This is a genomic window from Fluviispira multicolorata (genome assembly GCF_009208585.1).
GTDB classification, from domain to species: Bacteria; Bdellovibrionota_B; Oligoflexia; order Silvanigrellales; family Silvanigrellaceae; genus Silvanigrella; species Silvanigrella multicolorata.
Genome location: NZ_WFLN01000010.1, coordinates 173,015 through 221,051 on the forward strand (window position 1 = coordinate 173,015; position 48,037 = coordinate 221,051).

At 31.5% G+C, this 48,037-nt stretch carries 46 protein-coding genes, 2 tRNA genes and 1 pseudogene (1 of these 49 only partly in view); 24 read left to right on the forward strand and 25 right to left on the reverse strand.

The genetic code is table 11. The features are described 5' to 3' along the window. Positions 1–920, reverse strand: partial view of a S8 family peptidase gene (locus GCL57_RS13710; RefSeq protein ID WP_161597773.1) — the 5' portion only. Its footprint begins 328 nt before the window's first position; 920 of the gene's 1,248 nt are visible here — the first part of the coding sequence; it begins with the start codon at positions 918–920; the stop codon falls past the left edge of the window. Between the two features lie 108 nt (positions 921–1,028). Continuing rightward, positions 1,029–1,802 (reverse strand): SDR family NAD(P)-dependent oxidoreductase, encoded by a 774-nt coding sequence (locus GCL57_RS13715; protein WP_152213924.1) that lies wholly within the window; start codon positions 1,800–1,802, stop codon positions 1,029–1,031. A 509-nt stretch (positions 1,803–2,311) separates the two neighbouring features. On the opposite strand from GCL57_RS13715, the gene GCL57_RS13720 reads away from it, so the two are divergent. After that, positions 2,312–2,947, forward strand: coding sequence for a TetR/AcrR family transcriptional regulator (locus tag GCL57_RS13720; protein ID WP_152213925.1), 636 nt, complete (start codon positions 2,312–2,314; stop codon positions 2,945–2,947). Here the strand turns inward: GCL57_RS13720 and purH are convergent. Then, the gene (purH, locus tag GCL57_RS13725; protein WP_152213926.1) at positions 2,944–4,602 is read right to left on the reverse strand and encodes a bifunctional phosphoribosylaminoimidazolecarboxamide formyltransferase/IMP cyclohydrolase; all 1,659 of its coding nucleotides are present in this window, start codon (positions 4,600–4,602) and stop codon (positions 2,944–2,946) included. The two genes, GCL57_RS13720 and purH, sit on opposite strands and share 4 nt — an antisense overlap. Positions 4,603–4,983: 381 nt before the next feature. On the opposite strand from purH, the gene GCL57_RS13730 reads away from it, so the two are divergent. Beyond that, entirely contained in the window at positions 4,984–6,117 is a 1,134-nt protein-coding gene (locus GCL57_RS13730) for a cyclic nucleotide-binding domain-containing protein (RefSeq protein ID WP_152213927.1), read from the forward strand. On the opposite strand, the gene GCL57_RS13735 is transcribed toward GCL57_RS13730, so the two are convergent. Then, entirely contained in the window at positions 6,067–6,717 is a 651-nt protein-coding gene (locus tag GCL57_RS13735; protein ID WP_152213928.1) for an acyltransferase, read from the reverse strand. The genes GCL57_RS13730 and GCL57_RS13735 overlap by 51 nt on opposite strands. Positions 6,718–6,728: 11 nt before the next feature. Continuing rightward, positions 6,729–7,121 (reverse strand): hypothetical protein, encoded by a 393-nt coding sequence (locus GCL57_RS13740; RefSeq protein WP_152213929.1) that lies wholly within the window; start codon positions 7,119–7,121, stop codon positions 6,729–6,731. A 174-nt stretch (positions 7,122–7,295) separates the two neighbouring features. Here GCL57_RS13740 and GCL57_RS13745 point away from each other — a divergent pair, with 174 nt between their 5' ends. Both GCL57_RS13745 and GCL57_RS13750 read left to right on the forward strand, forming a co-directional pair. Beyond that, complete coding sequence (locus GCL57_RS13745; protein ID WP_161597774.1) at positions 7,296–8,429, forward strand: acetyltransferase domain-containing protein; 1,134 nt, start codon at positions 7,296–7,298, stop codon at positions 8,427–8,429. 93 nt (positions 8,430–8,522) lie between these two features. Next, on the forward strand, positions 8,523–10,748 hold the full coding sequence (locus GCL57_RS13750; RefSeq protein ID WP_152213931.1) for a monovalent cation:proton antiporter family protein: 2,226 nt from the start codon (positions 8,523–8,525) through the stop codon (positions 10,746–10,748). A 10-nt stretch (positions 10,749–10,758) separates the two neighbouring features. Here GCL57_RS13750 and nadA read toward each other — a convergent pair whose 3' ends face one another. Next, positions 10,759–11,865: a quinolinate synthase NadA gene (gene nadA / locus GCL57_RS13755; protein WP_152213932.1), complete on the reverse strand. Its 1,107-nt coding sequence runs from the start codon at positions 11,863–11,865 to the stop codon at positions 10,759–10,761. A gap of 193 nt (positions 11,866–12,058) precedes the next feature. Between nadA and GCL57_RS13760 the strand changes: the two genes are divergently transcribed. Then, the gene (locus GCL57_RS13760; RefSeq protein ID WP_152213933.1) at positions 12,059–12,916 is read left to right on the forward strand and encodes a 3-hydroxyacyl-CoA dehydrogenase NAD-binding domain-containing protein; all 858 of its coding nucleotides are present in this window, start codon (positions 12,059–12,061) and stop codon (positions 12,914–12,916) included. 2 nt (positions 12,917–12,918) lie between these two features. Here the strand turns inward: GCL57_RS13760 and GCL57_RS13765 are convergent, their stop codons facing one another. Continuing rightward, positions 12,919–14,139: an MDR family MFS transporter gene (locus GCL57_RS13765; RefSeq protein ID WP_161597775.1), complete on the reverse strand. Its 1,221-nt coding sequence runs from the start codon at positions 14,137–14,139 to the stop codon at positions 12,919–12,921. Between the two features lie 70 nt (positions 14,140–14,209). Then, positions 14,210–15,364 (reverse strand): NAD(P)/FAD-dependent oxidoreductase, encoded by a 1,155-nt coding sequence (locus GCL57_RS13770; protein ID WP_152213935.1) that lies wholly within the window; start codon positions 15,362–15,364, stop codon positions 14,210–14,212. Between the two features lie 99 nt (positions 15,365–15,463). On the opposite strand from GCL57_RS13770, the gene GCL57_RS13775 reads away from it, so the two are divergent. From GCL57_RS13775 to GCL57_RS13795, 5 genes are all read left to right on the forward strand, one after another. Continuing rightward, positions 15,464–16,348 (forward strand): Bd3614 family nucleic acid deaminase, encoded by an 885-nt coding sequence (locus GCL57_RS13775; protein ID WP_152213936.1) that lies wholly within the window; start codon positions 15,464–15,466, stop codon positions 16,346–16,348. Continuing rightward, positions 16,345–17,442 carry a DNA polymerase IV gene (dinB, locus tag GCL57_RS13780; RefSeq protein WP_152213937.1) on the forward strand — a complete coding sequence of 366 codons (1,098 nt, stop codon included), beginning with the start codon at positions 16,345–16,347 and terminating at the stop codon, positions 17,440–17,442. The genes GCL57_RS13775 and dinB overlap by 4 nt, the downstream gene beginning before the upstream one ends. A gap of 355 nt (positions 17,443–17,797) precedes the next feature. After that, positions 17,798–19,408, forward strand: coding sequence for a Do family serine endopeptidase (locus GCL57_RS13785; RefSeq protein WP_152213938.1), 1,611 nt, complete (start codon positions 17,798–17,800; stop codon positions 19,406–19,408). 149 nt (positions 19,409–19,557) lie between these two features. Then, positions 19,558–20,049: a GyrI-like domain-containing protein gene (locus tag GCL57_RS13790; RefSeq protein ID WP_152213939.1), complete on the forward strand. Its 492-nt coding sequence runs from the start codon at positions 19,558–19,560 to the stop codon at positions 20,047–20,049. Positions 20,050–20,294: 245 nt separating this feature from the next. Continuing rightward, the gene (locus GCL57_RS13795) at positions 20,295–20,696 is read left to right on the forward strand and encodes a hypothetical protein (protein WP_152213940.1); all 402 of its coding nucleotides are present in this window, start codon (positions 20,295–20,297) and stop codon (positions 20,694–20,696) included. A gap of 17 nt (positions 20,697–20,713) precedes the next feature. Here GCL57_RS13795 and GCL57_RS13800 read toward each other — a convergent pair whose 3' ends face one another. The 9 genes from GCL57_RS13800 to GCL57_RS13840 all read right to left on the reverse strand — a co-directional run bounded on the left by GCL57_RS13800 (position 20,714) and on the right by GCL57_RS13840 (position 29,353). Beyond that, a complete protein-coding gene (locus tag GCL57_RS13800) occupies positions 20,714–21,943 on the reverse strand; it encodes an MFS transporter (protein ID WP_152213941.1) in 1,230 nt (409 codons plus the stop codon). After that, a complete protein-coding gene (locus GCL57_RS13805; protein ID WP_152213942.1) occupies positions 21,940–23,253 on the reverse strand; it encodes an ATP-grasp domain-containing protein in 1,314 nt (437 codons plus the stop codon). The genes GCL57_RS13800 and GCL57_RS13805 overlap by 4 nt, the downstream gene beginning before the upstream one ends. Before the next feature lie 3 nt (positions 23,254–23,256). Further along, positions 23,257–24,873: a phenylalanine aminomutase (D-beta-phenylalanine forming) gene (locus GCL57_RS13810; RefSeq protein ID WP_152213943.1), complete on the reverse strand. Its 1,617-nt coding sequence runs from the start codon at positions 24,871–24,873 to the stop codon at positions 23,257–23,259. A gap of 21 nt (positions 24,874–24,894) precedes the next feature. Further along, on the reverse strand, positions 24,895–25,596 hold the full coding sequence (locus GCL57_RS13815) for a 2OG-Fe dioxygenase family protein (RefSeq protein ID WP_152213944.1): 702 nt from the start codon (positions 25,594–25,596) through the stop codon (positions 24,895–24,897). Positions 25,597–25,967: 371 nt separating this feature from the next. Further along, positions 25,968–26,795 carry an Rpn family recombination-promoting nuclease/putative transposase gene (locus tag GCL57_RS13820; RefSeq protein WP_161597776.1) on the reverse strand — a complete coding sequence of 276 codons (828 nt, stop codon included), beginning with the start codon at positions 26,793–26,795 and terminating at the stop codon, positions 25,968–25,970. 165 nt (positions 26,796–26,960) lie between these two features. Next, positions 26,961–27,037, reverse strand: a tRNA-Asp gene (locus GCL57_RS13825). Positions 27,038–27,145: 108 nt separating this feature from the next. Then, positions 27,146–27,222, reverse strand: a tRNA-Asp gene (locus GCL57_RS13830). Positions 27,223–27,312: 90 nt separating this feature from the next. Further along, the gene (locus GCL57_RS13835) at positions 27,313–27,630 is read right to left on the reverse strand and encodes a hypothetical protein (protein ID WP_152213946.1); all 318 of its coding nucleotides are present in this window, start codon (positions 27,628–27,630) and stop codon (positions 27,313–27,315) included. 76 nt (positions 27,631–27,706) lie between these two features. Beyond that, positions 27,707–29,353, reverse strand: a complete 1,647-nt coding sequence (locus tag GCL57_RS13840) for a peptide chain release factor 3 (RefSeq protein WP_152213947.1) — start codon at positions 29,351–29,353, stop codon at positions 27,707–27,709. Between the two features lie 138 nt (positions 29,354–29,491). Between GCL57_RS13840 and GCL57_RS13845 the strand changes: the two genes are divergently transcribed. From GCL57_RS13845 to GCL57_RS13870, 6 genes are all read left to right on the forward strand, one after another. Further along, positions 29,492–30,913 carry a coiled-coil domain-containing protein gene (locus GCL57_RS13845; RefSeq protein WP_152213948.1) on the forward strand — a complete coding sequence of 474 codons (1,422 nt, stop codon included), beginning with the start codon at positions 29,492–29,494 and terminating at the stop codon, positions 30,911–30,913. Continuing rightward, entirely contained in the window at positions 30,910–31,593 is a 684-nt protein-coding gene (locus tag GCL57_RS13850; RefSeq protein WP_152213949.1) for a hypothetical protein, read from the forward strand. The genes GCL57_RS13845 and GCL57_RS13850 overlap by 4 nt, the downstream gene beginning before the upstream one ends. Next, entirely contained in the window at positions 31,547–32,317 is a 771-nt protein-coding gene (locus GCL57_RS13855) for a hypothetical protein (protein WP_152213950.1), read from the forward strand. The genes GCL57_RS13850 and GCL57_RS13855 overlap by 47 nt, the downstream gene beginning before the upstream one ends. Further along, entirely contained in the window at positions 32,314–32,793 is a 480-nt protein-coding gene (locus GCL57_RS13860) for a hypothetical protein (protein WP_152213951.1), read from the forward strand. Before GCL57_RS13855 ends, GCL57_RS13860 begins: the two co-directional genes overlap by 4 nt. Positions 32,794–32,800: 7 nt before the next feature. After that, the gene (locus tag GCL57_RS13865) at positions 32,801–33,586 is read left to right on the forward strand and encodes an RsmE family RNA methyltransferase (RefSeq protein WP_152213952.1); all 786 of its coding nucleotides are present in this window, start codon (positions 32,801–32,803) and stop codon (positions 33,584–33,586) included. A 103-nt stretch (positions 33,587–33,689) separates the two neighbouring features. Continuing rightward, the gene (locus tag GCL57_RS13870) at positions 33,690–34,124 is read left to right on the forward strand and encodes a VOC family protein (protein WP_152213953.1); all 435 of its coding nucleotides are present in this window, start codon (positions 33,690–33,692) and stop codon (positions 34,122–34,124) included. 21 nt (positions 34,125–34,145) lie between these two features. Here GCL57_RS13870 and aguB read toward each other — a convergent pair whose 3' ends face one another. The 4 genes from aguB to GCL57_RS13890 form a co-directional block, all read right to left on the reverse strand. Then, complete coding sequence (aguB, locus tag GCL57_RS13875; protein ID WP_152213954.1) at positions 34,146–35,006, reverse strand: N-carbamoylputrescine amidase; 861 nt, start codon at positions 35,004–35,006, stop codon at positions 34,146–34,148. Between the two features lie 6 nt (positions 35,007–35,012). Continuing rightward, positions 35,013–36,059 carry an agmatine deiminase family protein gene (locus GCL57_RS13880; protein WP_211363270.1) on the reverse strand — a complete coding sequence of 349 codons (1,047 nt, stop codon included), beginning with the start codon at positions 36,057–36,059 and terminating at the stop codon, positions 35,013–35,015. 108 nt (positions 36,060–36,167) lie between these two features. Then, a complete protein-coding gene (locus GCL57_RS13885; RefSeq protein WP_152213955.1) occupies positions 36,168–36,503 on the reverse strand; it encodes a hypothetical protein in 336 nt (111 codons plus the stop codon). 273 nt (positions 36,504–36,776) lie between these two features. Further along, positions 36,777–37,169, reverse strand: a complete 393-nt coding sequence (locus GCL57_RS13890) for an HU family DNA-binding protein (protein WP_281349672.1) — start codon at positions 37,167–37,169, stop codon at positions 36,777–36,779. Between the two features lie 102 nt (positions 37,170–37,271). On the opposite strand from GCL57_RS13890, the gene pdxY reads away from it, so the two are divergent. Then, positions 37,272–38,135 (forward strand): pyridoxal kinase PdxY, encoded by an 864-nt coding sequence (pdxY, locus tag GCL57_RS13895; protein WP_152213957.1) that lies wholly within the window; start codon positions 37,272–37,274, stop codon positions 38,133–38,135. A 2-nt stretch (positions 38,136–38,137) separates the two neighbouring features. On the opposite strand, the gene GCL57_RS13900 is transcribed toward pdxY, so the two are convergent. Then, a complete protein-coding gene (locus GCL57_RS13900; protein ID WP_152213958.1) occupies positions 38,138–38,668 on the reverse strand; it encodes an MgtC/SapB family protein in 531 nt (176 codons plus the stop codon). 176 nt (positions 38,669–38,844) lie between these two features. Between GCL57_RS13900 and GCL57_RS13905 the strand changes: the two genes are divergently transcribed. Further along, positions 38,845–39,129: a hypothetical protein gene (locus tag GCL57_RS13905; RefSeq protein WP_152213959.1), complete on the forward strand. Its 285-nt coding sequence runs from the start codon at positions 38,845–38,847 to the stop codon at positions 39,127–39,129. A 4-nt stretch (positions 39,130–39,133) separates the two neighbouring features. Here the strand turns inward: GCL57_RS13905 and GCL57_RS13910 are convergent, their stop codons facing one another. Then, positions 39,134–39,919: a hypothetical protein gene (locus GCL57_RS13910; protein WP_152213960.1), complete on the reverse strand. Its 786-nt coding sequence runs from the start codon at positions 39,917–39,919 to the stop codon at positions 39,134–39,136. Positions 39,920–39,925: 6 nt separating this feature from the next. After that, positions 39,926–40,903: an ATP-grasp domain-containing protein gene (locus tag GCL57_RS13915; protein ID WP_152213961.1), complete on the reverse strand. Its 978-nt coding sequence runs from the start codon at positions 40,901–40,903 to the stop codon at positions 39,926–39,928. A gap of 143 nt (positions 40,904–41,046) precedes the next feature. Here GCL57_RS13915 and GCL57_RS13920 point away from each other — a divergent pair, with 143 nt between their 5' ends. The 4 genes from GCL57_RS13920 (at position 41,047) to GCL57_RS13935 (ending at position 44,601) form a co-directional block, all read left to right on the forward strand. Then, positions 41,047–42,222, forward strand: a complete 1,176-nt coding sequence (locus GCL57_RS13920) for a homogentisate 1,2-dioxygenase (protein ID WP_152213962.1) — start codon at positions 41,047–41,049, stop codon at positions 42,220–42,222. A 46-nt stretch (positions 42,223–42,268) separates the two neighbouring features. After that, positions 42,269–43,405, forward strand: coding sequence for a UDP-N-acetylglucosamine--N-acetylmuramyl-(pentapeptide) pyrophosphoryl-undecaprenol N-acetylglucosamine transferase (locus tag GCL57_RS13925; protein ID WP_152213963.1), 1,137 nt, complete (start codon positions 42,269–42,271; stop codon positions 43,403–43,405). Continuing rightward, positions 43,405–43,968 (forward strand): tRNA (adenosine(37)-N6)-threonylcarbamoyltransferase complex ATPase subunit type 1 TsaE, encoded by a 564-nt coding sequence (tsaE, locus tag GCL57_RS13930; protein WP_152213964.1) that lies wholly within the window; start codon positions 43,405–43,407, stop codon positions 43,966–43,968. The genes GCL57_RS13925 and tsaE overlap by 1 nt, the downstream gene beginning before the upstream one ends. A gap of 147 nt (positions 43,969–44,115) precedes the next feature. After that, on the forward strand, positions 44,116–44,601 hold the full coding sequence (locus tag GCL57_RS13935; RefSeq protein ID WP_152213965.1) for an Hsp20/alpha crystallin family protein: 486 nt from the start codon (positions 44,116–44,118) through the stop codon (positions 44,599–44,601). A 60-nt stretch (positions 44,602–44,661) separates the two neighbouring features. On the opposite strand, the gene GCL57_RS13940 is transcribed toward GCL57_RS13935, so the two are convergent. Further along, the gene (locus tag GCL57_RS13940) at positions 44,662–45,915 is read right to left on the reverse strand and encodes an ATP-grasp domain-containing protein (protein ID WP_152213966.1); all 1,254 of its coding nucleotides are present in this window, start codon (positions 45,913–45,915) and stop codon (positions 44,662–44,664) included. Between the two features lie 460 nt (positions 45,916–46,375). On the opposite strand from GCL57_RS13940, the gene GCL57_RS13945 reads away from it, so the two are divergent. Continuing rightward, positions 46,376–46,888: a hypothetical protein gene (locus tag GCL57_RS13945; RefSeq protein ID WP_152213767.1), complete on the forward strand. Its 513-nt coding sequence runs from the start codon at positions 46,376–46,378 to the stop codon at positions 46,886–46,888. A gap of 3 nt (positions 46,889–46,891) precedes the next feature. Further along, positions 46,892–48,007 (forward strand): annotated as a pseudogene (gene tnpC / locus GCL57_RS13950) (IS66 family transposase). Positions 48,008–48,037: the final 30 nt, after the last annotated feature.

Sequence of the window (48,037 nt, forward strand, 5' to 3'; positions counted from 1 at the left end):
ACAGTAATAATATTATTTATATCATATGAAGCAGGATATACAGGAAATGAGTCTAGTTTATTTCCATCATTACCTGCAGCACAAACAAAAATAACACCACTTTTTGCTGCATAAGCCATCACAATCTTCTCAGCCATAACAACATTATCATCTGGCTTTTGTGAGTAGGCAAAGCTTAAATTTACAATTTTTGATCCTAATGAAACGGCTTCATCTAAAGCAACAGAAAGCTGCATGGAGCCATACTTTCTTTTATCAGGATCTTCATTATCGGAGGCAAAAGATATTTTAACAGAATGTATTCTAGCATTCTCTGCATAAATATCATAAAAATTATTATCATATGAGTCTTTATATCCAACTAAAAGTGATGCAATATATGTTGCATGAGAAGACCAATTAATTATATTCGTATTACCAGAAATATTTGAGCTAGACGCAAGTGCATTTTTAATGGAAGAAGTAACAGGCACAACACCAGAATCTACAATGGCAATATCAACTGCATTCAAAGAAATATTTTTAACCTTAAGATCATTATAAACTTCATTAAATCTCGCTTCACAATAAGCTTGAGAACATCCAAAAATTTGCGTTTTAGACAAAGTATTTATTTTTATTTCTTCTCTAACTTTTTTATTATTTTCTGGAATTGAATATATATTTTTATCATATATATATTTATGATTACCTTTTCCTATATTTGTAGATTTAACCGCAACCATATTTGGTACAGATTTATAACGATATATAACAATCTGTCCATAGCTTAACAATTCACTATCAGTCATTCCTGTTTCAATAACATAAGAACCATCTGAAGTTGTTTCTATTGTACTATTAAATGGATTAAAACTACCACAAGATGAAATCAAAGTAGAAATAGCAATTAATATTATGAATTTTTTAAAAAATTGCATTAACATGCCTTTAATAAAAGAACACTTATTAAGACAAAATATATTTCATAAATATTAATAATAACAGTAATTATTTACTTTTAGAAAATCTGAATAAATTGCAGCATGTCATTTATGCAGCGTTTCTTTATCAGCTAGGTATAATTTACCGTGAGCATTTTCACGCGATTTGATATCTATAAATAAAAATTTATATATTTTTTCAGCCGCAGCCTGTGGAGTTAACATTTCGTTGTTATTAATAAGTTCTTTATATTTTTTAACAACTTCTAAATCTGAAGACTCATTGGCGATGACATTGGAAACCATATCTGTATGAACAGTTCCTGGATGTATGGATAAACAGTTGAGCTCATCGTAGGCAAATCTTTTTGAAAGCCACTGAAAATACATAAGACATGCGGATTTAGTTGCTCCATAGAGTTCTAAATTCGGAAAAGGATCAATTGCTGAAAGTGATGAAAGATGAGCTATAAAGGGTGGAAAATTAGAGCCATTATCTGTATGTGACATTATAAAAGGAAGAATATCTTCAATAATTTCTGCACAAGAAAAATAATTAATGCGCATTGCTTCAGCCTGTGACTGCCAAAATAAGTGCTTTTCCATTCGATTTGTTTCACTGACCTGTAAAATTGGCATTAATCCTGCACAATGGATAAATCCAACAATAGCTTTACCGTAAATACTTTTAGAAAGCTCAGGAAATGGACTGTCTGAAATTGGATTGAGAAGATCCCACCAAACAAATACATCTTCAAACTCACTCCGTTTTCTTCCCATGTGAACGAGTTTATAATTATTATCCTTTAATATTTTAGCCAATTCGTATCCGATACCTCGGGAAAACCCTGTTCCAATGACCCATTTATCAGCACTCATTTTCACTCCTCAGTGGTACTAAGTTTCCTTAAAATGCATAAAAGCATTTAAAACTGTTTATGGAGAAGCATCCAATATAAGTCTACCAGAATCAAGATAAAGAATACGATCGCTCTCGTCAGATTCAGGGTTGTCCGTCAAAAGGCTCCTTAGCATTGCGACGATTTCCTTACTTTTCGAAAACCAAGAACACATAAAAATATACTTAATATCTATAAAAAAATTGTGAAATATAAAAAATTTTTAATTTTAATAAACTATCTGATGAATGATTAAAAAAGAAAATCGATTTATATATTTGTATTATCATATATTTAAAATATTTATTTTTAAATATATGATAAATTTCTCTTAAAATAAATCGCTCACAAAATATCTGTTTTCTATATGATTCATATTAATTATGATTTTTAACTAAGGTATTTGCATCTAATATACCTAGATAAACTTTCTCTTAATCATTTCAAATAATCTACAATGCATTGTTTTTAATAGAAAGACTATGGAAAATGACGTTATCACAATCCAAGCAAAAACATTTAAATGAGCGAAGAAACAAAAGACTCGAACGAGAAAAAAGTATCCTCACTTCAGCCACCGATCTCTTTGTCCAAAAAGGCTACGAACACTCAACAACTAAAGAAATTGCTGCTAAAGCAAACTGTGCAGAGGGGCTCTTATTCAAATATTTCCAAGGAAAAGCCAATTTACTTACAAAACTCTTAGAAAATGGTATCTATCGTGCTTCAAAAGATCTCCTCACCATACCTAAAAATACAGGCTCACTTGAAATTACTTTATTAGACATTATGCGTTGGAGCATTGATATATTTTGGAATGAAAGAAAGACTTTTCAAATATATTATGCGCAATATTTGCAAGGTGAAATTAATTTATCGACATATAATTGCTATGAACACTTTACAAATAAACGTAAAGAAATATTTTTAAATATTGTAGTAAATGGAGTAACAGAAAATAGACACAGCATTGAAATATACGAAAATATTTTTATAGCAATAAATTCTTTTGCTTTATATTCTTGTGCATTTCATCCTTCTAATAACATTCAAACAAAAGAATATATCCATGAAAAAGGTCAAGAATTTATTAATATATTATGCAAAGGGCTCAATCATTCTTAATGTTTAAAATGTCGATTTCCTGTAAAAATCATAGAAATCCCATATTCATTACAAGCCTTAATAACTTCAGAATCCTGCACACTTCCACCTGGTTGAACAATATGTTTTATACCAAATTTATTAATAATTTGAATGGAATCTGGAAATGGGAAAAAAGCATCACTTGCTAAAATAGCATTGTCTAATGACAGTCTATTTTTACTTAAACAATTTTGAACAGCATCGACGCGATTGGTAAATCCTCCTGCAATAGCAAGAGTCTGTTGAGAATTAGCAAGAACAATCGCATTAGAACGCACATGTTTTACAACAGTCATCCCAAGAGTCATAGCTTTGATTATATCTGCACTTGGTTTTGTTAAAGTTGGATAAGTTATATTCTCCATATTTATTACAAAATCATTTGAACTCTGCGCTAAAAATCCACCTTGAACATGAGTGAATATTGTTTTATTCGCCAAAGGCAATGACGAATCATATGTGGCAAGGCGTAAATTCTTTTTCTTTTGTAGTAAATCCAAAGCCCCATTTTCAAAAGAAGGAGCGATAATAACTTCTAAAAATGTTTCATAAAGCTTCTTAGCAAGTTCAATGCTCACCTGTGTTGTTAAACAGACAATTCCACCAAATGGGCTCACAGGATCCGATTCAAATGCAGCAATATAAGCATCGGCAATTGATTTACTGGAAACCCCAACTCCACATGGCGTATTGTGTTTTAAAATAACAGCAACATGATTTTCTTTAAATTCACTTACAAGCCGAATTGCGTGCTCAATATCAAGAACATTATTATAACTTAATTCTTTACCATGAAAGCATTTCATATTTGTAAGAGAACAAACATTTTGCACATCAATATCGGATAAAGCATAAAAGGCTGCATTTTGATGTGGGTTTTCCCCATAGCGCAAAGGTTGTATTTTACATAATGATAAACTTATACTTTCAGGCAAAGTATCTATTGCTTTTAAATTTTCCGAACGAACTGGTCCTAGTTTAGAGCTGAGTGAAAATTCAACATTTAAACTCTTGTCAAGAGTTGCAGAAATCAGTTCATCGTATGCAGCTGTTTCACGAAATGCTTTGATAGCTAATTGCTTTCTGAAAGATAAAGAAACAAAGCCATTATAAGAAGAAACATTTTCTATGAATTTTTTATAATCATTTGTATCAGACAGAATTGAAATAGATGCATGATTTTTAGCCGCAGCCCTCAGCAAACTCACACCTCCAATATCAATATTTTCAACAAGTTCTTCTGCATTGGCACCTTTGCGCAGGACCTCTTGGAACGGATAGAGATTGCAAACAACCACGTCAAATACCTCAATCCCATTTGCCAGCATATCTGCACGATCAGATTCAAGATATTCTCGTCCAAGAATGCCTCCAAAAATTTTTGGGTGGAGAGTTTTCACTCTTCCACCCAAAATTTCTGGAAAATTTGTAATAGAATCCACGGAATTACAAGGTAAACCAAATTCAATTATGGCCTTATAAGTGGATGAAGTTGCAACAATCTGACATCCCAGTTGATTTAAAAAAACGCACAGTTCTTGCAGACCTGACTTATTCGATACTGAAATAAGTGCTCTACGAATTTTGATTAAATTATTTACTGGTTGAGATAAATTAGCGGAATAATGACTCATGGTGCACCTCAAAAAAAATCAGTTTTTTGACACTTGAAAATGTTTCATTATGACTTAGCTACAAAGAATAAGTGCCCATAGGCACACTTTTTTGCACTTATAAACGCTTTTCTGATAGCATCCTAGTGAAGAAAAAGAAATATAAAATTATACTATTATCAGCCGATATCTGAATTAATTGCTAAATAAATAAGCAAAAATGGGTGTTATATGCTAAAATTATTGTCGAAATCTTTTATTTTTAAAGTAATCATAACAATCATTGCATTATTTGGTTTTGATATCAAAGCAGAAGCTTTTTCTAAACCGACTCTGTATTACATTCATAAATGAGTAGAACTTTTATAATTTCCAATTTAGAAAGATAGAAAGAAATCTAAGATGCTTGAATCTTATCAAAACATACCGCTTTTAAAAGATTTAAGTGAAACTCAACTTGAGAAACTTAAAGAAATTTCTACTGAACTTCGTTTAAAACCTGGGGAGATTTTCGTTAAAGAAGGTGAAGTCGAACAACGCTTTTTTATTATTATAGAGGGTAGAGTCGAAATTATAAAAAAAAATGGCTCGCGCTATTATCCCTTAGCACAGCTTGCAAAAGGAGAAATTGTTGGGGAAATGGTATTATTTGAAAATGCACCTCGATCTGCAAGTGCAAAAACCATAGAACCCTCTATTATATTATGTTTTGATTTGGAAAAAGTAAGAAACAATCCAACATTTCTTGATGTATATGCCAAACTCACAACATTTTTTGGCGAAAAAATTTCAAGGAGATTGCGTTATACAAATGAAGTCACTGTTGAGGTTCTTAAAGAACGCCTTGCAATAGGTAGTTTTGCTGTCAATATTATTGCAATTACAACTTTATATGCAATAAGTTTACAAATACTACAAAAATTAAAAGAATACATGTCAAATTCAACGCTTGTAACAATTATTGTTCTTATGTCTTTTTGTTACTTTATAATTTCAATGATGATTAACAGTGGATACCCATTAAAAACATTTGGTTTGACATTTGAAAATTGGAAAAAAGTCTTACTAGAATCATTTATATATACAATTCCTTTTTTACTCATAATTCTTTTAATAAAGCTCAGTATTATAACTTTTATAGATAAATTTCATAATCTAGCTCTATTTGACCCTATGGCAATCTTTAAAACCAGTACAGATGTCAGTTTAAAAGTTTATTTCGCAGCCCTCTTTGGATATATTGTTTTTGTCCCTATTCAAGAATTAATTGTGCGTAGTGGCATTCAATCAGCTTTGCAGAAATTCTTATCTGGCTCAAAAGCAAAAACAACGTGGATGGCGATTATACTATCAAATGTTTTATTTGCAGGCGGTCATTCTCATATTAGCCCCGGATTTGCACTTTCTGTTTTCATACCCGGTATCTTTTGGGGATGGCTCTATGCGAAGCAAAACTCACTTATAGGTGTAAGCTTTTCACATATTTTAATCGGTGTTTGGGGCGCTTTTATTATTGGCTTTGAAAACATCTTTTGATATTCTTCTATCACCAATTATTTTTGCAGGCACACCTGCCACAACAGCCCACTCTGGAACATCATGGGTCACAACGGCTCCCATGCCTACAATGCTGTAGCTCCCTATATTATTTCCATCTGTAACTCCCACATTTGAAGACAACCACACATCTTCACCAATATGTATACCTTTAGAAATAACAGGTTGTTCCTTTATTAATCTATTAGGAGATGTTGCATGATTAAAAGCATAAATATAAACACCGCTGGCAATGCGTGTGTTTTTTCCAATAAAAACTCCTTTTGCACCACCATCAATTAAAACACCCGTATTTAAACTCACACCATCGCCAATTGTAATTGGGCCATGCAAAACAACATTTGCCGCAATTGTAACACGATTTCCGATAATAATATCTCTACCTATTTCGGCAAATATATGTGCATCTGGGGAAATAAAACAATCTTTTCCAATTTTAACAGTTTCTAATTCCATTAATTTCTTTTGCACTTCTTTTTGCCAAGCTTGAGCCCATTGCAGCTGTTTAGGCTTTAATGAGTAATAAATCCAAGGCATATATGAAAGTCTTTTCTTATGTTGTTCTATATATTTATCCATTGGAAGTACACCTATAAAGTCTTCAATTCAATTTTCTTGTAGCTTATCATAGTTCTGCGCGCATCAAAAAGACTCTTATAGCTTTCATATCGAATTCTCAGCTTTTCTGTTTCTGCCCTATAGTTAGCTATTTTTTCGAGCAAACCAATATATTCTTCGTCCGCTTCTGCTAAGCGCTTTAAGCGTGCTTCAGGCATTTTTTCTTGGGCTGCTTCTATTCTATTCATTATTTTTGCACGAATTGAAGTTCGCATAAGCTCATATCTTTCAGCTTCTTTTCTTTTTTCAACATATTCAAGACCAATTTTATTAGCCAAGTGAATAATTTCTTCGAGCCCCATTTCTTTTATTTGATTTGTGGGTTGCTGATTGTTTATATTTTTTTGAATATTTTCGTCTGCCAAGTAAACTCCCAAAAAATCGCTCATTAACTCATTAGCACTACACTCAACCAAACATACCTACAAGAGCTTTCTTTGCAAGAAGCGCGGCTCAAAAACATTAACATTTGAATTTTTGAACCTGTTGAATTATACACAGTCAGATATCAATATAATAGTATTTAGATGAGGATATTTATGAGAATTCAAGCTCTAGATAAAGTTCGTGGCATTATTTTGATAATAATGGCAATGGATCATGCAAAGGACATGATTGGAAAAAATCTTAATTTTCAAGGAGAATTTTGGAAGGGGAGTTATCCAATATATGATAATCCAATATTATTTTTCACAAGATTAATTGCGCATATTTGCGCACCATCATTTGCATTTATGATGGGATTAAGTATGATTCTCTTATGGAATACTCACAAATCAAAATGGGCTCATGAATCTAAAGTTTGGCAATATTTTTGTTCACGAGGATTAATTTTAATTTTATTTGAAATTTTTATTTTTTCTCCAATATGGAGTTTTATATTTAAATCACCAACAATTAATTTTGGATTTGCTGTTATTGCAATGCTAGGATCACTCATGATCTTAAGTAGTTTTTTTATAAAGAGGCATTGGATAGTCATATTTATAGCAATGGTTTTAAGTATATTTTTACCTCCACTTATTGTTCAGACAGAATTACAAAAAAATGAAAACTATAATTTCTTTCTTAAAATGCTCTTTTTCCCAGACCGAATTAATTTTATATACCCAATTTTTCCTTGGTTTGGAGTGAGCCTCATGGGAGTTTTATTTGGAAAAATATTAATTAAAAAAGAAAAATTTGCTTTCTTATCACTCCTGCCTTTAGGTATTGTATTTATATCATTGTTTACAGTCACTCGGTTTTGGGGCGGAGTTTATTTTAACTCAAGAGACTTAAGATTTATAAATGATACACATTGGTGGAATATATTTAATATGGTCAAATACCCGCCTTCTCTTTCTTACCTGCTTTTTACATTAGGAATTTTCTTCTTTCTCTTTTTTACAGTATATTCAATTGAAAAATATGGATCTAAAAAAATATTCCTTATTTCAACTATCTTAGAAATTGCAAATATTTATGGAAAATCTACTTTCTTTTTTTATGGGGTACATCTTATTTTGTATACTTTTATAGGAATAATTTTATGTGATGTACTAAAATGGAACTCTCTTTCAGATATTGCTTATGGCTGGATAATTATTCTTGCAATTCTATACCCTCTGTGTAAATGGTATAGAGAATTCAAAAAGAAACAAAATGAAAATTCACTTTGGCGCATGCTATAAATTCACAAACCAACAAAAGCATGACACTCATTTCTATTATTAAATATTAAAATTACTATATTAAGATATTAAATAAGTGAAAAGGGTTTTACTATGTTTCATATCCCACAACTGATCATCGATCTTTCGGTCATGCTTGGGGTCGCTGCTGTCGTTACCTATATTTTTAGAAAAATAAATCAACCCGTGGTTTTGGGATATATCGTTGCAGGTATTATTGTCGGGCCATACACTCACCCCTTTTTCTCCATCGTAGATGTCTCATCCGTAAATACTTGGGCAGAACTCGGCGTTATTTTTCTTATGTTCTCACTTGGACTTGAGTTTAGTTTCAAACGTTTAGCTAAAGTTGGAGTTTCTGCTGGTGGAACAGCAATTATTCAAATTATTTTTATGCTTATAATAGGAATATTTGTTGCTAAATTAATTGGGCTGTCACACATGGATTCGCTTTTTCTTGGTTGTATGATTGCTATTTCATCAACAACTATAATTATAAAAGCTCTTGAAGAACTTGGCTTAAAAAATAAAAAATTTGTTGATCTTGTCTTTGGAATTTTAATTGTAGAAGATTTAGCTGCAATATTAATGCTTGTTGCGTTAACAAATATTTCATTAACTTCCAGTGTAGGAGGTTTTGATCTTCTTCTCGCAGGTGGAAAACTAGTCGTTGTCATTGGAATATGGTTCTTAGTAGGAATTTTTATTGTTCCACGCTTTGTTAAAAAAGTAAGTCAACAAAAAAACAATGAAATGCTTGTGGTCGTGTCAATTGGACTTTGCTTAGGCCTAGTTGCACTTGCTTCATATTTTAATTACTCAGTTGCTTTAGGTGCTTTTATAATGGGTTCCATAATTGCTGAGACTCCTGAATCTCATCAAATTGAGAATCTTATTCAACCTTTAAAAGATATTTTTGGTGCTGTCTTTTTTGTTTCAGTTGGGATGCTTCTTGATCCACATGCAATTGTAAATAATATATCATCTATTTTAATAATTTCACTTGTAATTATTTTTGGTAAATTAATTTCTGTGACAATTGGGGCTATTATTACTGGACAAACATTACCAAATGCACTACAAACTGGATTTAGCATGGCACAAATTGGTGAATTTTCATTTATTATTGCTTCTCTTGGAATTAGTTTTAAAGTTATAGATAATAAAATTTACCCAATTATCGTAACAGCATCCTTGATCACAACCTTTACCACTCCTTACTTTATCCGTTATTCTTCAAATACATCTCGTTATTTAGAAAAGAATATGCCTCTAAGTATTAGAAATAAATTAACTCGATATACGAGCTGGTTTCAAAGAATTACAGTCATAGAAGATAAACAAAAAAGTTTAAATAAAAAAACATTACAATGGTTATTAAATTTAATTGTCATTATTGCAATTTTTTTAATTATTTCTGACAAATTTTCACCATTTATTTATAATTATATTGAGAACAAATTAATAGCAAATATTGTAGCATGGTTAGTTGCATTTTCAATTTCGTCTCCAAGTATTTGGGCTATGCTGAACATATTTAAAATCAAGTACAAAAGAAGCTTTAAAAATTTAATTGGTAAAGAAGTTATTTCTTTATTTGTAAGTAGAGCTTTAACCATTATATTTATTGGCATTCTCAGTTTAAAGTTTTACCCCTCACCCATCACTTTAGCTATAACATTAATCATCTCTATTCTGTTTTTAATTTTATTTCAAAATAAAATGCGCATATATTATAACTGGATTGAAAATCAATTTAGTTCTTCTTACAACACTCAAAATAGATCTAAGCCAAATATGCCTCCACTTTATGAACAGCTTGCTCCCTGGGATGCACACCTTGTTGAAGTCAAAGTTCCAATGAATTCATTTGTGATTGGAAGAAGCATTTTAGAACTTAATTTAAGAAAAAGATTTGGTATAACAATTGTAGCAATCGGTAGAGGAGAGCAAACAATTGTTTCTCCAAATATTAAAGATATTATCTATCCTTGCGATACTTTACTTTGTTTTTCAACAGATCAAGAGATTGAAATATTTAAATCCGAACTTGAACTATCTAATATAAATAATCCACTCACAGAAATTACACCTGAATATGAACTTAAAAGATTTTTTGTAAATAGAGGATCTTATATCAATGGATTGTCTATAAAAGATGCCGCAATAAGTGAGAGATTCAATTGTATTATTGTAGGTATTGAAAGAGATAATGATCGAATTAAAAATCCAAAATCAAGCCATATTTTAAAAGAAAATGATATTTTATGGATTGTTGGTGAAATTAAAAAACTTGAATTATTTTCTAATAAAATATAACTAAAATTATTTAAAGTTTTATGCTCATTTCAAGCATTCTAAGCAATGCTTGTTTTGCTAATGAACGGGTTGGTTCGTGAACTTCAATGACATTCTTTGCTGTTCCTTTCGCTATCTCCTCAAGAGCCCAAGTTAAATGTGGTAAATCTATTCGATTCATCGTGCCACACAAGCACATAAATGGATTTATACTAATAACTGATTTATCAGGATTTTCTTTTGCTATTCGATTGACTAAATTAAGCTCTGTTCCTACAGCCCATTTACTGCCACTTGGACTGTTTGCAATTGTCTTTACAATAAAATCAGTGGAACCTGCAAAATCAGATTTATCGACAACTTCCATTGAACATTCTGGATGTGAAATAATTTTATACTCAGGATCTTTTGCACGGATGAGATCAATTTGTTTTGCACTAAACATCATATGCACAGGACAACATCCTTGCCAAAGCATCACTTGAGTCTGTTTAATATTTTCTTTTTCAAGACCACCAAAAGGTTTTTTAGGATTCCAAATATTCATATTATTAGGAGAGATACCAAGTTGCTTTGCTGTATTACGACCTAAATGCTGATCAGGATAAAAGAATAATATTTTTCTTTCTTTTAAAGCCCAAGAAACTATTTTATGAGCGTTGGAACTTGTACAAATCATACCACCCTTTTTTGCAACAAATGCTTTGAGTGCTGCTGTGGAGTTTATATAAGTAACAGGCATAATACTCTCATGACCTACCACATCTATCAATTGCTCAAATGCTTCTTCAACATCATCCGCATCTGCCATATCCGCCATATCGCAGCCAGCACCTAAATCGGGCAAAACAATTGTCTGATTGCCTCTTTTTAAAATGTCTGATCCTTCAGCCATAAAATGAACGCCACAGAAAACAATATAATCTGCATCTTTTTGACTTGCAGCATATTGAGCAAGTTGTAAAGAGTCTCCACGTATATCACTTAATTCGACAATTTCCGGTCTTTGATAATGGTGAGCAAGAATTACAAGTTTTTTACCAAAATGATCTCTAACAGATTGAATACGTAAACGCATTTCTTCTATAGAAAGAGATGGATAAGGAGCTGGAAGTGGCATTTGGTAAGATATTGTCATTTGATTTATCCTTACAAAAAATTAAATCCAAATCATATACAATTAATGACCTACGTCTTAAGAACATCTTTCACAACAAGTAAACTCAATTTTTTTATAAAATAATTTATGATATTTGACTCAAATAAAAAATAAGGTTTCAATGCCCTTTTAGATATCGAAATTTTACGAGTCAATGAATAAGGAGATTCTCATGGTAAATTTAGCAAAAATAAAAACCATTGGCATCATAGGAGCAGGACAAATGGGCAGTGGAATTGCTCAAATAGCTGCTCAAGCAGGATTTCAAACTCTATTATTTGATGTGAATAAGGAAGGATTACAAAAAGCAATATTAGGAATTGAAAAAAGTCTATCAAAACTATTTGAAAAAGGAAAAATAGACGAACATCCTCCAGTGATTTTAGGAAGAATTAAAAAAGTTATTCAACTTTCAGATCTCGTTCAAGCTGATTTTGTAATAGAAGCAGTTAATGAAAATGAAGAATTAAAAAAAAGTATTTTTATTGAATTAGATAAAATAATGCCTTCTCATGTTATTCTCGCAAGTAATACAAGCAGTCTTTCCGTAACACGCCTAGCTTCTGTCACACGAAGACCTGAATTATTTATTGGCATGCATTTTATGAATCCCGTTCCTTTAATGTCTCTTGTAGAAATAATAAGAGGTCATGCAACTTCTAATGAAACCTACAATTTAACCAAAGAACTTTCAGCAAAAATGAATAAAGTCAGTGTCTGTTCACAAGATTATCCGGGATTTATTATCAACAGAATACTCATGCCAATGATAAATGAAGCATTTTATACGCTTATGGAAGGCATTGCCAGCGCAGAAGATATTGATACTGGGATGAAACTTGGCACTAACCAGCCGATGGGTCCTCTCACTCTAGCCGATTTTATTGGCTTAGATACATGCTATGCTATTATAAAAATTTTGCATGATGGATTGGGTGATAATAAATATAGACCTTGCCCACTTCTTAAAAAATATGTTGATGCAGGCTACTTCGGCAAAAAATCAGGGCAAGGTGTATATAAATATTAAAATTAAACTCTAAGCTTGCTCAACCCTTTTTCTTTCTGCCCAGCAATACAAATAAAGGGGGCGATTAAAGATATAATTGCAATTGATACAAATAAAAAACTTGATCCTAAATGAGTTAAAAGAAAGCCTCCCCAAATTGGCCCTAAAACACTTCCTAGATTTTTAAATGATGCAGCCCCAAAATATGCCCCTCGCATATGAGGTGGGGCAAACGTATCAATTAATTCATTTGAAATTGGAAAAACAAGAATTTCACCAGAGGTGATAAGAATCACAGATAGAATCAAAATAAATATTGAATTTAAATTGATCGTCAATGAAAGAAAACCGACTGCAAGCAGAGCAGAACCTAATATTAAACTTTTTAATAAGCCTATTTTTCTTGTTACTCTATATAAGGAGCCTTGTAAAAGAATAACTAATATACCATTTGTAGTTAGAAAGTATGAGTAATATTCAATACCATTCTTTACTTCTTGATTCATAATTTGCGGGAAAGTAGTTGTAATTTGATTATAACAGAAAATAATAAGAATGCAGCTTAAAATTAAATAAAGCATTTTTTTATCATGAACAATAATTGAACATGACTCTTTAAAGCTATGTCTTTTTCCACTGAAAGTTGGGACACTATGAATATTTTTTTTCATTAGAATAAAAAAAACAGAAAAATAAATAATATATAAAAAACCTGCATATAAAAAGCTAATACCCACTCCATTTGAATTTAATAAAAGTCCAATCATTGGACCTATTGCTGCGCCAAAATTTAAGCTGAAATATCTTAATTGGAAAATCACTCCCTTTAGGGAAGGAGGAGCTAAATCACTTAAAAATGCCGTGGCGACAGGTTCATAAACTCCACTCGATATTCCAGAAAAGACGCAAAGAATTGTAAAAGTGAAAATTTTAATTTCCATATTTGCAATTTGAGTAGCTAAAAAGAAAGAAAATAGAATCAATGTAGAAGTAAAAACTGTGAGCAAAAGAATATTTTTTCTTCCCAATTTGTCTGACAAGTAACCGCCAATAAATGATGAACAGATGCCAGCAAGAGGTGCAGTACCTATTATAATACCAATTTTTGTTGGGCTAAGATTGGTATTATTCGCTAAAAATATTGCAATAAAAGGAAGGGTCATAAAGGTTGACATTTTTTGTAGGAAAATTCCAACTAAAATGGAAGTAATAGATGGGCTTAATGAAAATATATATTTAAACATAAAAAAACCTTTAATACACATAAGATTATTTTTATAGTTTATATATTAATATTATTCTGTCAATTTTTCACTATTTAAATTCTTCCAATAAATCTTCTGCTATTGCCATTGAAGATGTTAATCCCGGCGATTCGATACCTAGAAAATGTACTGACATATTATTTCCTTCACGAATTTTTTTAATATGAAAATCTTCTTCAAGCTTATTATCAATAAATAACTTTGGGCGAACCCCAATATAATTGGGCGATAAATCTTTCAATTCTAAAGTAGGAATTAATCTTTTTCCTTCTACATAGAATTTTTCTTTAACATCATCTCGCATATCGAAAAATTTATATAAATTTTGATCATCTGCATCATTGCTCTCAGCAAAAGACCAATCTACATCAGGCCCTAGCTTAAATTTACCATCTAATTCAAAAGTAATATGAATTCCTACGCAACCACTTGGATCTGGAATGGGGTAGATAAGCTTATTGAAATAATTATTATACTTTGCTGGTAATGAATAATATCGACCCCGACAAGCTTTTGTTTTATAAACTTCTCGAGAAACAAAATTATTTGCAATCTTGGCTGAGGAGAGTCCTCCCGCATTTAGAAAATATTGACAACGCATATAATAAGAATTTCCATTTTCATCACATGCTTCAAAAACAATTCCATCTGTACCTACATCAATCAATTTTACAAAAGAATTTCGATATGCAAGAGCAACATTTTGATACTTAGCCATTTGCTCAAGAGTCTGCATTAATTTATGGCTATCAATAATTCCTGTTTCCGAAGAATAAAGAGCATTTCTAAAGTGACTCATCTTTTCATCACTCTTTAGTTGATCTTTATTTAAAAATTTAAGATTCACTCCATTTTTTAATGCTTTATTTTGAAGATCTAAAATTATCTCATCTTGTTCTTCTGTAGAACTAACAATATATTTCCCACATTTTAAAAATGGAATTGAATATTCATTACAGAAACTGTATAATAGTTTATTCCCCTTTACACAATATTTTGCCTTTAGCGAGTTTTCATCATAATAAATTCCAGCATGTATTACTTCACTGTTTCGTGAGGAAGTTTCTGTTCCAAAACGATCGGATCTTTCAAGTAAAGCAATTGATTTTTCCGGATATCTCTTGGATAATTGCGCTGCAAGATTTAAACCAAGCACACCTGCTCCAATAATTATAAAATCACTGTACATCACCTCATTCTTCATTTGCACTTCCTGTTCTAAAAGGTTATTCCAATAGCATAGCTTTGATTTCTATAAGGATGAAATTAAAGTCTTTCAATAGAAACTAAGCAAGAGCATAATATGGAATCAACATATCAATTTGAAAAAATTATACAACAAATTGCTTATAATTTTATAACTATAGATCCAACAGATTTTGCATTTATTATATATAATGAGACAATATATTATGCAAAATATTCTCTTTTTCCTAAAAAACCTCATAGTGCTATAACTGTATTAATTCAGGGAATTTACAATCAATATCCTGATACATCATTAAAAATATTAAGAAATAAAATATATACAAATTATTGTCCTACAGAAATGTGTCGAGGCATGCTTAAGGTTGCCGCAAAACGAATGTCCTTTTTAAAAGTCATACACAATCAAAATATTCTCATTCAATATCCAAAAATTGAAGTTAATTATAATAATTTAGGGCAAAGCTTAGAAAAAGAAATTATAGATATTCATACTCATTTTACTTTACATAATAAAAATAATATTGACTTTATGAAAATTTCTGACTGTTTATCAAAACAAATAAAGATAGAAAATGAAAAATATGAATCCAGTCGCCAAGTTGCAAGTATTTTAGTCGATGCTAATGGTAATATTATTTCTGTCGGTTTAAATGAAAACTCACGTAATAAAACAATGCATGCAGAAGTTAATATGATTCAAAAATATTACAGCGTATTTAACAAACCATTGCCAAAAGGAAGCTCAATTTTTACAACTCTTAAGCCATGTAAAATGTGTGCAGGAATGATATGGAACTGTGCTGAAAATATTTTTGAACTTAATCTTTATTATTTGCATAAAGATAATGGCTCCATGGCAAAAAGCACTGTGCTTAATTGTAGCTCTACTGAAAGATTAAGGGCAGCTAAAACAGAAAATGAAAAAAATATAGTTATAGAAGAACAAATAATATTTGAGCAGGAGTTAACTCTAAAATGAATGGAACCAATCCAGAAATTCATTATTCACTCCTAAAAAGAAAAATTATTCATATCGATCTTGACGCTTTTTTTGCTGCAGTTGAATCCCGAAATAATCCAAAATTAAAGGGAAAGCCACTTATAATCGGTGGTTCTCCTAGTTCACGTGGTGTCGTCTGCACAGCATCATATGAAGCACGAAAGTTTGGAATTAAATCGGCAATGGCATCATCACAAGCGTTAAAACTTTGCCCGCACGCCATTTTCTTAAAACCCAATTTTGAATCTTATAAAAATGCATCTCGTGAAGTTTTTAAAATACTTTCTACCTATTCAGAATTAATTGAACCTATGTCAATGGACGAGGCATATATTGACGTCAGCGAAAGTAAAAATGCCACTGAAATCGCTGAGAATATAAGAAAAAAAATACAAAACTTAACACAACTCACAGCTTCAGCTGGTATCGCACCAAATAAAATGGTTGCAAAAATAGCTTCAGATATTAATAAACCAAATGGAATTGCTATCGTAAAGCCCCACCAAGTTTTTAACTTCATGCAACCCTTATTAATAAAAAAAATTCCATTTGTTGGCCCAGTCACAACAAAAAAATTTGCTGATTTTAATATTTATACCTGTGCCGATGTTATTTTAGCAGGAAAAGATTTTATAATTAATAAATTTGGTTCGTCTTCTGAGTGGGTATATCAACGTGCCTGTGGAATAGATGAAAGCCCTTTAGAAACAACTCAAATAAGGAAATCTTTAGGAGAAGAAGAAACCTTCCCAAAGGATATCTTTAGGATGGAGCATAAATTATTTGAACTCAATAGAATTATTTTAAATTTATTCATAAATATTAATAAAAAAAATCTTGCTGCTAAAACAATCACTGTTAAAATTAAATATGCAAATTTTACCGTTAAAACAAAATCAAAGAGCTACCCACTCTATTTTTTTGAAGAAGAGATTATAAAAAAAATTGCACTTGAGCTTTTTCTTGAATTTAAATGCGATAAAGAACCCTTGCGGTTGATTGGTGTTTCAATTTCTAACTTAATCGATAAAAGTGAAATGAAACAAACAACTTTATTTGATAATTATATTTAAATAATCTGAAACCAAAAATAAATTAATATTTTTTAATTTATTAAAATATAAAAATTTTAAAAATAATATTTTCACTAAAAAAAGTTTCACAAGTGAATATTGATCTTGGGAACAAATCCGCCAGCCACAAATGTTAAAAAAAACACCACTTCATCGCTTCTATATATTTCTATATAAGTGGTGAAGTTTTTTAACTAAATGAAATATATTATTTTATTGATTATTTTTTGTATTTTTAAAAATTTATGCCTATCGACTTTTTTAAAGAATGTCTGATATAAAGCATGAAGAGCTTTTTGAGCCCAGCCCAAAGTGCAGAAAATGCGATTTGTTTTTATTATTTTAGGAGGTTACAGTGAATTTAGATGTAAATGACTCAAAGAAGGTATCAAAATTTATGAAAGCCAGAGCAAAAAATATCGTTGTAGCAAGCATTTCAATAGCAGCTTTATTTGGTGTTGCAAGTGCAGGTTTGCTTATTTTCAAACCTGAAGCATTTAGAAATATGAGCGACGATCTGTCCGCTCAAGCTTCAACAAACACATACGCTTTACCACCCAACCAAGCCCCCACACCTAGCCCTGATGCAGAGTTTTTAAAGAAATTCAAAAAAGTTTTTTCGAATGTTGCTGAAGAAAGCAGTCAGGCTCTTGTTTTTATTGTTGCAGAAAAAAAAGTAAATGCCCCACAATATGATTTTCCAGATGAATTCTTTTTTCCATTTTTGCCACCACAATTCAAAGGCGGTCCAAACCCAAGAGGAAACGGAAAAAAGCAAGGGATTGAAACCGATGGCGGATCTGGATTCATAGTCGATTTAAAAAGTGGTTATATTATAACTAATAATCATGTCATTGAAGGTGCTGACAAAATTACTGTAACGACTAAAGACAAGAAAAAATACAAAGCAAAAATTATTGGCACAGCAAAAAATGTTGATATTGCCGTTCTTAAACTTGAAGATTTCAAACCTACTTCAGAATTAAAACAAGTGAATCTCGCAAATTCAAATGATGTAAAAGTAGGAGACTGGGTTCTTGCCTTAGGAGCCCCCTTTGAACTGGAGCAAACCGTCACAATGGGTGTGGTCAGTGCTGTACAAAGAACAAGTGATACACTTGGAATTAATGGAGCAAACAGCTTTATTCAAACAGATGCAGCAATTAATCCAGGAAATTCAGGGGGCCCACTTGTTAACTTAGATGGCCAAGTTATTGGAATGAATACAGCCATTTTTTCGAAAAATGGTACCAGTGTTGGTATTGGTTTTTCAATTCCTGCAAATACAATTCGTCTGGTAGCAGAGTCAATTATCAACAATGGAAAGCTCACTCAAGCTTACTTAGGTGTAGAAATGTATGATTTAAACAAGTTTGGGGCAGCTGCCATGAAAGAAATGAAAATTGAGCCAAATACCGAGGGAGCACTCGTTATGCGTGTGGTTCCAGGAAGCCCTGCTGCAAAATCAGGATTACAACCTTATGACATTATTCAAAGTGTAAATGGAGAAACGGTAAAAGCCTCTTCAGATATTCAAAGACAAATTATATTCTTAAAACCAGGTTCAAATATTAAACTTGGAATCCTTAGAAACGGTAAAAAAGTAGAATTAAAAGCGACTGTCACCGAATTGCCAAATTCAAAAAGTGATAAAAATGAAGATTCAGAAACAACTGAAAAGTCTGGAAAATCATTGGCAAGAAATTTTGGGCTTTCATTTTCAAATAAAAAATCTCCTACAGGCAAAGGTGTTGTCGTTGGTGGTGTTCAACAAGGCAGTCTTGCTGACAGAGCTGGAATTGCTCAAGGAGATGTGATTGTAAGCGTGAACAAAGAACCTGTTTCTAACTCTAAAGATGTAGAAAAAATCTTAGAAAAAGCTAAAAAAGCAAATTCTTCTATGATTTTCCTACTCGTAGAAAGAGAAGATACGCAATCTGCTATCATCCTTCCGTTAAATAGTTAGTTTTATTTATACTTATTTTCTACTTACCTTCTTTGAAATATTTTTTTAATGTTTTTCAAAGAAGGTTTTTAATGTTTTTATTTGAAATAAAAATATGTTAAATAAAAAAAGTCAATCTTTTATTATTTATTAGAGGCAGGCTAAAATCTATGAACATTCTTAAATTGAATACAGAAAAATCCTTAGTTGGAATTGAAATCAGGACAAGTAACTCCATAGAATATTCAAATAATGGTAAGATTCCAAAATTATGGGAAACTTTCTTTAAAGACGAAATCACACGTAAAATTAAAAATAAAACATCTGAAAACATTCATGGCATTTACTCAAACTATGAATCGGACCATACGGGTGAATATGATTATTTTATTGGTTTTGAAATTCAGGATGTAACACCATATTTAAATAATAAAACACTTATCATAAAAAAAATTGATAAAGGCAGTTATTCTGTTATCACTACTGAAAAAGGTTTTGCACAAAGTGTGATTTCAGCTGCTTGGGAAAAAATATGGAAAATGAACCCTATTGAGTTGGGTGGTAAGCGTTTATTTAAAACAGACTTTGAAATATACACTCAAAATACAAGCAGTCCTAATGAAGAAATTTTTCATATTTATCTTGGGATTCAAACTGAATGACTATTAACAATAAATTATATTTCAAACAACTTCTTTAATCATTGACATTTATAATAATAAATTTAAAAAGTAATTGAGCTGATTATAAAAATTAAATAAATTATAATCTCTTCTTAATTTTATTTTATCATCAATTAAAATAGCTCAGGCAATGGGAAACAATTATTGATACAATGAAAGCACATTTGTGAGAGTTTTTTTCGCACTTGCCAGTACCTGAGCATCTCTTAAAAGGAATTTTAATAATGTCTCAACCAGAGCGTCTCAATGAAATCAGTGGATGGATTCTTCCCTGTGGAAAATGGTATGATACCGAAGAATGGTGGCATATAAATGCATTGTATGATCTACGTGATTCTGGATTAAATGAATTGCAAAATTTATCTACCTTAAATATCCTTTCAGGTGGCGATGAAGCTCAAATTCGCGATCACGTTGCCAGCCTTGGCTTTATTAAAATATCTCGCAATCAGCTGGATGGTGTGCAAATGTCTCGTCAACAACTTTCAACTTTACAATCTCTTTTACTCTTATGTGATCCTGAACAAGAAGTTGGGATATTAATTGGAAATACAGGTATTATAAAAAATATAAATATTTCTCGGATTATGAAATTAAAAAACCCTGTGTTATTATTTGAAATTTAAAACTCTTCTATTGTATATCATGAAATTTTCTGAGGAATTTTTAAATAATATTTCAGCGAGAAAAATATAATTGCTAATATTGGAAAAGCATGAAATAGAGTTACCACATACTTTACTTGTAAAAAATGCAGAAGAGGAACGCACATTGCAATTCCAATTGTAAAACCTATTGTTTGAAGTAGCATAATAGCACTCAATAAAGTCATCCTTATTTCTGAACTCTCTTTTTGAGCCAAAGTTATTGTTGAAACTTCTGAAGCTCCATCCCCTAGTCCTGCAAAAAGAGAAAAGATTAATATTAAAATTAAATTGAACTGCCAAAATGCTAATATAAAGAATGTTGACATGATAAAAACACCAACAAAAAATGAGAATGATAATAAATTTTGCTGATTCATATACTTTGAAAAACGTCTGACTGAGCTCGCCCCTATAAATTTACCCACTGCCCAAAAAGCTATCATAAAGCCCAACATTCTTCCGGCAGAGTCAGGTGAAATAATATTAGCAAAAATGGGTTTACCAATATTATGTGCACTGCTTCCAAAAGTATCTAGTAAAGTAATTAATAACAGAATTCCCCATAGAGGAGATTTATTAATTGCATTTTTAGTTTTTATAAAAAATTCTTTATATGTCTGCTGAGTGTTCTCAATTTTTTGATTGATTTTATATGGAGCTCTATCACTTAAGAAAAGAATAGATATTGCTGAAGAAAAGTAAATAAATGAAATCAATAAAAAGACGAATTTGTAATCAAAAAAAGCAAGTAGAGCTCCAGAACATAAACTACCAATAATAACTCCAATTGATGCTACAAAAATAAACCAAGTATTTATTCCAATAACTTTTTCTGATTCAAATAATTCTGGTATTTTCACATTCATAGCAATATTATACAATGAACTTCCTAACCCTAAAAAGAATCCTAAAAATATTAAAACAAATACTTTACTTTGATCATTCTCAATAAATAGCAAAGATAAAACAATGATTCCTCGAACAAAGTCAATTAAAAAAAATAAATTTTTACTTTGAGTAATTAAATAGATCTTAGAAATAAAAATGCATCCAAAAAAAATACCCAAAATACGAAAGCAAAGAAATCCTCCACTATAAAATGGATCCTTTGTAGTAAGATATATAAAAGAAATAAATGATATGAATGCAGAGTAAGATGCGATTTCTGAAAACAACTTTGAAGAAATTATTGGAATTGGATTAATTTCAAAGCTTTTATTTTTCATATTTTGATATTTATCCTTATTTTATTTCTAAATTTATTATCATTCTCAATTATTTCTTCAATACTTTTACCTTTATGTAAAATATCAACAACAAACATTTCTTCATTTTCACCATTTATAAATTCTCCGTCTTTATAATGCCTTTTGGCATTAATAACTTCATGGTAACTTTCTACTTCTGCTAATCCAGTTATAGACTTTAATATTCCTTTTTCATAAGGATAAATCACAGAAATTGCAAAGTGATTATTAAAATATTTTTTTTGAAACTCTTTAATTGGCTGACCTATAGCTTGAGATATAAAAATATCTTCAAATTTAAAGTTATAATAAATTTCAAGATTATCTCTAACTCTTGAGCCTCCTACTCTTGGATTAACTTCAATTACGCTTGGTTGACCACATTTATCTAACCTTAACTCTAAATGACAAAAACAATTTTTAAGACCCAATGCCTTTACTATATCAATTGAATATTGACATATTTTTTTTTGCTCGTCCTCTGTCAAAGTAAATGGCGGAGTCACAGTAATATTTTCATATACACAATGATTTCTTTCAATTACATTAAATTTTTCATGAATTAGCAGTGGTAATACTTTATTTTCATCACAAAATATTTCTACACTGTATTCATTTCCAGCTATTAATTCTTCAACTAATAGCTGATTAGCATTATCAAAATTAAAATTATTATATTTGTATTGATAACAGATATCATAGAATGCATTTCTTACATTCTCTTTATAGAAGCGATACGCTTCCTGCAGCTCATAAATATTATTGCACTTTGATACAAAGCCAGATGCCATTCCCATAACTGGTTTTGCAATGAGAGGAAAACCTACTTGTGAAGACTTTTCTATAATATCTTCTTCACACTCTAGTAAAGCAAATTTAACTGAATAAATATGATTTTCTTTCAGAACTTCTCTCATTAAAAATTTATTATGTGAATTATAAAGTGCATCGGAGTTATTATGCGGCAAATTGAGGTTTTGAGCAATTTTTGCAACTTGCGCTGAAAGTAAAATACTACTATCCGATTTAAAATAGCCTAAAGGTGTGCTTAGACCTATGATATTATATTCAGCTTTAATTAAACTTATTATTTTTTCAAGAGTCTTATTTTCAAAATCACTTACAGGGATTACTTGATAAGATACATCCTCAAGAAAATCATTCAAAAGTTTTTCAGGTATAATAGAAATAGCATGATAACCTTTTTCAACAGCTCGATTGAGAATCTTTTTTAACTGATTCTTGTAATAAAAATTGTTCTCTATTAATATTAGACAATCCTTTTTCATAATTTAATTACTTTCAACTAGTTTATTTGTTAAATTATATTTTAAGCTTTCAATAAATATTTGATTCTGTAATAAATCTTTAATTTTTTCGATATATGGAGTTATAATAACATCTTGGTTAAGTGCTGGTACAATTTTTCTAACCTCTAAAAATAATAGTTTTGACAAACTTGCTAAATCTTCAAAATCACCTCTTAAATCGATTGCTTGACAAGCACAAAGAAGCTCAAAACTAATAATGTAACAAACATTTTCAAATATTTCTTTAACACGTCGAGCTGCAATTAATCCCATGGACACTATATCTTGAAAATCACCTGTTGAGGTTAATGTTTGAATTGATAAAGGAACACACAAAGAACGATTTTCCGCTGTAAGAGAAGTGCTCATAAACTGCCCACCCATTAAACCCATACGTAATCCATGGTTATTTTTACATAGGAAAGGCGGCAAACCATTGCTATTGTTCTTATCCATAAAACGATCAATTCGTCTGTCAGATAAATTGGAAAGAGTTGTTAAATTTATTGCAAGAAAATCCATTGCCATCGAAATATATTGTCCATGAAAATGCCCGTTGTGAAAAACTTCATTTTCTTCAGGTATAACAAGAGGATTATCACTGCTTGAATTTAATTCATTTTCTAATGTAGTTTCTATAAATTTTAATGAATCATTTATTGGTCCTAAAATTTGTGGGGTACACCTTAAAGAATAAGCATCTTCAATTTGGTTTCCTAAATTTTTAATTCGACCATCATTTTGCTTTTGAATTATTTTTTCTTCTTCTTTTTCATTAATAATAAATTTACTATCAGATAATATTGTTGATATATTTTCAGCGCAAATATATTGACCTTTGTGCTGTTTTCTCTTATGCACTCGCGTGTCAAAGGGTTTTTGTTTTGTTGCTAATCCTTCAAATGTTAATGCAGATATAAAATCATAAACTGTTAAAAGTTGCTGCGCCTTTTGCCAATTTAATACACCAAGTCCAACCATTCCTGAAGTTCCATTTATTAAAGCAAGACCTTCCTTATAACTTAATTTCATTGGCGTTAATCCAGATTTTTCGAGTGCTACTTTTCCTTCAAGAACTTCTCCATTAAACTTTGCTTTCCATTTTCCAACTCCAACTTGTGCAATAAAAGCCAAAGGGCCAAGATCTCCGCTCGCCCCTAAGGATCCTTTTTGAGGAATACAAGGAAATATATTTCTATTAAACATTTCTACGTAGCACATAAAATTTTCAAGACCAATTGCTGAGACGCCTTTTGCTAATGAAATAATACGTGCCAACATTATGGCACGAACTTCATTATCACTAAAATATGAGCCAACATTGCTTGCAACAGAGGAAATTAAATTATTTTGAAGTTCTTCCGCATATTCAATAGGAACCAAATAATTTACAAATCCTCCCATACTTGTATTTACACCATAAATAACTCTGCCTTCTTCAACAAATGATTCTAATAATTTTCGCGAACATAAAATTTTTTCTCTTACATGCTCAGTAATAAATATTTTAAATGAAAAATCATTTGCGACTTTAATAAAAGTATTCAATGATATATTCTCATCAGCAAGAGAAAATACTTTTTCAACTGTATTTAACATTTTTTCCTCTATTTATCATATTTATTTTTTAAATTCCATTGCAAATATTAAAACATCTCTAAAAGAATCATGCGCTAAATTATTTCTGAATATCGGCGTTGTTTCATGAAATGTTTTTGTATCATCAATATAAATACTCTCTAGAAATTCAGAAAAAACTATTTCAGAATTTTCAATATATTTTTTATCATTATCAAATATTTTTGAAACACCTCCTAATATATTTAATGAATTAATAAAATGGAGGCCTATTAAGTGAGTCTCATCTTTATGCAACCCTATTGTCACAGGAGTTTTTGAACCATCTTCATTCGGGGTTATTCTGAAAATCTGGCAACTTATTATTAAGGATTCAACTCCTAAATATTTTTTACCAATTTCAACATTTAGTTTTAATAAATCTTGAAAAATTCTATTATTTAAAAAATGATCTTCAGCATATTTATAATATCTTGTCATACCCCCTGAGATATTATTATAAAGCTTTGAAGTTTGCACAGTGTTATCTGCAATGAGCTCAATAGTTTTGTGAGCATGAAATTTAGCAATTCTTCTTTTGCGACATGTAAATTTTTCCACATAATTATCATGTACTAAATTATCCCAAAACTTTTTAAATTCTAACTCATCATTTGCAGAAAATGAAATCATTCTATTTAAAATATCTCTTGAATAATAAAATTTGTTTTCTCTAATTCCGTTCAAAATAGAATTAACATCCATTTTACCCCTCCCCCCCTTGTATTTAGATATTTGTATTCATCATTTTTATAAAATTCATCATTCATGATAATAAAAATAAAAAATTAAAATTAAATCATTATAATATAAGATCCTTAAAATATTTTATGTAATAAAATAAAACAAGTATCTACATTGACAATATTAAGTTCAGATTGCCTTTTAACAAAATTCTATAGAATTTACAAATGTGTTTTTTTGAAAAAATGATTATTTTTAGTCTAATAGATAGCATGGATGAATTATTATTTAATTTTAGGCTTGATTAAAAAAAATATCGATTTATTTTAACAATTATAAATCTTTACTATATAAATTTTACTAGACTTGGGTGACATCACAAAAATCAATATTTATTTTAAATTTTTAATTTCTTCACAGGAAAGTTGAGTGAGTTCAGAGATTTGATCAATCGGAAAACCTTGGTTTAACATTTTTATTGCTATAGTAATTTTTTCTTTTTCCACTCCCTTCTCAATGCCTCTTTTTTCTGCAGTTAAAAGGCTGGTATTGTGATCGAGCTGAAATTTACGCCTTGCCTCATACTTTGCCCTCTCAATAGGGTCATGGCTTACAAATTCTAATATTTCATACGCTTTGATTATATTTTTATTTTCCATTGCTATTATTTCCTTTTTTGATGCACCTTTTAGAAACTGCATCCATTTTTCGAGATCATTGTAATATTTTTTAGTGAATTTGGGTATCTCCAAATATATTATTTGAAAATCATTAAATATATGTTCCTGTGTTTTTAAGTTCACTATTCCAAGCTGAGTATAAAAATCATTAGAACTTTTAAAAAAATTAAAATCTAAGACATTAATACAAATAGCTGGAAATAACTGCATATAATTTTGAGTTTTTTTTAACTGAAGCTCATATAGTTTTGACCAATAATAAAGAGATCTTTTTTCGTACTCACCTGTATTCTGTACCTGCATTTCAATATTAATATATGAATTATCATTTAATTTTGCTATGATATCAAAGCGTGATTCTTTATCAATTTCAGAATCTTTCATGATCTCATTATTTAAAAACTGAACGCTCTTAATCTTCCTTTCATTTGAATAATTTAGCACAGAATTTGCAAAATCAATAAAAATATCATCACTCAAAGTAAAAACTCTTTTAAAAACATAATCACTTTTAATATCAATTAAATCTAATTTTTTCAAATAGAAACTCCTCAATTCATGCAATGCTTAATTCACAGCATGTGAGAAAGAGTTAACAATTTAATTTTTACTGAAAATAGGTCTGTTCAGTTTTTGAACTGTATTTGCTCTCGAATGAGCACAAAACAAAAAAAGCCGCCTAAAGGCGACTTTTTTTAATAAGTATGGCGGGATGGATGGGACTTGAACCCACGACCTCCGGCGTGACAGGCCAGCGTTGTAACCAACTCTACTACCACCCCACTCAGTGCAATCTATATGCCAGAGCTATTTTTAATTTGCAAGGAGTGAAAATAATTTTTCTTAATAAACAAAAAAAGCCACCTAAAGGCAGCTTTTTTTAATAAGTATGGCGGGATGGATGGGACTTGAACCCACGACCTCCGGCGTGACAGGCCAGCGTTGTAACCAACTCTACTACCACCCCACTCAGTGAACATGTGTATGCCAGAGAAGAAGATGCTTTGCAATAGTTTCAATGTATTTTTTTATAAGATTTTTTTTCCAATAAAATTAATTACTTAAAAATAACAGAAAAACCGCCTAACAGCATAAAAATTCCAAAGAGAATTGCAGCAAGAGCCAATGCATAAAAAAGAGAAGAACCTTGAAAAGTCTTTTTCTCTATTTTTGGACGTGTCTTTACAACAGCTCTTTGATTTGAGTGTGTTTTAATATTCCGAGCCAGAGAGTCACCGTGCGAACGAGAGGACATATGCTTTAGTTTTTTATCTGCTGCTTTGTGCTTGTGATCACGAAATTGAATAATCTTAGCCCCAGATTGTGGTTCTTGGGATAGGATTCGAGACGAACGCAATTGGAATAAATTTTTCATAACGCCACCGCTCCTCAAAAAGAGAAGTTCTACATTTTTGGAATCTTATGCATTACAGCAATATACACCAAAAAAATCACTCATCAAACAAGTCAGTTGACATTTTCATCATATTGCCATGCAAAGTTGAGTTGCTTTTAAATAACGAAATCTTGGGACAGTTTTCTTGGAAATAGGAAAGGGCAAAGTCATTTTTAAATAAAAACAAACAATTACCTTGCATATCTCTCACACTCATCACATCGGTCTTGCTTTTGGCTTCCGCAATTTCTTCACTTGTTGCATTGGTCCAACGGGCATGTTTGAAAGCCAAATTATCGAGAGCACAGTCCACATTGTATTCGTTTTTAAGCCTAAAGAGAAGAACATCAAACTGCAAAGAACCTACAGCAGCCAAAACAGGATCGCTCGCAGCGCGACTTTCATCAACAAACATTTGAACAGTGCCTTCCTGACAAAGTTGCACTAAACCTTTTAATAATTGCTTGCGCTTAAGAGCACTCGTAGTTCTCACAACAGCAAAGTTTTCAGGAGCAAAAGAAGGAATTCCTTCAAATTCAAAGTTTCCAGCTTCAACCAATGAATCTCCAATAGAAAAAAAGCCGGGGTCATAAATTCCAACCACGTCCCCAGCAAAAGCCCTATCAAGGGTGCTCCTATCTTGGGCAAAAAACTGTTGAGGATGTGTAAGACGAATCTCTCTATTTAAACGAGGAATAGTGACATTCACACCTGCTTCATAAACACCACTCACAATGCGTAGAAAGGCAATGCGATCCCTATGCTTAGGATCCATATTAGCCTGAATTTTAAAGATAAATCCACTAAAATCAGAAGACAGAGGATCTATTTTTCCTTGGTTGCTTCCTTTTGCAGAAGGAGGCGGAGACATTTCAAGAAATTTTTCAAGGAATAATCTGACACCAAAATTTGTCATTGCAGCACCAAAAAATACAGGAGAAAGCTCACCTTTTAAGAATTTTTCATTAGAAAAGTCATCGCCCGCCATCTCAAGCATTTCAAGAGAGTCAAGAGCTTCTTGCAAGAGATCGTCAGGGACAAGGGATGAGATTTGCTCTTTATCAGAAAGAGGGATCACCCTTGCCGCTGTTTCAGTTGAAGTGTTTCTTCCTTCAAAAAAATGTAATGACTTTGTTTCTCTTTCAATAATTCCTCGAAAGCGCTCTCCCGAAGAAACAGGCCAACTCATTGGATATGTTGGAAGACCAAGAACACTTTCAATTTCATGCATAAGCTCAAGGGGATCACGAGCTTCGCGGTCAAGCTTATTCACGAAGGTAAAGATTGGTATCCCCCGCAATTTACAAACCTCAAACAGCTTAATAGTTTGAGGCTCAACACCTTTTGCTGCATCTATAAGCATTATAGCCGCATCTGCCGCCGCTAGAGTGCGATAAGTATCTTCTGAGAAATCTTGGTGACCTGGTGTGTCAAGTAGGTTACAAATATAATTGCGGTATTCAAAATTCATAACGCTGGTTGAAACTGAAATTCCGCGCTGTTTTTCAAGCTCCATCCAGTCAGATGTAGCAAACTTTTTTGATTTTTTTGCTTTGACCGATCCAGCCAAGCGAATTGCTCCCCCTAGGAGCAAAAGCTTTTCGGTCATTGTGGTTTTTCCTGCGTCAGGATGTGAGATAATTGCAAAAGTTCTTCTGCGATTAACTTCATCGCACAGTGTTTTTTTGTCGACAAAGGGCATGGTTTTCTCCTATGGGATACCAAATAATTACTGCTTTTTGCTAGCACAATTTTGACACTTTGGGAATTTCAGAGTTACAAGATTGCGAGGATACTTGAGATCAGGTGATTCACTACATGCACCAAGAGGCGTTTTTTCATGAATCAGGTTAGCTTATTACAACTAAGAGAAGCCGCAGATCAACTGATTCTGCTAGCTAGTACTTTCCAAATTAAACCACATTATCTTCGAGCAAAACAAATTAGACAAGCAGATAAATCCCTTATCGCAGTAGATGCTTTCTTCTCTGCACAGTTAGCTATAGAAGCGCGTCAATGGAAAGAATCTATTGATGGATTGCAAGTTCTAAAGAAAAAGCTTACAGCTGTACAAGAAAAACAAAAAGAAATCGAAGATCTTGAACTGCGTATAAACGCTTTAAAAGTGACAACTCAACCATGGTTTTCTTTAGAAGAGAATGAAAGACAAAAAATAATTCAAAATGCCAAAAGAGCACAAGATTTTATTAACAATCATCTCGAAAAAACTGAAGCACATATTCTGCATCGCTACAATAGATTTTCCGCTTTAAAAGAACTTTCGCCTTATGCTGACAATGCAAACTATCTTTGTGAAGCCGTATTTCACTATGAAAATAGAGAGAAATATGAGACAAATATCGAGAAGGTTGAGCAAAAAAATGTGGGAGCACGCGAGCGTTTAAAAACGGTAAATAGAGGTTTTTGGCTGGCAGTCATATTCTGTATATTTTTATTCACAATTCCTATTTCATTTCCTTTTGCCATAAGTCTATGGAAAAGAAAAAAGGAAATTGAAAATCAAATAGTCAATGCAGAAGAAACCTTGCGTAGAGAACACAAGAGGCTTGTTGCTGCCGAAGAAGGAGCTGTTGTAGCTCAAGATATTCGCAGTCATTTAGGAGAAATTTCATTAGAACAAATTAGGGACACACTTGCTGAAGTCAGAGACCTCCGTGCTGAGTTTCAAGGACCAGAGCGAACAACAAGTTCTACTGCAATATTACTAAGCTTTATTGATTTACATAAGCTTAGACTTGTTGAATTATTTGGAGAAATTCCAGAAAACCCGATTAAAACATTTAAATGGATTTCAGACAATGTAAATAAATATCAAAATACTGAGTCAGTTATCAAGAAGCTGCAAGAGAAAAAAGAAGAAGTCACTCAGCAGCAAAGACAAATGACAAAAGGATATTCTCAAGAAATGCTCATAAAGAGTATTTTAAAACTTGAAAGAGTTTCACAAAGCACAATGCTTTTCCCCTTTGACAATGAAAATAAAACATTTTTTGCAGATATAGCTGTTCAACTCCCTGCAACTCTTTCACAGATAAGAGAAGTTCTTTTCTTTGTGAGCAGAAGTCATCCAATTGACGCTCAATATTGGGATATGCAACGTGTTAAAATTCAAGGATTCTCGAATACAATGTCTTTATGTGTTCTTGATGCAGAAATTGCAAGTCATATGGGCAATGCTGTTCTAAAGGCACAGGAAGCTGATGAATTAAAAACTGTTGAGGCAAAGCGAGGCAGTGCGTGAAAAATTCAAAATGGATAGTTTGCACTTTAGCAAGCGTTGTTACTTTATCTGCTTATGGACAAGCAGAAGAAAATAAAGTCTCATTTGATTTCGCTAAAATGACAATATCCACTTTTGGTGTTTTCAATTCAAACCAAGAAGAACCTAAAAATGGTATCAATGCCGAAGTAAAGGCACGTAAAAATGCCATAACAAGTTTGACAACATATTTTAAAAATTCTTGTTTTAATTCTGAAAAAGGGCAGCTCGGAACAAAATCAGACTGGTCTTCTTTCTTTCGTTCTCAAGGAAGCGAGATTTATCAAAATGGAATTTTAAAGGTCACTCTTTCAGCACCCATTCGCGACATATTAAAAACTCCAACTAAAAGAAAAACAGTTATCAAAACAGCAGATGGTAAAAAAATAGCATTTTCCATGCTTATTACGGTACCAGGAAGCGCCATTCAATGTGGCACACTTGGGCTAGAGATAGGAAACAATAAAAAAGTTATGATTTATCCTGCTGATATTGTCAAAGAAGCCATTGGCTTAACCGTTGTTAAACTTGCATATGATGGAAAATCCGATTTAAAGCCAGCGACCCCAGAAGACTTAGAAATTCTCCAAAACTCAACACTTGCAAAGGATCAAAATGTACCTGCTGGTGTTCTTCCTGTTGTTGTCATTGTGCCAGAATAACACAACAGCACAAAATAATTCATTCCAAAATAAAACAAATATAAGATTCAGTGAAGATATACCATTTGCAATATTAATCTGCGAATATTGTGGCTTGAAAAGCCAAAGAATTAAAACAACATTTGACAGAAATTTCGTGAAAAATATTAAATCATTAAAATTATTTTCAAGCTCTCAATGGAGCGCAGATGTTAAAATTCTATTTGAAAAACAACAAGAAAGCGAATACCAAATACTAGGATCAAAGTCTTGGCCCCCCCAAATTCCATTTGCACTTTCTCCCTTAAAAGAAAAAAATGGTTTATTAATATTATTAAAGTCTGATAGAGAAATCATAGGAAAACAACTTCCAAAATCATCAAGTTATATTTTATTTTACCAAGGTAAAATAAACATCGAGTCATCAGACATTGAACTTGAAAAAGAAATAGCAGAACCCGAATTAAAACTCAAAAAAGACGATGGGGTTCGCTTTTTCATAGCAAAAGAAGTTAAAGGAGAACAAATAACGGCTCTTGAAAATGTCATAAAAAACTTTACAGATGATAAAAATTCCTTAATTATTCCGTATGAAGTGACCGCTGATGGAGTGAACTATCGAAGTGACATCGAGATTAATAACCTCATGCGGACTGTAAAAAAAATTAACCAAGTTATACCAAATCTTTCTGCAAAAAAAGCTCATGGTATGAATGATACAATAGAAATTATGAAAGCAAAATGACTGAGAAATCTTTAATTATAAAAAAAACCTTATTAATATATTCAGAGTATAAAAAAATTGAAAAAGAAATATACGAAGATGTTTTTTTTGAAAGAGTTAAGAAATCTTTAGAAAAGAATAGTTATATTTTAAGTAATGATTTTATAGACGAATCATTTTCTAAAGAATTTTTAGAAAGTATAAGAACATTGTGTGAATTTGAATCCTTAACTTTTATGCCAGATGAATCAAAAGATGATTATCAGACTGCAAAAACAAAAGTAGATGAACTTCTTAAAACATTAAAAGAAAAGTGTAATAAAGTTGATCTAGCATTATTTACTAATATAAAGCAAAATGATTTAAGAAAATTAATTGCTATGTGTGATTCTTTTTCTGAATGGTGCTCAGAAATTGAGTATTTTAAATTGAATAAAAAAAATAGAATTAATTATATTTCAGAATCTCCTCTCCTTTCATTATGTCGAATAAATTGAGTAAAAAATGAGTATACAAAAACAGACATGGACATTAATTCAAGTAGATCTCTGCAAAAATCAAACTGAAATTATTTTAAAAGATGAAGAACATCACTACGTATTTCATGTTTTGCGCCTTAAAGAAGGCGACTCAGTTGAGTTAACTAATTGTAATGGACTAACAGCAATCGGAAATATTATTTCAATAAATAAAAAATCAATTACAATTGAAATAAAAAATTATAGCGAGCATAAAAAAAATTCCCCAATAATTCATCTTTGGCTTGCCTATCCAAAACCCGCAACTCTTGAAGAAGTTGTAGCGAGTGCCTCTGAACTTGGAGCTGACCATATACACATTTTTAAAGCAGATAAATCGGCAGTTAAAAGTGCGATTAAAATTGAAAAAATTACAAAAATCAGTCAAGAAGCAGTTCGCATAAGCAAAAGTGCTTATGCTGCAAATATATCTTGTTATAATAATTTGAATGAATTTTATCAAAAAAATATAGAGCAAAATGAAAGAAAGAGATTGATTCTATTTTGTGATGAATCTCATGTGTATGAAGGCAAAATTAAAAATTCAATCTATACAATAATTCGAGAGCAGTATAAAAATTCTACTGAAGAAATCTGTATACTCATTGGCCCCGAAGCTAGTTTTTCGGATATGGAACGTTCTTTTATCTACGAAAAGATAACAACACATGCAGTTTCTTTAGGAAATAATATATTAAGAGTACCAAACGCAGTCATAAGCGCCCTTGGTACGGTTATTAATTTTAGAAATGATACATTAAATTTTAGATAATTAAAAATACGTTTTCTAATTTTTAAATAATGTCATTTCTCTGTCATATGCCATTATTTAAAATTTATATTAAACTTAAATTATCTAAAATGAAAGGATAAAAATGGCTAAACAAATTTTTGTTAATTTACCAGTTTTAGACCTTAAAAAATCAAAAGAATTTTATAAAAAAATTGGCTTCAAATTTAATGAAAAATATACTGACGAAAAAGCAGTATGTGTGATAATTGGAAAAAATATTTTTGCTATGCTGCTCGTCAAAGAATTTTTTAAAAATTTTACAAAAAAACAAATTATTAATGCAAAAAATGAAGCTGAAGTCATATTAGCTATAACTGTTGAAAGCAAAAAAAAGATAGACGCTATTGTTGTAAAAGCATTAAAAGCAGGTGGAACTCTAGCACGAGAAGCTCAAGATTTAGGTTATATGTATTCCCAAAGCATTGAAGATTTAGATGGTCATATTTGGGAATTATTTTGGATGAATGAGAAAAAATTAACAGCTGAAATAAAAAAGAATAAAAAAAGTAAAAAATAAGGTATTTAAAAATTAAATACCTTATTTTCCATCAAGCCCTAAAATCATTTTATAGTGTTCAGGTCGACGATCTCTAAAAAATCCCATTCCAGCCCGAAATGTTGTTGCATCTTTAAAAGAAAGATCAGCATAAATAATTTCTTCAGAAGTTCTATCAGATTCAGCAATTTTATCACCCATGTAATTGCTAATAAATGAACTGCCATAAAAAGTCATATTATTTTCAGTGCCAACCCGATTTGGAGCTGCCAGATAAACGGAATTGCAAACAGCATGACCAATCATAGCTCTTTGCCACATATCCTTTGTATCAATAGAATGAGCCTCAGGTGGCTCACTGCCAATGGCAGTCGGATATAACAAGAGATCAGCTCCCTGCAAAACCATGCTCCTAGCACATTCAGGAAACCATTGATCCCAACAAATACCGACACCAATATTTCCAAAAGCAGTTTTCCACACCTTAAAACCAGTGTCACCCGGATTAAAATAATATTTTTCTTGATAACAAGGACCATCAGGAATATGTGTTTTACGATATATTCCAAGAAGAGATCCATCCGCATCAATCATAGCCAGGCTATTATAATAAGCCTGCCCAGACTTTTCAAAAAAACTTATAGGTAAAACAACATTTTTATTACGAGCAATTTGTTGGAATTTTTCGAGAAATGGATGATTTTCAGCTTCATTTGCTAAAGAAAAAAGATGGTCATGCTGTTCTTGACAAAAATAAAGATTCTCAAATAACTCAGGTAAAAGGATAATATTTGCTTTTTTATCTGCAGCTTTTTCAATAAAATTAATAGACTTTTTTATATTTTCTTCACTTATATTTGTCATGCTCATTTGAATAAGAGCAAGCTTAATATTTTCTTGCATCAAAATTTATCTCCAAACTTCTCCAGCTGGTTGCTGTTGAGTTACACAATGAAAGGAACCACCTCCATTTATTATAGCTCTTGAACTCAATCCAATAACTTCCCTATTAGGAAACAGTGAACGTAAAGTTTTTAATGCTACTTCATCATGGGGATCCTGATATACAGGAACAACCACAAAAGAATTCCCAATATAAAAATTCGCATAGGTTGCTGGTAAGCGCTGACCTTCAATTTCTATTCTATTTTTTGGTAATACTAATGGAACAAGATTAAAAAGATTTCCTTCAAGATCTGTAAACGTCTTTAAAAGTTCAAAATTTCGTTGCATTGCTGGGTAATTTTTATCAGTTCTATCTTCAGTCATTGAATAGACAATTGTATTTTCATTTACAAAGCGGACAATAGTATCGATATGTCCATCCGTATGATCTCCTTCAAGACCATCTTCAAGCCATAATAACTTTTTTATACCTAGATTATCTTTTAAACTCTTCTCAATGTCACTTTGTGATAAGGTAGGATTTCTCATTTCACTTAACAGACACTGCTTTGTAGTTAAACAAATACCTTTTCCATTGGTATCTAAAGAACCACCTTCCATAACAACAGATGACTTAAAAAAATTTAATTTCAAAAATTCTGCGACTTGATTAGGAGCAAGATTATCTAAATCCCATTTAAACTTTTGCCCCCAAGCATTAAATTCCCATTTTACAAAACTTATTTTATTTTCTTTTTTAATAAAAATAGGTCCATTGTCTCTGAACCAGACATCATTTAAAGAAACCCTATGTAAAGTTACGTTACTTTTTTTTCCAAGTCTTTCCAAAGCATCATTTTCAGCTTCTTCATTTGTAACAAGAAGATGAACGTGTTCAAATTGAGTTATTGCTTTTACAAGTGCTGTAAATTCTTGTCTAACCGAATCTAAATCACCGTACCAAATTTCATCATCAAAAGGCCAACTTGTCCAAGTAGCCGCATGAGGAGACCACTCAGCAGGCATAGAAAAACCAATATTATAAGGTATATCTTTCAGTATATGAGACATCAAAATTTCCTTTTTACGAAATAAAAAAATGGATTCATAAATGCTTAATAAGCCATCCATCCATATACATGATATAAAAAATTCAGTCTAGAATTAGAATTTTTAAGATTAACCGCTGCGAAATACTTTTGCAGCGACTGTTTTTTGAACTTTTTTCTCTATAACTACTTTTTTAGCTTCAGTTATATAATCTTTTACTGCATCAAAAGCATGTCTTTCATCGCCCCCACCAGCAAGCCATTGAGCCACAGTTGAGCCATTTAAATAATGTTGAGGGTAACCAAAAACGACTTTATTGGCTTCTAAATGGGCCCAATTTGTCTCTAAGTTCTCTTTTTCAAACATTTGTGTAGCATAATCGAGAACTCTTAAGATACATTCTTCAACCTTTTTAAATTCAATTCCTCTAGCTAATTTGACATGGTCTTTTACTTTAAACTTCAAGAATACCCCTTCTAAGATAAATATTTTAGTCTTATTCTTAATCGGCTTTTTAGGAGCATTCATTGAGCTTGCTCAATGAATATGTGCTTTTATCAAATTATTTTAATATAATTTATATGTTATATGATTTTTACAAAAGATGTTTATGCTTATAAAGGACATCTTAAAGTTTTAATATAACATTATTAAATACTTAAACAATATTTAAAATAAAAAAACTGGATGCTGCATTGAGCTCACCCAGTTTATTAATTAAGAAAATGATTTTTTAAATTACTTTTTCTTTTTGACAGCTGACTTTCTTTTAACTCCTACTTTTTCTTTTAAAGATGAAGCAACTCTAAAGCTCACCTTTTTAGAAGCAGGAATTTTAATTTCTTCACCTGTTTGTGGATTTCTTCCCTTGCGGGCTGCACGATCTTTTACTTGTAAAATTCCAAGTTTATCTATGCGTACTTTTTTGCCTGCAGCAACATGATCTTCAATTGCATCTAGAAAAGCAGCAATAACTTCTTTAGTTAATTTTTTTGGTAATTGATCAAAACGAGTTGAAACCTCAACAGTTAGCGCAGAAGTTGAGACAGTCGAAACCTTTCTTTTAGTCATACACATCCTCTCTTGTGAGTGGTTAAATGAAACTCCGTTTATAATTGCCTGAAACGACATATATATCAAGAGGAAAAGTGTAATTTTTTTTTTCCTATTGTAACATAGTCAAAACTTCACGAGAGTAAGTTGTGAAGAAATTTGATCTAGGAGCAAATCACAATGAACCAAATAATTCTTTCTATACAATCATGTGTCAGCTATGGCCATGTCGGCAATAGTGCTGTTACTTTTCCATTACAACGACTTGGAGTTCAAGTTTGGCCTATCCATACTGTACTTTTCTCTAATCATACCGGATATGGACAATGGCGTGGTAAAGTAATTGACGTAGAAGGAGTAAGAGAAGTTTTTTTAGGAATAAAAGATCGTGGCGTGCTAAAAAATTGTGATGCACTTTTAAGTGGATATATGGGTTCAAAAGAACTTGGAAATGTCATGATAGAAGCAATAAATGAACTCAGAAAAGTAAGACCCGAAACCTTATATTGTTGCGATCCCGTAATGGGAGACATAGGTAGAGGATTCTTTGTCAAAGAAGGAATCCCTGAGTTTTTTAAAGAAGAAATGATACAATATGCAGATATAATTACACCAAATCATTTTGAATTAGAATATTTAAGTGATCAAAAATTCGATTCTATCGAAGGAGCAATCGAGGCTGCTCAAAAAGTAATGCAAAAAGGACCTAAAGTTGTTGTTATAACAAGTCTGTTACTTAAAGAGACGAAAGAAACAAATATCAATATGCTTGTCATAAGCGAAAATTCAGTTTATATAGCTACTACACCATATATATCTACAACTTTAAATGGCACAGGTGATATAACTTCAGCTTTATTTACTCATTTTTATTTAAAATTTGATAAAAATATTGCTCAAGCATTAGAAGCTACAATCTCTCGAGTGTATGCAATTATTCAAGAGACATATCAAGCCTCATCAAAAGAGTTATTACTTGTTCAAGCCCAAGATTCTCTGATAAATCCTAATCAATTATTCAAAGCTAAAAAAATAAATTTTTAATATTAATCTAAAGTACCAGGCCCCGAATGAGATGAATCCCCCGATCTGCTTGAACGACTCTTAAAAAACTTTTTTTCTAAAAAGGCTATCAGTGAAAGAAAGGTAATTAAACCGATTGTTATTATAATTGTTGAAAGAAATATACCAAAACCAACTAAAATTCCAAGTGCTGATACCGTCCATATAACGGCCGCTGTAGTCAAACCCTGCACTTTACTACTTGACTTAAAAATGGCCCCAGCTCCTATAAAACCAATTCCTGAAACAATTTGTGCTACAATACGAGTGACGTCCGCCGAATGGACGGGGGTTGAAGATCCATAATCACTCATTAATAGTGATACAGCAGTAAAAAGTGCGGATGCAGCACAAATAAGTGCATTGGTTTTAATTCCGGCAAGTTTCCCCCTATACTCTCTTTCTATCCCTACAAGGGTTCCAACTAATAATGCAACTCCAACTTTTGGTAATAAAAAAAGTAAGATTTCAATTTCTGGCATATAATGCACTGTGAGATTTACACCAATAGGCATATATTTACCTTAATATAATTTGATTAGCATTGTCCTGCCAAGATTTTCTATGAAATATCAAAAAAATACTTTGAAAATATTTCTATCTTAGCCAAAGAAATGACTCATTAATTAAACTTTATAAATAAATGCCGAATCTTATTTAACAGTTATTTTGGAGTAAATTAGGTGTAAATATGTCGATTAAAAAAAATCAAATCGATGAAAAAGATCTAGCAAGACACATGGGTGATCAAGCTTGTAGAGCAGAATCAAACAGTCTTGCGCAAAAAAAATACTCACATCTACAACGTTTAATGAGTAAAATTTCCGCACTCTCTGATAAGGAGTTTGATATTGCATTTTCAACTTTAGAATCTATGCTTGAAAATTTTAATACAAAAAAAACCAAAAAGGAAGATGACAAAATCTCAAATAAAAACAAAGAAAACGCAATAAATATAATTACAAATAAACAATAACTATTTACTGATACTCTGTTACATTAATTGTGTAAATATCTGTTCCAATTTTAAATGTTAACTCAGTAGGGTAAACATTATCAGCTAGAGCATAACCAGCCCAACGAACGCGCACATCAGACTCCTTAGAAAAAGGTCCATAATAAAATTGGCTATTCATGACTAAAGAATAACCTAATCCCTTTCTTTCTAAACTTAAATTACTTTGAACTTCAACTTCATTGTTATCAATAACTAAGGTTGAAATCGTAATAAATTGCCTTTTATTTGAAATAGGTGCTAAATTTATTTCTGAGTTAAAACTATTTCCATCAACAGTTTTAACTTCAGTAAAAATACCATCAACCTCATTTAACTTTTCAAATGCATAACTGCCACATAAAAACTTACGTAAATTTTTAGATCCAATTTTTGCAAAAACAGAAGTCATTTGGTTGAGAGCGTCGTTATCAGAAACAGATTCAGAATGAAATGTATAATCAATTTTATTGCCTTTTACCTCAAATGAAGAATATTCTTCTCCGAGAGGTCCAACCACACTTCCTTTTAATTGCGCAAAACTATTCTCCCAAATAGCTTCGAGTTGAAAGGATGGAACTCTAAAGTTTGATGAGTTAATATCTGCTAAAAACTGGGGATTTTTATCTTGAAAACAAAGTGAATTTATTGTTGCCGAGACTCTTGTAACAGCATTGTCTTCTTGAACTCTCTCCAATTGCCGAGAGCGCATAGTCGTACAAGAAGAAAATAAAAAAAGAATAATAATTGCATGAAAATAATTAAAACACATAAAAACTCAATTCATCGTCATAAGTTGAAATGCTTTTCTAGCAGTGTTCTGGCCTGTGAGCATTTCATAAGTTCGAAGTCCAGTGGGTGAAGTAATATTAATTTCACCAATTCTATTGCCAATCACATCAAGTCCAGCCAAATAAATATTCTTTTCTTTTAAAAAGAGAGCTATTTTCTGGCATAAAGCCTTTTGCTCCGATGTCATTTCTCTTAAAACTGCGCTACCACCTTGTGCCAAATTAGATGCTACTTTTCCTTGTGGAGGAAGACGAATAAAGTCACAAATAATTTCCCCTCCTGCAACAATAACACGCCTATCACCTTCTGTATAAATTTCTTTTAAAAAAGGCTGTATCATTAATTTTTCTTTTTCTCCACTATATTTTTTATTTACAAAATCAAATAACGAAGATTTATCTTTGAAAAATTCAACACTTTCTCCTCCGTGGCCAAGCCAAGGTTTACAAATAAAGCCATTTTCAAATAATTCAAAATATTGAGAGCAAAAATTTTCTATAACATTTAAATCCATTGTTACACAAGTAGGAATAAGATTATTTTCAGTTAAAATTCCTTCAGAAAAAGCACGCCACTGCAATGCTTTTTCATGATAAGAGAGTAAAGCTTCTGGTGGATTTAGTACTTTAACTTTACTTTGTGAAGCTAATATCCAACAAAGATCTTTATATTCTTCATCAAATGGCGGATCTTTTCTTATAAAACAATATTGATATTCAGAAAATTGAAAATTTCTACCCAAAACTTCTTCATATTTAATTTCATTTTTAGAAATAGATTGAATAGCAATAAGTTTATTTAAAATAATACTATTACTATAAAAATTTACGTGATGACTTTCACACCAATGCACTGCAAACTCGTTTTCAAGGGCAATTTGTGCTAATGCCAGGCTAGAATCAGATAATACTTTCACTTTTTTTATGCTATCAGCAACTATGAGTACTTTTTTTTGAATTGCCATTTTACTCCTCAAACAATATAATACTTATGCAAAAAAAGATTATTACACTCCTGCGCGAAAAGCAATGAAGCACTTGCTGATGAAGCAAATTAAGTGTTATAAATATAATTCATATTAACAGATATTTAAAAGGAGTCTCTTTTATGATTGATTATCGTAAACTTGGTTATATTTCTGAGAAACAGCATACTTTTTGTGAATATGAAGGAAAAATGATTGTTGAACATGTGATCACTCGCAATGGATTTAACGATAATTACTCCATTCTCTACCAAAAAAGGGCTCCTACTCATGAAGTTAATACTGAAACGTATAAAACCGAAAACTCTTTTTTTCCGAGTTATAATAAAATAAATAATAATGAATTAAAAAGGCGCCATTTTCAAACACCAAATATTCAAAAAGAAGGAAACTTATTAGAGGCACGTGCAACACTTCTTGTAAATAACACCTGTACAGTTGGTATATTAAAACAATCTAAAAAAGACCATTTCTTTTTCGCAAATGCCGATGCTGATGAGTTATATTTTGTGGCTGAAGGTAAAGGAATATTACAAACAGTCATGGGTGAAATAGATTATATCCCTGGTGATTATTTATTTATTCCCAAAGCAATTCCATATCGCTTCCTTCCCACTGAAAAAGGTAACATGCTTGTTATCGAAGGAAAGAATAATTTTGGTATTCCAAGTGAATTTCGTCTACCGCAAGGCCAGTTTAAACTTGATGCCCCGTATAATCATCGTGATTTCCATTCTCCTAATAGACTTATGGAATTAAATAAAAATGATAATTTCCCAATTATTATTAAAAGAAATAATGTTTTAACAAAACATGAATACACAGACTTTCCATATAAAGTTGTTGGATGGGATGGATGGTATTGGCCCTTTTCTTTTTCCGTTCATAACTATCAACCCAAAACAAGTTCTATTCACCTTCCTCCAACTGTTCACACTGCCTTTAGTGGTGATAAATTTTATATTATGAACTTTGTACCACGTGTTTTAGATTATCACCCTAAAGCCATTCCATGCCCATGGCCCCATTCAAATATCGACTGTGATGAGGCCATTTTCTATGTGAGTGGAGATTTTACAAGTCGTAAAGGAATTTCAAATTATTCTATAAGCTTTCATCCATCAGGAATTCCTCATGGACCACACCCTGAGCGTTATGAACAAAGTATTGGCGCGAAAAGAACAGAAGAATTAGCAATTATGGTTGACACATTTGAACCATTGTTTGTAACTGAAGCTGCAGCGATGCTTGAAGACAAAAAGTATCACTATACTTGGGACTCACATGAGCATCTTTAAATAAAAATCTTACAAATAAATTTTCTAATGAGAAGTAGCAATAACGATGAAAGATAATAATAAAAGATACGTAATTGTACTGACAGGTGGTGGAACAGCGGGACATGTCTGGCCCCATTTTGCGTTATTTGAAGGAGAAAAATCACCTTTAGCAAATGCATTTCGGGAAAACAAATTAAGTGTTCATTATATTGGTTCACAATCAGGCATGGAAAAAGATCTTGTTTTAATAAATCAACCAAATTGGACTTATCACTCTGTTGCAACAGGAAAACTTCGTCGTTACTTTAGTTTAAAAAACTTCTCAGACATTTTTAAAATTATTTTTGGATTTCTTCAAGCATTTTTTTTGTTAGGTAAGATTAAAGCTTCTGTCGTTTTTTCTAAAGGTGGATTTGTTTCCGCACCTGTTGTTTGGGCTGCATGGCTTCGAGGAGTTCCTATAGTCATTCATGAAAGTGATGCAACGCCTGCTTTAGCAACTAAATTAACCCTACCCTTCTCTTTTTTAGCTCTTGTCGCTTTTGCAGAAACAATTCCAAAAATGCCCCCACTTTTTCAAAAGAGAGTTAAGCACGTTGGACTTCCAATTCGCGAATCTCTATTTAGCGCATCAAAAAATGATTCATTAAAATTCTTTAATTTGGAATCAAATAAAAAAACAATTCTCATTTTTGGTGGAAGTTTAGGCGCACAAAGTTTAAACAATAAAATGTTTAATATTATTCCCGAATTAAATAAACAATTTAATATTATTCATATCGTTGGAAAAGGTAACAAATCTGAAATAATGAATGTGAATCACTATCGACAATATGAATTTTTAAATCAAGAAATGAAATATGCATATGCAGCTGCTGATTTAGCTATTTGTCGAGCAGGTGCAAGCAGTATCTTTGAGCTCGCTGCTGCAAGAGTTCCCATGATCCTTGTTCCCTTAGGGTTGCATGCCAGTCGAGGAGATCAAATTGTCAATGCACGTATATTCACAAACCAAGGCTGGGCACAGATAATTGATGAAAATACATTTCAGAATGAATCTGCAATTCAGCTGATTGAGTCAACCATGAATTCGCTAGATGAGCGTAAAAAAGCATTAGATTCCTCACCATCAGCTCAAACTGCATCTAAAGTGAGTGAACTTATATGGGATATTATTTTAAGGTATGAGGCAAATAAATAATGGATGATTTTTTAACCCTTAAAAATTCATTTCAAGAACTTTTTGAAGATGAATCCATGAGCAAAGAAATATCCATTCAAATTTCTTTTGCTGACTTAAATTCTTTTTCACAGTTCCTTGTTTCGTTCTTGAAAGCAGGGGATTGGCTCTTTCTCGATGGGGATTTAGGTGCGGGTAAAACATCTCTCACAAAGGAAATATCATTGTCTCTTGGTGCAAAACAGCACTCAACAAGTCCTACTTTTTCTATATTAAACACAGAAAATTTAATTGATAATAATATATCACAAAATTCATATTCTGACCTTAAAAAACTTGTACATCTTGACTTATACCGCTTAAAAAGTGGGAGAGAGTTACTTTATTTAGGACTAGAAGAAGAATTTAATTCAAAAAATACATTATGTGTATTTGAGTGGCCATATAATATTGATAATGACGATTATCGATCATTTTTTCAAATTACCAAATGCTCTAAGCCCAAAAGAATTATTGAAATATGTATTGAAATTGGCGAACAAGAAGATTTAAGAATCTATCATTTTAAAAGAACAAAAATTTAATTTTTTTAAATAAAACGAGAAAATTATTTGGCAAAAGATAAAAAAAATATTTTAAATTTCCTCTTTACAATTCAAAAAGAAGGAATACATTGAACTTGATGAGAAGGGGTTATCTTTTATTATTTTTAATTAAAAGGAGTCTTTTTTATGTCAATTCTTCAGCCATTTAAAAAGCAAAATCAAATAACAAATCGACCTGAGAATGATTTATTTTATTCTCTACAAACCGATGTTAATAGACTGTTTAATAGTTTCTTTAATGATTTTGGCATTGATTCTACTCAACAACAATCAAAAGGAATTTGGGCTCCTCGTATAGATATGAAAGAAAATGCAAATTCTTATATTATTTCTGCTGATTTGCCTGGAATAAGAAAAGAAGATATTAATATTAATATCCATGATAACATTTTAACAATCAAAGGTGAAAGAAGATCTGAAACCCATAATGAAAATGATAAGCATCATGTAAAAGAACGTTATTATGGACAATTTGAACGTTCTTTCTCACTCCCGCAAAGACATATCGATAAAGAAAAAGTTTCTGCAGAAATGAAAAATGGAGAGCTCACAGTTACATTGACAAAACTGCCAGATGCTCAAAAAGAAGTTCGTAAAATAGAAATACGTTAAAAGTTACCCCTCTCTCATTAATAGAACTTGGTCTTTTATTTAAATACCAAGTTCTTTTTATTATTCTACTTGAAAGATTTCTTGAGACAGTGCCTCAGCAATCTCAATATGCTTTTTTAATTTTTCACCTTTATCAACAGAGTCTTTCCAAAAAAACTCAACAATACCTTCACGAGCTCTCCAACAAATAGAGTCTTCAGAAATATCTCCTACCTTTGCAGTTATATTTAATGCTGTAATATAGTTTGGTAAATAAGAAGGTAAATTGATATTTTTAATTTTCCCAATAGGAGCCTTTAAAAATGCAATTGCAGAAGTTCCTTTTTCCTTATTTGAAATTTTACACTCATCAATTGAAATACCTTGCCATGCAGCAATATGAAATTCATATGGATTAAATCCATATGTGCGCTCTACTAAGTCAAGAATGGCATCTCCCCCTGGGCGTGCGCCTACTTCCATTAATCTAATATCACCAGAATCTGTAATTCTCATTTCCACATGACAAACACCTTTATCAATTCCCAAAGCTTGAACCGCTAAGCAAGATATTTCATGAATTTTTTTTGAAGCGGAATATATGGAAGGAACAACATGCCCAATTTCTGAAAACCAAGGTTCTGCGCTTAAGTATTTATCAGTCACGGCTAAAACCGTTTGCTTATTTCTTTGTGCAAAAACTTCGACTGAAATTTCATCGCGAGCTTGAATATACTCTTCCACAACATATTCCCCTAAAGAAACATGAAAAACATTTGCATATTGATTTAATATTTTTTCACAGTGCTCAAATGCTGATCGCAGTTGAGCCGCATTTTCAACTTTTACCACTCCACCACTCCCACCAAAATCTTTTGGTTTTATGACCAATGGATAACCAATCTCTTTGACTTTTTCTATGAGCTCTTCAAAAGAACAAAATAAGGCAAAGCGCGGAATAGGAAGATCATTTTGTAAAAATTTTTCTTTCATAGCAAACTTATTGCGGCAAAGCTTAATTGTTTCAAAACTAAGTGAGGGTAAATCATACTTATGAGCAATTCGTGCAGCTGACATGAGAGTCCAGTCATTGCATGGAACCACCCCTAATAAATATCCTGGATTCGCCTCTAGAAAAGAATGAATTGCAGTTAAACTTGAAAGAGGATCCATAGGATCTCCCTGCAAGCAATGGTGGAAATAGCGATTTCTATTGTTGCGTGGATCTTTTACTATAGAAATTATTTCTCCCGAAAAGTTTTGCAATGCAGCAACAACCGCTCGTTCTCTTAAAAATTGATCTGCGCCTAACAGTAAAAGATATTTTTTACTCATTTAAAAGAACCTCCATATTTATTTTTAATTAAAGACTCGATGGTCTAAAATAAAAACAGATATCCCACTTACTGCTCATGTTAAAGTTAGATTTCAAATTTTGCTTTAATTAAGTTCATATTGTAATTTTATGGATTTGTCAATAGCTTGAATTATTAGAAAATTTAATATATTATTTTTTATATTTTATATACATTATTTGCTTTATTTTTAAAAATTTGATTCAATACTTTAATAATGGGAATAAATAGGAGTTTATTGGGCCAACCCCAAAGAAGATCTCTTTTTAAAAATTTCTCTTTAATAAGAAAAAAATTCTCGAACAATCCAAGAATATTAAATAAAATAAGTACTAATTATCAAGCGAAGCTCCAAATCTGAGTGAACTAATTAAAGCTAGAATAGAGTACCAATACATGCTTCGAAAAAGGCAATATAAATTTGACTCATTATTAATTAAATGATAAAAGTTCTTGTTGCTGCTATTAGCATACTTATGAACGAAATTGGTTTTCCAAAAAATTTACCGGATGAATTTAAAACCTATTTTATTTCTGCTTTTAATGAAATTAATCGTCTGAAAGAAGAAAACAGTTTCTTGAAACGAATTGCATTTTCTCAACGTTCAGAGAAATTTGTAAAATATGATTTTATTTCTCCTGAAGGTACTTTATTTAATGAAGCAGAAGATATTTTACAAAATGAAAAACACATTGATGTAATTGAGGATATTCCAGTTCCTTCTGAAGCGAATAATGCACAGAATAAAACCAAGTCTACTCACAAAAAGAAGCAAAAGAATGACTCCTTGCTTTTCGATGATCAATCTTCGCAAAAATCTTTTCCGAATCATATTTCAAGAGAAGGTATCACTCATGATTTTAGTGAAGAAGAAAAAGTATGCAAGATTGATCACTCTCCTATGCTTAAAATCGGCGAAGAAATTGTTGAAAAACTTAATGTTGTCCCTTAAAGTTTGAAAGTTATTCAATACCGTTATTTAAAATATGCTTGTAAATGCTGCCAACAGACTTTGCAGCAGCCTAAAGCAATTCCTTTTGTTATTCTTGGCTCTTTTGCTGAATCTGGATTGCTTGCACGTGTCGATGTAAATAAATATTTATTTGCTTTACCTTTATACAGACAAGAAGTATTTTTTAAGCAAAAAAATATTAATATCCCTAGAATTACTTTAGCTCGTTGGATGATTGCCTGCGCAAATATCTTAACTCCATTAGTTTATGAAATTAAAAAGTATATTTTATTTCAACCCGTGATTCATTGCGATGAAACTTTTATACAAGTTCTTAAAGGAACAGATAAAAAGCCAACCGCAAAAAGTTACATGTGGGTTCTTGCCGCACATAAAAATGCTTATCTTGCCTCTTATTTTCAGTTTTATCCTAATCGCTCGATCTCTTCTGCCAATGATTTATTAAAAAATTATAACGGATTTTTACAGGTCGATGGTTACGATGGATATAATAAAGTCTGCGAGCAATTCAATGTCACTCGAGTTGGATGCTGGGCGCATGTGCGAAGGAAGTTTGATTCTGCTCTAAAATATGGTGATCCAGTTGGGAAAACTTTAGCTGCCACTTTCCTCTCTGAAATTCAAAACCTGTTTCTCATTGAAAAAGAAATTGAATCTTTATCGCCAGAAGAAAAAATGGAAATTCGAAAAAATAAATCGCCTATTATCATACATAATATTAGAAAACTTATTGATGATAATGTCTATAAAGTATTGCCTTGTTCAAAACTTGGTAAGACCTTAGGTTACATTTCTCACGAATGGCCTCATTTACTTCATTTTATGAATTATGGACTTATTTCTTTGTAAAATAACAGGGTCGAAAATTGCATCAGACCATTTGCCATTGGTAGAAAAAACTGGTTCTTTTCCCAGTCCATTCATGGTGCTCAAGCTAGTGCAACTCTTTATTCTCTCATTGCAACTGCAAAAGAGAATGACTTGCACATTGAAGAATATTTAACAGAGCAAGGCCGCATTCTCGCTCCTTTAGGGGCGAGTCAAGGCCGATTGATCCATTGTCGGCGAAGTGGACGAGGAATTAAAAAAACACGATAGTGGCTTTTTTAATTATATTAGTCGGCTCGC

Coding starts and splice junctions, on each gene's coding strand:
- GCL57_RS13730 (WP_152213927.1), top strand. CDS start 4,984: ATGCTTGAATCTTATCAAAACATACCGCTTTTAAAAGATTTAAGTGAA.
- GCL57_RS13910 (WP_152213960.1), bottom strand. CDS start 39,919: ATGTGTTTTAATTATTTTCATGCAATTATTATTCTTTTTTTATTTTCT.
- GCL57_RS13720 (WP_152213925.1), top strand. CDS start 2,312: ATGACGTTATCACAATCCAAGCAAAAACATTTAAATGAGCGAAGAAAC.
- GCL57_RS13945 (WP_152213767.1), top strand. CDS start 46,376: ATGATAAAAGTTCTTGTTGCTGCTATTAGCATACTTATGAACGAAATT.
- GCL57_RS13920 (WP_152213962.1), top strand. CDS start 41,047: ATGATTGATTATCGTAAACTTGGTTATATTTCTGAGAAACAGCATACT.
- GCL57_RS13900 (WP_152213958.1), bottom strand. CDS start 38,668: ATGCCTATTGGTGTAAATCTCACAGTGCATTATATGCCAGAAATTGAA.
- GCL57_RS13880 (WP_211363270.1), bottom strand. CDS start 36,059: ATGTCTCATATACTGAAAGATATACCTTATAATATTGGTTTTTCTATG.
- GCL57_RS13870 (WP_152213953.1), top strand. CDS start 33,690: ATGGCTAAACAAATTTTTGTTAATTTACCAGTTTTAGACCTTAAAAAA.
- GCL57_RS13735 (WP_152213928.1), bottom strand. CDS start 6,717: ATGGATAAATATATAGAACAACATAAGAAAAGACTTTCATATATGCCT.
- GCL57_RS13860 (WP_152213951.1), top strand. CDS start 32,314: ATGACTGAGAAATCTTTAATTATAAAAAAAACCTTATTAATATATTCA.
- GCL57_RS13890 (WP_281349672.1), bottom strand. CDS start 37,169: ATGTCGTTTCAGGCAATTATAAACGGAGTTTCATTTAACCACTCACAA.
- GCL57_RS13940 (WP_152213966.1), bottom strand. CDS start 45,915: ATGAGTAAAAAATATCTTTTACTGTTAGGCGCAGATCAATTTTTAAGA.
- tsaE (WP_152213964.1), top strand. CDS start 43,405: ATGGATGATTTTTTAACCCTTAAAAATTCATTTCAAGAACTTTTTGAA.
- GCL57_RS13855 (WP_152213950.1), top strand. CDS start 31,547: ATGTACCTGCTGGTGTTCTTCCTGTTGTTGTCATTGTGCCAGAATAAC.
- GCL57_RS13805 (WP_152213942.1), bottom strand. CDS start 23,253: ATGAAAAAGGATTGTCTAATATTAATAGAGAACAATTTTTATTACAAG.
- GCL57_RS13840 (WP_152213947.1), bottom strand. CDS start 29,353: ATGCCCTTTGTCGACAAAAAAACACTGTGCGATGAAGTTAATCGCAGA.
- GCL57_RS13750 (WP_152213931.1), top strand. CDS start 8,523: ATGTTTCATATCCCACAACTGATCATCGATCTTTCGGTCATGCTTGGG.
- GCL57_RS13770 (WP_152213935.1), bottom strand. CDS start 15,364: ATGAAGAATGAGGTGATGTACAGTGATTTTATAATTATTGGAGCAGGT.
- GCL57_RS13865 (WP_152213952.1), top strand. CDS start 32,801: ATGAGTATACAAAAACAGACATGGACATTAATTCAAGTAGATCTCTGC.
- dinB (WP_152213937.1), top strand. CDS start 16,345: ATGAATGGAACCAATCCAGAAATTCATTATTCACTCCTAAAAAGAAAA.
- aguB (WP_152213954.1), bottom strand. CDS start 35,006: ATGCAAGAAAATATTAAGCTTGCTCTTATTCAAATGAGCATGACAAAT.
- GCL57_RS13925 (WP_152213963.1), top strand. CDS start 42,269: ATGAAAGATAATAATAAAAGATACGTAATTGTACTGACAGGTGGTGGA.
- GCL57_RS13835 (WP_152213946.1), bottom strand. CDS start 27,630: ATGAAAAATTTATTCCAATTGCGTTCGTCTCGAATCCTATCCCAAGAA.
- GCL57_RS13745 (WP_161597774.1), top strand. CDS start 7,296: ATGAGAATTCAAGCTCTAGATAAAGTTCGTGGCATTATTTTGATAATA.
- GCL57_RS13800 (WP_152213941.1), bottom strand. CDS start 21,943: ATGAAAAATAAAAGCTTTGAAATTAATCCAATTCCAATAATTTCTTCA.
- GCL57_RS13915 (WP_152213961.1), bottom strand. CDS start 40,903: ATGGCAATTCAAAAAAAAGTACTCATAGTTGCTGATAGCATAAAAAAA.
- GCL57_RS13905 (WP_152213959.1), top strand. CDS start 38,845: ATGTCGATTAAAAAAAATCAAATCGATGAAAAAGATCTAGCAAGACAC.
- GCL57_RS13765 (WP_161597775.1), bottom strand. CDS start 14,139: ATGTTTAAATATATATTTTCATTAAGCCCATCTATTACTTCCATTTTA.
- GCL57_RS13795 (WP_152213940.1), top strand. CDS start 20,295: ATGTCTCAACCAGAGCGTCTCAATGAAATCAGTGGATGGATTCTTCCC.
- GCL57_RS13760 (WP_152213933.1), top strand. CDS start 12,059: ATGGTAAATTTAGCAAAAATAAAAACCATTGGCATCATAGGAGCAGGA.
- GCL57_RS13715 (WP_152213924.1), bottom strand. CDS start 1,802: ATGAGTGCTGATAAATGGGTCATTGGAACAGGGTTTTCCCGAGGTATC.
- purH (WP_152213926.1), bottom strand. CDS start 4,602: ATGAGTCATTATTCCGCTAATTTATCTCAACCAGTAAATAATTTAATC.
- GCL57_RS13935 (WP_152213965.1), top strand. CDS start 44,116: ATGTCAATTCTTCAGCCATTTAAAAAGCAAAATCAAATAACAAATCGA.
- pdxY (WP_152213957.1), top strand. CDS start 37,272: ATGAACCAAATAATTCTTTCTATACAATCATGTGTCAGCTATGGCCAT.
- nadA (WP_152213932.1), bottom strand. CDS start 11,865: ATGACAATATCTTACCAAATGCCACTTCCAGCTCCTTATCCATCTCTT.
- GCL57_RS13810 (WP_152213943.1), bottom strand. CDS start 24,873: ATGTTAAATACAGTTGAAAAAGTATTTTCTCTTGCTGATGAGAATATA.
- GCL57_RS13845 (WP_152213948.1), top strand. CDS start 29,492: ATGAATCAGGTTAGCTTATTACAACTAAGAGAAGCCGCAGATCAACTG.
- GCL57_RS13815 (WP_152213944.1), bottom strand. CDS start 25,596: ATGGATGTTAATTCTATTTTGAACGGAATTAGAGAAAACAAATTTTAT.
- GCL57_RS13790 (WP_152213939.1), top strand. CDS start 19,558: ATGAACATTCTTAAATTGAATACAGAAAAATCCTTAGTTGGAATTGAA.
- GCL57_RS13775 (WP_152213936.1), top strand. CDS start 15,464: ATGGAATCAACATATCAATTTGAAAAAATTATACAACAAATTGCTTAT.